This is a genomic window from Burkholderia paludis (genome assembly GCF_000732615.1).
In the GTDB taxonomy this organism is placed as follows: domain Bacteria; phylum Pseudomonadota; class Gammaproteobacteria; order Burkholderiales; family Burkholderiaceae; genus Burkholderia; species Burkholderia paludis.
On the sequence record NZ_JPGL01000001.1, the window covers coordinates 1 to 56,271 of the forward strand.

Sequence of the window (56,271 nt, forward strand, 5' to 3'; positions counted from 1 at the left end):
CCCCGCACCCCCCCCCCCCGGGGCGCGGGGCTGCGCGCGCGGCCGCGCGGCGGAATCTTGAGACGAGGGCCCGCCCCCCCCCACCCCCCCGCGAAAAAAAAAAAAAATGGGGCGGCCCCCCCGCCCCCCGGCGGGGGCGGACCCGCCATTCTATCCATCCGCGCCGGGTCGGCGTCGCCCGCGATGCGCGAGCCGCCCGGCGCCGCGCCCCGCTCAGGCCACCTTGTCGGCGGTCCGGTAGCGCTCGAGCCAGTGCGCGTAAGGCGCGGGCAGCGTCCACGACGGACGCTCGACGCCGAGCTGCTTGGCCGCGTAATACGGCCAGTGCGGATCGGCGAGATGCGCGCGGCCGACCATCACGAGATCGAGTTGCTCTTCCGCGACCACCCGGTTCGCCAGTTGCGGCGTATCGATCCCCCACGCGGACGACACCGGCAGCCCGGCCTCGCGGCGCACGCGCCCGGCGATCGGCGCGAGAAACGCCGGCCCCCACGGAATCTGCGCATCGGGCGTCGAGAAGCCGACCGACACGCTCAACATGTCGAGCCCTTCCTGCTTCATCCGCTGCGTGAGCGCGATCGATTCGGCGAGCGTCTCTTCATCGCGGCCGTCGTATTCGATCACGCCGAACCGTGCGGTGAGCGGCAGATGCTCGGGCCACACCTTGCGTACGGCCGCGAGCGTCTCGACGAGGAAACGGCCGCGGTTTTCCGCCGAACCGCCGTATTCGTCGTCGCGCCGGTTCGCTTGCACCGAGAAGAAGCTCTGGGCCAGGTAGCCGTGCGCGAAGTGCAGCTCAAGCCATTCGAAGCCCAGGTCGCGCGCGCGCTTCGCCGCCGCGACGAAATCGGCCTGCACGCGCGCGATGTCGTCGCGCGTCATTGCACGCGGCGTCTTCGGCAGGTGCGCACCGAACGGCACGGCGGACGGCGCGATGGTCTGCCAGCCGCGCGGATCGCCGTCGGCGATGTGATCGTCGCCTTCCCACGGACGGTTCGCGCTCGCCTTGCGGCCCGCGTGCGCGATCTGGATGCCCGGCACCGCGCCGGCCGCCTTGATCGCCGCGACCGACGGCGCGAATGCTTCGGCCTGCGCATCGTTCCACAACCCGGCGCAGCCCGGCGTGATGCGCCCTTCGGGCGACACGGCCGTCGCCTCGGCGATCACGAGGCCCGCACCGCCGCGCGCGATGCCGGCCAGATGCACGTGATGCCAGTCGTTGACGACGCCGTCCTCGGCGACGTACTGGCACATCGGCGGCACCGCGATGCGGTTGCGCAGCGTGACATCCTTGAGTTTGAACGGTTCGAACAGGGCAGACATCCACGACTCCTTTGTTTGGTTCTACAAAACGACAGGAAACGCGCCGTGCGACATGCACGGCGGAACGATTCGGGCCGTCGGCGGGCAGGCTGCCCGCGGCGGCAAAAACGGAACGGCGTCGGGCCGGCCGGCGCCGTGGCGTGCTTGAACTTGCTTACAGGTGGCCGAGCTTCGCGAGCAGCGCCTCGGCCGCGGGCTCGGACGACGCGGGGTTCTGCCCGGTGATCAGCAGCCCATCGGTGACGACGTGCGGCGCCCAGTCGGCGCTGCGCTCGAATGCCGCGCCGTTGGTCTTCAGCATGTCCTCGACGAGGAACGGCACGACTTCCGTCAGTTCGACGGCCGCTTCCTCGCTGTTGGTGAAGCCCGTCGCGCGCTTGCCACGCACGACCGATTCGCCGGTCTGCGGGTTCTTCACGTGCCGCAGCACGCCCGGTGCATGGCACACGGCCCCGACGGGCTTGCCGGCGGCCAGCGCGCGCTCGATCAGGCCGATCGAATGCAGATCCTCGGAGAGATCCCACAGCGGGCCATGGCCGCCCGGGTAAAACACGGCGTCGTAGTCGTCCACCGACACCTCGGCCAGCTTGTGCGTCGAGGCGAGCGCGGCTTTCGCCGCCGGATCGGCCTCGAAGCGGCGCGTCGCGTCGGTCTGCGCGGCCGGATCGCTGCTTTTCGGGTCGAGCGGCGGCTGGCCGCCCTTCGGCGACGCGAGCGTCAGCTCGACGCCCGCATCCTTGAACGTGTAGTACGGCGCGGCCAGTTCCTCGAGCCAGAAGCCGGTCTTCTTGCCGGTATCGCCGAGCGTGTCGTGCGAGGTCAGGACAACCAGAATCTTCATGATCGGACACTCCTTCGAAAATGGATGGGGGGAACGGGGCCGCACGACCGGCCAACCCGGCCGGCGCAGCACGCCTGTCGGTTAGTCCGCGACGGCGCGCCATCGTGCGATTCGCGTATCCAGATGCGTCCCATTTCTATTAGACCAGTCGTCTAGAGAAATGGAAAATAAAACGACGGCATCCCGCTGCACGGACAGCATCGCAGCGTGAAGTGGCATTTTTGCGTCTTTGCAGCACGCGCCACGGACGTCGTCGCATTCACAAGGTCGGATGATATCCCCGGATTAGACCGGTCGTCTAGTAAATGACCATTCGGCCCTGCCATCGTCATGGCCTTTCGACGATACGCCGGCCCGCCGATGCCGGCCATCGTTCGAAGCCCGCGGCGCGGCGGCCGGTTCGCGGGAATCGCCCGCCCCGCGCGGCGGCGGCCCGCCGCCGGGGCGGACGGATCAGAGCAGCCCCATCCCGCCCGACGCGACGATCTCCGCGCCGACGATGAACGCGGATTCCGGCGCGCTCAGGTGCAGCACCGTCGACGCGATTTCGTCCGGTGTGCCGAACCGGCCGACCGGCACGAGCCCCCTGATCTTCCCGGCCGTCTCGTCGAGCGTCGCCGCGTCGAGCCCGAGCTTGCCGTACAGCGGCGTCTGCACGGGCCCCGGGCTCACGACGTTCACGCGCACGCCGTGCGGCAGCAGCTCCGTCGACAGCGTCTTCGCGAACGAATTGACGGCCGCCTTGCTCGCCGCGTAGATCGACGAGCCGGGCATCCCGATATGGGCATTGATCGAACCGTTGATCACGATCGACGCACCGCGATTCAGCAGCGGCACCAGCGACTGGATCTGGAAATACGCGCCCTTCACGTTGGTGTCGAACACGAGATCCCACATGGCCTCGTCGCTGTCGGCGAACGGCGCGAGTTTCGCGACGCCCGCGTTGACGAACACGGCGTCGAGCCGCGCCCCCGCCGACGCGATCGCATCGGCCAGCGCCCGAGCCGACGCGACGCTGCCGGCCTCGTTGCGAATCGCGAGCGCCCGTTCGCCGAGCGCCTGCCGGGCGGTTTCGAGCGTCTGCGCGTCGCGCCCCGTGATGATGACTCGTGCGCCTTCGGCGGCAAATGCACGGGCGGCCGCCAGGCCGATGCCGCTGTTGCCGCCCGTGACCAGAACCGTTTTTCCTTCGAAGCGTTGCATGATGTTCTCCTGTGAACCGGTGAATTGACCGTGAACACAGGTTGCGCGCGGCGCCCCGCCCTGCCGTACGACGTGCGCGGCGAACATGTTCGAAATCGTCGAACGTGTTCTCGGGGGCACGCCGCCGGAGCGCCGGTGCCGCGCACGTCAGCCGGCCACCTCGATGCCGTCGAGCAGGCGCTGCGCGAGCCTCGGTTCGCGCAGTTGCTCCAGCCACCATTGCAGCGCGCGGCCGTCGCGGTCGCCGTGCCAGGCAACGTACAGCAGGTTCGGCTCGCGCGGATCGGCCGTCCGCTTCTCGACCAGCTCGCCGCGCGCGAGCAGCGCCGCCGCGCGGCGGCGCGGCACCCAGCCGACGCCGAGCCCGTCGCGCTGCGCGAGGATCTTCGCGCGCATCGACGGCACCGCGAGCACCGGCTGACCGCCGAGCAGGCCATATGCGCGGCTGGTCGCGCGCCGCGACGAATCGGCGACGACGACCGCGCGATGCGCGCCGATCGCCTCCCGCGTCAGCTCGCCGCTCGCGGCTGCCAGCGGATGGCGCGGCGCCACCGCGAACACCCATTCCATCGTGCCCAGTTCGAACCACTTGAAGCCGGGCATCGCCGGCGGCGCGTTGGTCGCGCCGACGACCAGGTCCGCGCGGCCGTCGCGCAGCGCCTCCCAGGTGCCGCCGAGCACCTCGTGCGTGAAACGCAGCGACACGCCCGAATCGAGCGCATCGAACGCGCGGACGACCGGCAGCAGCGTATCGAATTCGAGCACCTCGTCGCTGACGATCCATAGCCGATCCTCCCAGCCGCTCGCGACCTGCCGCACGCGCTGCGTCAGCCGCGCGACGTCCAGCGCCAGCCGGGCCGCCTCGTCGGTCAGCAACTGCCCGGCCGGCGTCAGCCGCAGCCGGTAGCCGCGCCGGTCGAACAGCAGCGCGTCGAACCGCGTTTCGAGCTGGCGCGCCGCATACGACACCGTCGACGGCGCCTTGCCGAGCCGCGCCGCCGCGCGCGACAGGCTGCCGGTGGCACGGATCGCATCGAGCAACGCCAGTTCGTCTTCGGACAGCATGAAATCCTCCGGGGTGGGGTTGTCGTGGATCGTAAGACAGCGGCGGGCCGAGGTCCAATCGCGCAACCGGGGCGGCGGCGGGCGATGTCTGTCATCGGGGAGTGGCCCGGTCGGTGTCTCCCGTTGTGCGGAGGCCACGCGCCTGCGCCCACGCCGACGGCATCCGCGTCCCGCCGGGCTGCTGGGCCGTCGAGCCGTCGGACTATCAGGCCCCACGCCACCGCTCGCCGCCGCGACTTCCGGTATGCTGATTCACACAGAATTCCCCTTGATCGAGGTAACCACCGCGATGGACATCGCCATCCGCATCGAAGGCCGTCACGACCTGACGGGGCAGATCTTCCGGCAACTGCGCACCGCGATCGTCGACGGGCGTCTTGAGGGCGGCGCGCGGCTGCCGTCGACCCGCGACCTGGCGAAACAGCTCGGCGTCTCGCGCAAGACGACGCTCGACGCATTCGAGCGCCTCGTCGCCGAGGGCTACCTGAATACGCGCGCCGGCGACGGCACCTTCGTCGCCGACGGCCTCGCGCGCGTACCGCACGCGGCGGCGATGTCCACGCCGTCGATCGTCGAGGACACGCCGCGCATCGACGCGGTCGATGCGCGCGCGCTGTGGCGCGACCTGCCCGACACGCTCTCGATGCCCGCGCCGCAGGACACACCCGGCTCCGACTTTCGCGGCGGCGTGACCGACAAGGCGCTGTTCCCGTTCGACGCGTGGCGGCGCTGCCTGCATCACGCGCTGCGCCAGCAGGCGCGCGGCCCCGGCCAGTACCACGACCCGGCCGGCGATCCGCAGTTGCGCGGCGCGATCGCGCGCTACGTCGCGTTCAGCCGCGCGGTGGCGTGCACCTGGAACGACGTGCTCGTCACGCAGGGCGCCCAGCAGGCGCTCGACCTGATCGCCCGCGTCGTCGTGCGGCCCGGCGACGTCGTCGCGGTCGAGGATCCCGGCTATCCGCCCGCCCGCGCCGCGTTCGCGTCGCTCGGCGCGACGGTGATCGGCGTGCCGGTCGATGCGCACGGGCTCGTCACGGAACGGCTGCCCGACGACGCGCGCCTCGTCTACGTGACGCCGTCGCACCAGTTCCCGCTCGGGATGCCGATGACGCTCGACCGGCGCGTCGCGCTGCTCGAGTGGGCGCAGCGCCGTCGCGCGGTCATCATCGAGGACGACTACGACGGCGAATTCCGCTTCGAAGGCCGGCCGGTGGAGTCGCTGAAAAGCCTGGACCGCACCGGCCTCGTCGCCTACGTCGGCACGTTCTCGAAAACGATCTTTCCGGAGCTGCGGATCGGCTACGCGATTCCGCCGCACGCGCTGCGCGGCGCGCTGGCCAAGGCGAAGCAGATCGTCGACTGGCACACGTGCACGCTCACGCAGGCGGCGCTCGCGCGCTTCATGCTCGAAGGCGATTTCGCGCGGCACCTGAAGCGCATGCAGAAGCACTACGACGCGCGCCGCAAGATGCTGATCGCGCATCTGCGCGGCGAACTCGCGCCGTGGTTCGACGCGATCGTGCCGACTGCCGGCATCCACCTCGCCGCCCATCTGAAGCCGGGGCTCGACGAAGCGGCGGTGGTGCGCGCGGCCCGCGCGCAGGATATCGGCCTGTACGGCATCTCGGCGTTCCATGTCGGCGTGCCGGTGCGGCCGGGGCTGCTGTTCGGCTATGGCGGCATCGACGCGCTGCGCATCGACGCGGCGCTCGCGACGCTGGCCGGGCTGCTGGGTGCGAACGGCTTCGATGGCCGGATACTGGTTACCTGAATTTTCATGAAATTGGTCATTCAAGCAGGCCAGTGCGCGTCTTAAAGTAGGTCCTGTCGCGCCACCGTGCGCACCAACCGAAAAAGGACCCGCCATGCAACCGCGCCTGAACTTCTATGCCGTCAGCCCGAATGCGATCAAGGTGATGCGCAACGCCGAGGAATTCCTCGCCAAGTGCTCGATCGAGAAGCCGCTCGCCGAACTCGTCCGCCTGCGCGCGTCGCAGATCAACGGCTGCGCATTCTGCGTCGACATGCACACGTCCGACGCGCGCAAGGGCGGCGAAACCGACCGCCGTCTCGCCACCGTCGTCACGTGGCGCGAAACGCCGTTCTTCACCGAGCGCGAACGCGCCGCGCTGGAATGGACCGAGGCGCTGACGCTGGTCGCCGGCAACCACGTCCCCGACGCCGTCTGGGAAGCCGTGAAGCCGCATTTCAGCGACGAGGAGCTGTTCGACCTGTCGATGCTGATCGCCACCATCAACTCGTGGAACCGCCTGGCGATCGCGTTCCGCAAGATGCCCGAGTAAGGAGACGACGATGACCCGCTCCACGCTCACGCGCGCCGCCCTGTACGCCTGGCTCGCGGCCGGCGCCGCGCTGCTGTCGGCCGCCGCCCGGGCGCACGACGCCGGCGACAACGTGCACACGATCATGCAGCAGGCCGTGCCCGAAGCGCCCGGCAAGCTCGCGGTCGTCGCGACCGTCGACTATGCGCCCGGCCAGGCCTCCGAAGCGCACCGGCACCTCGGCTCGGTGTTCGCAGTCGTGTCGAAGGGCGAAGTGCTGTCGCAGGTGAACGGCGGCCCGCTGCGCCGCTACCGCGCCGGCGAAGGCTGGTACGAAGCGCCGGGCTCGCGCCACCAAGTGTCGCGCAACGCGAGCGCGACCGAGCCCGCGCAGCTCGTCGTATTCGGCCTGACCGGCGAACATGCGCCGCTGACGTCGCCGATCGATCAATGACCGCATGACGGGGGGCGCGCCATCGGCTCGCCCCTCGGCTTCGCAACCGGCTGCCCAGCCGGTTCACCATCGCCTCTCCACCACCTCTCCACCACCTCTCTGCCGCCTCTCTGCCACCTCTCCGCCGGTTTTCGTTAGCCACTCCCTACACGCACTCCACGGCGCCCCGCCCGCCGCCGCCGCCCCTCTCTCCCGCGTCCCTGTTCGACGCCCGACTGATCTCGATCAACAACGGCGACGGTTCTTCCTTGAAATTAACTAACCCGTCAATTAGCTTCGACTGCATGAACGCGAAATCCATCGCCGCCAGGCCGCGCGGGCGCCGCCCGTCGGTCGACGACTTCGACCTGCGCAACCACATGCTGGACGTGGCGACGCAACTGTTCGCCGAGCGCGGCATCGCCGCGACGACGGTCGCGCAGATCGCCGCCGCCGCCGGCGTCACGTCGGCGATGGTCCACTACTACTTCACGAATCGCGAGCAACTGCTCGACGCGATCGTCGAGGAGCGGCTCGCGCAGGCCATCGCGTTCGTGTGGCGGCCGACCGAGCCGCAGATCGAAAACGATCCGTTCGCGCTCGTCGCCGAGCTCGTCGACCGCTTCTTCGACGTCACGCGCCGCATGCCGTGGCTGCCGTCGATCTGGCTGCGCGAGATCGTCCATGAAGGCGGGCTGCTGCGCGAGCGGATGGTCCGGCGCATTCCGCTCGACCATGTCGGGCGCTTCGCCGAGCGCATCCGCGGCGCCCAGCAGGCCGGCACGCTGAACCCCGCGCTCGAGCCCGCGTTCCTGTTCCATTCGATCCTGGCGCTCGTGATGCTGCCGCTCGCGACCGCGAAACTGTGGCAAAGCGTACGCGGCCTGCCGCCGATCGACCGCGACGTGCTGCACCGCCACGTCCGCGCGCTGCTCGGGTCCGGCATGCAGCCGCCGGCCGCCGCGCGTCACACGCGGGCGCGCCCGCCGCGGAGCGCGTCGTGAACGCCGTCCGCGCATGGTCGCTCGCGCTGGCCGCGACCGTTGCGCTGCTCGCCGGCTGCGGACGGTCGACGGACGACGGCGCGACCTACCAGGGCTATGTCGAGGGCGAATTCGTGTACCTGTCGTCGTCGCAGTCGGGCACGCTGACGCAGCTGGCGGTCGAACGCGGCCAGGCCGTCGCCGCGGGCACGCCCGCGTTCTCGCTCGAAGCCGTCAGCGAAGCGGCCTTGCTGCGGCAGGCGCAACACCAGCTCGCCGCCGCCCGCGCGCAACTTGCCGACCTGCAGACCGGCAAGCGCCCGCCGGAAGTCGCGGTCACGCAGGCGCAACTCGCCCAGGCCGCCGCGCAGGCCGCGCGCGCCGCCGCGCAACTCGCGCGCGACGAACGCCAGTACGCGGCCGGCGGCCTGTCGCAACAGCAGCTCGACGATTCGCGCACGTCCGCGCGGACCACCGCCGCGCAGGAGCGCGAACTGCGTCACCAGGTCGACGTCGCGCACCTGCCGGGCCGCGCGCAGCAGGTCGCCGCGCAGGCCGCACAGGTCGAAGCCGCGCAGGCGGCGGTCGCCGATGCGCAATGGAAGCTCGACCAGAAGCGCGTCGCCGCGCCGGCCGCCGGGCGCGTGTACGACACGCTGTACCGCGTCGGCGAATGGGTCCCGGCCGGCAATCCGGTAGTACAGATGCTGCCGCCGCAAAACCTGAAGGTGCGCTTCTTCGTGCCGGAAGCCGCGATCGCATCGCTCGCGCCCGGCCGGACGGTCGCGATTCACTGCGACGGCTGCGCCGCCGACGTGCCCGCGCGCATCACGTACGTGTCGAGCGAGGCCGAATACACGCCGCCCGTGATCTACAGCAACGAGAGCCGCACCAAGCTCGTGTTCATGATCGAGGCGCGCCCCGCCATGGCCGACGCGCCGAAGCTGCACCCCGGCCAGCCCGTCGCCGTGAGGGTGCGATGAACGCGCCGGGCGCGCCGTACGCGATCGACGTCGATCGCCTGAACAAGCGCTTCGGCGACAAGCACGTCGTCAAGGACGTGTCGCTGCGCGTCGCGCGCGGCGAGATCTTCGGCTTTCTCGGGCCGAACGGCAGCGGCAAGACCACCTCGATCCGGATGATGTGCGGCCTGCTCACGCCCGACTCGGGCAGCGGCACCTGCCTCGGCTACGACATCGTGCGCGACAGCGCGCAGATCAAGCGGCGCGTCGGCTACATGACGCAGCGCTTCTCGTACTGGGAAGACCTGTCGATCCGCGAGAACCTGGACTTCGTCGCCCGCGTGTACGGCATGCCCGACCGCAAGGCGGCCGTCGCGCGCGCCCTCGACGGGCTCGGCCTCGCAAGCCGCGCGGACCAGCTCACGAGCGCGCTGTCGGGCGGCTGGAAGCAGCGTCTCGCGCTGGCCGCGTGCATGCTGCACGAACCGGAGCTGCTGCTGCTCGACGAGCCGACCGCGGGCGTCGACCCGGCCGCGCGCCGCGACTTCTGGGAAGAACTGCACCGGCTCGCCGCGCAGGGCATTTCGGTGCTCGTCAGCACGCACTACATGGATGAAGCCGAGCGCTGCCACAAGCTCGCGTACATCGCGTACGGCGAGCTGCTGGCGCAAGGCACCGCCGCTGAGATCGTCGCGTCGCAGGGGCTCGCGACCCGCGCGATCACCGGCGCGCGCCTGGCCGAACTGTCCGCGCGGCTGCGCACGATGCCGGGCGTCGACCAGACGGTCGTGTTCGGCTCGGCGCTGCACGTGAGCGGCCGCGATCGCGTGCGCCTCGACGCGACGCTCGCGCAGGTCGCCGCGCAGGCGGACGGCGCTGCGGCGCTGCAGGTCGCGCCGATCGACACCGGGCTCGAGGACGTCTTCATCTACATGATGGGGCACGCGTCCCGGCCGCCCGACGGAGCATCGTCATGAACGCGTGGGTACGCCTGCGCGAATCGTTCTCGGTCGCGCGCTGGTGGAGCATCGTGCTGAAGGAATTCCTGCAGCTGCGCCGCGACCGCGTGACGTTCGCGATGATCGTCGGCGTGCCGATCATCCAGCTCGCGCTGTTCGGCTTCGCGATCAACACCGATCCGAAGCACCTGCCGACCGCGGTGATCGTCGCCGACGCGAGCCCGTTCGCGCGCAGCTTCGTCGCCGCGATGCGCAATTCCGCGTACTTCGACCTCGTCGCGACGCTGCCCGACGAGGCGGCCGGCCGGCGCGCGCTCGCACGCGGCGAAGTGCTGTTCGTGCTGAGCGTTCCGGCCGATTTCTCGCGCCGGCTGCTGCGCGGCGAGCGCCCGTCGCTGCTCGTCGAGGCGGACGCGACCGATCCCGTCGCGACCGCGTCGGCGATCGGCGCGCTGACGGGCCTCGTGCAGCCCGTCGCGGACAAGGACCTGACGGGCCCGCTCGCGCACCTGAACGGCCGCCCGGCCGCGTTCGACGTGGTGCTGCACCGGCTGTACAACCCCGAGGGCATCACGCAATACAACGTCGTACCGGGCCTGATGGGCGTGATCCTGACGATGACGATGGTGATGATGACGGGCCTCGCGATCACGCGCGAACGCGAGCGCGGCACGATGGAGAACCTGCTCGCGACGCCCGTGCGGCCGCTCGAGGTGATGACGGGCAAGATCATCCCGTACGTGCTGATCGGGCTGATCCAGGTGTCGATCATTCTGGCGGCCGCCCGCTTCGTGTTCGAGGTGCCGTTCGTCGGCGGCGTGTTCGCGATCTACCTGTCCGCGCTGCTGTTCATCGCCGCGAACCTGACGGTCGGCATCACGCTGTCGTCGCTCGCGCAGAACCAGTTGCAGGCGATGCAGCTCGCGGTGTTCTACTTCCTGCCGAACATCCTGCTGTCGGGCTTCATGTTCCCGTTCGCCGGGATGCCGAAGTGGGCGCAGTTCATCGGCAACCTGCTGCCGCTCACCTACTTCAACCGGCTCGTGCGCGGCATCCTGCTGAAAGGCAACGGCTGGACCGACCTGTGGCCGTCGGTGTGGCCCGTCGCGCTGTTCACCGTCGTCGTGATGGGCGTCGCGCTGCGCTTTTACCGGCGCACGCTCGACTAGGACCCGACGATGAAACCGGCCTCGCATCGCACCGCTTTCGCCGCCCGCCGCTGCACGCTGGCCGCCGTCGCGCTGCTCGTCGCCGGCTGCGCGGTCGGGCCGGATTTCCGCCAGCCGGATGCGCCGGCCACGCCGCACTACACGCACGACGCGATGCCGGCGACGACGGCCGCCGCCGGCGGGCCGGCCGGCGACGCGCAGACCTTCGCGTCCGCCGCGCACACGCCACGGCGCTGGTGGACGCAGTTCGGCTCCGACGCGCTCAACCGGCTCGTCGACACCGCCTGGCAAGACAGCCCGACGCTCGCCGAAGCCCGCGCGCGGCTCGACGAAGCGCGGCAGAACCATGCGGCCGAGGCCGGTGCGACGATGCTGCCGAGTGTCGACGCGAACCTGTCCGCCACGCGCGAGAAGGTCAATACGACCGCGTTCGGCTTGCCGGCCAACGTGCCGAACCCGGGGCCGTTCACGCTGTACGACGCGTCGGTGAGCGTGTCGTACGTGCTCGACGTATTCGGCGGCAACCGGCGCGCGCTCGAAGCGCTGCGCGCGCAGGTCGACTACCAGGCGTACACGCTCGACGCCGCGCGCCTGACGCTCGCGGGCAACGTCGTCGCCACCGCGATCCTGCGCGCGTCGCTGGCGCGGCAGGTCGCGCTCACGCGGCAGCTCGTCGACGCGCAGGCGCGACAGTTGCGCATCGTCGACGCGCGCTTCGCGGCGGGCGGCGTGTCGCAGGCCGACGTGCACGCGCAACGCGTGCTGCTCGCGCAAACGCAGGCGTCGCTGCCGCCGCTCGCGGCGCGCCTCGCGCAGGCCGGCCACCGGCTCGCGATCCTGCTCGGCACGCCGCCGTCCGACGCGGCGCTGCCCGACCTCCCGCTCGATGCGCTCGCGTTGCCGCGTACGTTGCCCGTCGCGCTGCCGTCGACGCTCGCGCGCGAACGGCCCGACATCCGCGCGGCCGAAGCCGTGCTGCACCAGGCGAGCGCAAACGTCGGCGTGGCCACCGCGAACCTGTATCCGCGTTTTTCGATTTCCGCGGGGATCGGCTCGGAGCGCACGCGCATCGCGGATATCGTGAGCGGGCTCAACGTGTGGAACGTCGGGCTCGGCCTGACGCAGCCGCTCTTTCACGGCGGCGAGCTGCACGCGAAGAAGCGTGCGGCCGAGGCCGCGTACGACGCCGCGTTCGCGAGCTATCGCGAAACCGTGCTGGAGGCGCTGCAGCAGGTGGCCGACGCGCTGCGCGCGGTCGAACACGACGCGGCCGCGTTGCAGGCGCGAGACACGGCCGCACGGGAAGCGACGGCAAGCAACACCATCGCGGCCGATCGTTACGCGGCGGGAGGGATCAGTACGTTCGACCTGCTCGACGCACAGCGGCAGGCGTTGCAGGCCGCGCTCGACCGTACGCGGGCGCAAGCCGACCGGCTGACGGATACGGCGGCGTTGTTTCAGGCACTGGCGGGGAGCTGGACGGAAGACGCGGCGCAGTGATCGCGCCGGACGGCGCTGAAACGGGCAGGATACCGACGAGCTATGCGCAACCGTGCGTCAGACCCGGCTTTCATCGCCGACCGCTTCCGTTCGACGGCGGCCGGTCACGCAATCCCGCATGCACACATGCACGCAAACCAGCGCACCCAATAAAAAAACCGGCCCGAAGGCCGGTTTTTCATACCGCCTGCCGCAAGCGGCGCTCGCGCGCCGCGCGACATCAGAAGCGGTGGATCAGACCGACGCCGAGGCCGATCTGGTTCTGCTTCGAACCTGCGCCCACGCCGTCGCCGATCGACGTCGTAGCGGCGATGATGCCGCCCGTCGGGGTCAGCGTGTTGCCGCTTGCGTGCTGGTAAGCCTCAACTGCGTACAGGCCCGTGCGCTTCGACAGGCTGTAGTACTGCGACACCGTGACCTGGTGGTACTTGGCCGAGCTGGTGATGCCGTTCGACTGCGTTGCCGCCGTGTACGAGTAGCCTGCCGCGAAGTCCCACTGAGCCGATGCCTTCCAGTGCAGCACGGCGCCTGCCGTGTTGAAGATCGCCGTGTTCTTGAAGCCCGAACCGATGCCCGGGATGTACTGCACGTTCGAGAACGACGCCGAAATGTCCCACGACGGCGTGAACTGGTAGCCGGCCGTGACCGCCACGCGCTGTTGCGACTGCGCGTACTGGTAGCCGTTGTTGATCGACGACACCGCCGGCTCGACGCCGTTGGTACCTGCCGCGTTCAGGCCGTTCTGCGTGGTCGAGTTCGCGCCCCATGCGCCGCCGCCGAGCGTCGCGTTGTTGACCTTCTGATAGCCGACCGCGATGCCTGCCGGGCCGTTCAGGTACTGGACCGCCGCGCTCCACGTCGAGCCGCGGTTCGTCGCGCCCGCGACGCCGCCGAACGAGTACGAACCGCCGACCGTGAAGCCGTAGAACTTCGGCGACATGTACACGAGCGAGTTGTTCGCGCGGTAGCTGGTATCCAGCGAGTCGATATCGCCCGGGTGCGCGCCGTAGTAGCCCGTCAGCCAGGTCGTCGGGCTGTACGGCGACAGCAGCGTGTAGTACGCCGTGTACTGACGGCCGGCCGTCAGCGTACCGTACGTGGCGTTGGTCATACCGACCCATGCCTGACGCGTGAAGATGCCGTTGGTCCACTGCGACGAGCCGTTAGCCGTGTTGACGCCCGCTTCCAACTGGAAAATCGCCTTCGTGCCGCCGCCGAGATCTTCGCTGCCCTTCAGGCCGAAGCGGCTGCCTGCCCACACGCCGGTGGACATCTGCACCTTCGAGTGACCACCCGTGGTCGCGCCGGTCGCCGACGAGTTGTTCTGGTAGGCGATACCGTTATCGACGATACCGTACAGGGTTACGCTGCTCTGGGCGTGGGCGGCGGTAGCGGCTGCAAGGCCAGCTGCCGTCATGGCGACAGCGACGCGCTTTTTCATTGATTCTCCGTCCTCAAAGAATGATTTCTTTTGTGGTGTGGTTTTGTGACTGACACATGTGCGAGTACATGCCGACGCGATTCTGACGGATTACCAATTGTTTCCCAACCTGTGCAGTCGGTCATCGTATGATCGACGCAACGCGCGGGTTCACCAAACGGTTACGTAACACCTTGAAACGCTTGCCTGGCGGGCCTTTCCGGCATTTCCCGGTGAAAACCCTAGCTTTACATTTTTACGGGTGCAACGCGCTCCGTCGGATGTCGTCAGATGCCTTCGGCGAAATATCTTCTTACAAAAACGTGATCGCGGCTGACGCTGCGATTCACGTCGCCGCGCAGGATCGCCGACGTTCATGACACCCACGTTTCGCGAAACGAAATAATGAAAACGTTTCAGCGGGTGTTGGGGAAATCGGACAGGAACGGCCCGGCGAGCGCGGGCCGAGGGGGCGACGCCGGCACCTGGCGTGCCGGCATCGTTCAGCGCGCCGCGGGCTGCACGAGCCGCGCGTTCACCGCAGCGGCGAGCGCGCCCGTGCGCGCCCGGATCGCCGCGTTCGAGCCGACGAGCGCGAGCGACGAGGCCATGATCCGGTAGATGCGCTTTCTCGGCACCTTGGCCGGCCTGGCCGGATCGAGCCACGCGTCGTGGGCGGCCAGCAGTTCGAGCGTTTCGAGGCCGATCATGATCGGCCACAGGCACGCGAGCCGCAGCCGCACGAAGCGGCGCGGGATCGCGAGCGTATACAGGCACGCGTCGCGATACTGGTCGAGCGTCACGCGCAGCAGGTCGACCAGCACGCCGCGCGCGCGCGCCGACGCGTCGGACGACATCAGGTCGGCAACGCCCAGCCCGTGCCCGCCCAGCACGTCGTCGGGCAGGTAGCAGCGGCCGATGCGCAGATCCTTCGCGCAATCGCGCAGGATGTTGGTCATCTGCAACGCCTTGCCGAACCGGATGCCCTTCTCGCGCATGTCCGGCAAGTCCCAGCGCCGCGCGGCACGCGTATGCATGCCCGTCATGTCGGTCCAGAACTCGCCCACGCAGCCGGCGACGAGATACGTGTAGCGATCGAGCGCGTCGCGCGTCGGCAACGACGCGACCTGCCCCGACTGCTCGTCCGGGAAGGTGCGCAGGTCGAACTCCATCCCCGCCGTCAGCGTCGCGACCACCTTGCGGATCGACGCGCTGTCCGCTTCCGGCTGGGTGCGCAGCAGCGCGAGCATCGGCTCCATCGAGCCGAGCAGCACCAGTTCGTGCGAATCGGTCTGCATCCGCGTCACGTCGTCGAGCGAGCGCGCCAGCGCCGCGCCGTCGCCGAGCCGCTCGATCTCGTTGCGCAAGTCGGTCAGCAACGCCGCCCGGCGATCGGGCGCGACGAGCGCCGTGTCGGCGATCGTGTCGGCCGCGCGCGCGAGCAGGTACGCGAGGCCGACCGGGTCGCGCATGCCGTCGGGCAGCACGCGCAGCGTCAGGTAGAAGGAGCGGGAAACATTCTTCAGCAGGTCGCCGAGCAGGAAGGCGGAATCGGTTCGGGTCGTCATGGATCGGGAAGAATCGGCCGGCGCGGGCCCCGGCCCCAGACGGGCGCCGGACGCCCGCGCCGGGCCGCGAGTCGCCGCATCGTCGCGCCGGACGGGCGTCGGCCCCGGCGCGGCGATGCAAAATTCCCGCAAGTTTAGTGCATCCGGCACGCCGCCTGCCCGAGACACTCCGAAAGCCGCACGCGCGGAGCCGCCCCGACCGGCCCCGATACGGATATCGCGCCCCGATAAAACAAAACGGAAAGCATGAAGTAATACATATGTAATTATTAGGTGCGACGATCGCGTCCCGATCGAATCCGCGTCGCACGGCAGACCGCCGCACGGCCGGAGCGACCGCCCTTTTCCGACTCCCGTTTCGAAGGTTCACCGACATGCTCTTCAAGCGCCCGACCGCCCTGCGCTGCATCCCGTTCGCCTGTGCCGCCGCCCTCCTGCTCGCCGCATGCGGCGGCGACGACCTGAGCGCCGATCCCACCCGGCCGATTTCCGCGAAGGTCCAGGTGGTCGGCCATCGCGGCGCGAGCGCGCTGCGCCCCGAACACACGCTCGCGTCGTACCGCAAGGCGATCGAGGACGGCGCGGACGTGATCGAGCCCGATCTCGTGTCGACCCGCGACGGCGTGCTCGTCGCCCGCCACGAGAACGAGATCTCGGGCACGACCAACGTGTCGACGCTGCCGCAGTTCGCGAACCGCAAGGCGACCAGGACCATCGACGGCACGCAGCTGACGGGCTGGTTCACCGAGGATTTCACGCTCGCCGAACTGAAGACGCTGCGCGCCCGCGAGCGCATTCCGCAGGTGCGCCCCGCGAACACCGCGTACAACGACCAGTTCGAAATCCCGACCTTCGACGAGATCGTCGCGCTCGCGAAGCAGATGTCCGCGCAGACCGGCCGCACGATTCACCTGTATCCGGAGACCAAGCATCCGACCTACTTCCAGTCGATCGGCCTGCCGCTTGAAGACCGTCTCGTCGACGCGCTGCTGAAGGATTCGTACACGGCCCGCACCGCGACCGTCTACATCCAGTCGTTCGAAGTCGCGAACCTGAAGGCGATCCGCAACCGGATCAAGTCGAGCCAGCCGAACTGGAAGCTCGTGCAGTTGATGGACGAAGCCGGCCAGCGCCCGTACGACTTCGTGAAGGCAAACGACAAGCGCACCTACGGCGACCTGTCGACGCGCGACGGCATGCGCGAGATCGCGACCTATGCGAACGGCGTCGGCCCGTACAAGACGTCGATCATCACGGTCGCGGCGGACGGCACGCTGCAGCAGCCGACGCCGTACGTGCGCTACGCGCACGAGGCCGGCCTCGTCGTGCATCCGTACACGTTCCGCCCGGAGAACAACTTCCTGCCCGCATCGCTGAAGGACAGCGGCACGCCGGCCGCGCGCAACACCGCCGGCTCGGTGCGCGAGATCCAGGCGTACCTGCGCGCGGGCATCGACGGCTTCTTCACCGACGATCCGGCGGTCGGCCGCACGGCCGTCGATACGTTCAAGCGCTGAGCGCGCCGGACGCCAACCGTTCGCGGCCAAGGGCGCGGCGCATCGCAGGTCGCGCCGCGCCCGGTGGCGCGGCAGCGGTCAGATCACGTTGAAGTGATGCGTGCCATCGCGCTTCAGCTGGTCGACCAGCCCGTATTCCCAGTCGAGATACGCCTGCATCGCGGCGGCCGCGTTGTCGGTGCCTTCGTACGGGCGCCGGTAGCGGTCGATGCGCGGTGACGCGAGGCGCGTCTCGCCGCTTTCGAGCGGCAGCCCGGCCTCGATCCAGGCGGCCGTGCCGCCGGTCAGCACCGCAATGCCGGCGGACGCCGGCAGCAGCGCGCGGGCGTCGTCCGCCGCGAAGCGTGCGAGCAGGCTCGATCCGCACGTGAACACGTAGCGCCGCGCGGGCGGAATCGCCGCGAGCGCGTCGCGCAGCAGCGCGCGCACGGCAAACCACGCGCCCGGAACGTGGCGCTTCACGTAGTTCGCGCTGGCGGTCACGTCGACGATCGCAAGCTCGCCGGGCGCGGCCTCCTTCAGCCAGCCCGCGAGCGTCGCGGGCGACACGTCGGTCACGGGCGGCGTCGCCGGCACGTCGCGCGGCGGCTGGCCGCGCTCGCCGAACGCCTGCGCGCCGGCCGGCTCGACGACCCGCACGTCCCAGCCCATCTGCGCGAGCCACGATGCGGTCATGTCCGCCCGCACGCCGTCGTCGTCGGCGAGCACGATCCGCGCGCCGCGCACGGCGGCGTGATGGTCGGTCTCCTGCACGAGCTGGCCGCCCGGCGTGCTCAGGAAACCCGGCAGATGGCCGGCCTCGTATTCCTCCGGCGTGCGCACGTCGAAGCGGTACAGCGTGCGGCCCGGCTCGTCGAGCGCGGCGACGTCCGCCAGCGCGATGCGCGGCACGCCCGCGCGTTCGGCCACCGCGCGTGCCGCCGCGCGCGCCTCGGCGCGCTGCGTCGCGTCGATGTCGTCCGGAAAGCGTCGCGCGGCGCCGCGCTCGAGCGTCTGCCCCGCCAGCGTCCAGCCGATCGTGCCGTTGCGCAGCGCGGCGACCGGATTCGGCAGCCCCGCGTTCACCAGCGACTGCGTGCCGATGATGCTGCGCGTGCGGCCCGCGCAGTTGACGACCACCTGCGTCGCCGGGTCCGGCGCGAGCGCGCGCACGCGCAGCACGAGTTCCGCGCCCGGCACGCTCGTCGAGGTCGGGATGTTCATCGTCTGGTATTCGTCGAAACGGCGCGCATCGACGATCACGACGTCGGCCTTCGCGTCGATCAGCGCCTGCACCTCCTGCGCGGACAGCGACGGCGTATGCCGTTCGGCCTCGACCCATTCGCCGAACGACTTGCTCGGCACGTTCACGTCGATGAACAGCTCGCCGCCCGCGGCGAGCCAGCCCGCGAGGCCGCCGTCGAGCAGCCGCACGTCGGTGTAGCCGAGTCGCGCGAGCTGCGCGGCCGCGCGCGGTGCGAGATCCTCGCCGCCCGCCTCGCCGAACACGACGATCGGCGTATCGCGGCGCGGAATCCGCGTCCACGCGTCGAGTTCGAGCTTCGACAGCGGAAAATTGGCGGCCCACAGCGGGTGGCCCTGCGCGTACGGATCTTCCTCGCGTACGTCGATCAGCGCGATCTCGTCGCGGGCCAGCAGGCGCGCACGCACCTCCTGGTACGACGCGACGGGAAAGCGGGAAGTGGAATCGGCGGATTGCGTCACGGTGTCTGTGTCTCGAATACGTTGATGTCGTTGAAAAAATGCGGAACGGTCGAATCATGGCCCCGCCTGCGCGGGCCCAGCGTCAGGCGTTCGAATACCCCGATACGAAAGGCTTCACGGTGCCGTCGTCCAGGTACACCGCGCGCTCGACCTTGCCGATGTTCGCGCCGTACACGTGGATGCTGATCGACACCCGGTCGGCGAACGCATTGGTCACGCGATGGACGTCGCCGATGCGCGGCGACACGGCCTCGACCTCGCCGGGCTGCAGCCGCACCGCGTCGCCCGCCGGCACGGGCCGGCCGGCCGCGTCGAACCGGTACGGCTGCGAGTACTCGCCGCCGCGCAGCATCCCGATCAGCCCCCACACGGTGTGGTCGTGGATCGGCGTCGTCTGGCCGGGCCCCCACACGAAGCTGACGACCGAAAACCGCTCGTCGGGATCGAGATGCAGCAGGTATTGCCGGTAGCGCGCCGGATCGGGCTCGGCGAACGCGTCGGGCAGCCAGTCGTCGCGTTCGACCAGCGAGGCGAGCAACGCGCCGGCCTCGTCCAGGATGCGCGCCTCGTTCGCGCCGGACGCGAGCAGCGTGCCCAGACCGTCGACGAACGGACGCAGCGGCGTGCGATGCAGCGAAAGCGTACTCATCGGCTGGCTCCTCGAATATGATGCCGAATATGATGGATCGTCATGATGCACCCGAAAGACCATGCAGAACAAACATGAAAATTAGCGATATCGATGCTTTTGCAGCGGTCGTCCGCTGCCAGACCCTGAGCCAGGCCGCGGCCGAACTCGGCATGACGCAGCCCGCGATCACGCGGCGCGTCCAGAATCTCGAGGAAGCGCTCGGCGTGATCCTGCTCGATCGCAACACGAAACCGCCGCGCCCGACCGACATCGGCCGGCAGGTCTTCGAGCAGTGTCGTGCGATCCTGCGCGAAGTCGACGCGCTGCGCGAGTTGACGGCCGGCGAGCAGCCGCCCGCCGGCGCATTCCGGATCGGGCTCACGCAGGGGCTCGGCGAGCTGATGCTGCCCGCGCTGATCGCGGAGCTCGCCGCGCAATGGCCCGCGCTCGCGACGCAGGTCACGACCGCGTGGGGCGGCATGCTCGTCGAGCGCGTCGCCCGCCGGGAACTCGATGCGGCGCTCATGTTCCTCGCGCGCGAGATGGCGCTGCCGGCCCAGGTCGAAGGCGAACGGCTGCTGGCCACGCGGCTCGTCGCGGTCGGCCGCAAGGGCGACTGGCCGCGGCGCAGCTACCGGCTCGCCGATTGCCACGCGCGCGGCTGGGTGCTCAATCCCGACGGCTGCGGCTTTCGCGCGGGCCTGCGGCGCGCGCTCGACGCGCAGGGCCTGCCGATGCCGGTCACGCTCGACACCTACGGCCGCGACCTGCAACTGCAGAGCGTCGCGAACGGCTTCGGCATCGGGCTGATGCCGCTGCCGCTCGTCGAAGGCAGCCCGCTGCGCGACGCGCTCGACATCGTGCCGCTCGCCGACTTCAAGCCGCAGGTCGATCTGTGGCTGCTGCGCCGGCCCGATGCGGCCCGTTTCGGTGCGCCGCTCGCGGCCGTCGCCGCGCATGCGCGCACGGCGTTCGCGCTGCCCGAGCAGGCTCAAGGCAAGGCGGCGTGACCGGGCGGGGCGGCAGCGCCCCGCCCGGCCGGCCCATGCGGCCGCCCGGCGCGGCTCATGCATCGCTTCGACCGCGTCCGGCCTCGCGGCCCGGCACCCCGCCCGCTGCCGTCGTCTCGTCCCGGCTCACCGCTTCCAGCACCGCCCGCCCGGCCGCCACCGCGATCGCGTCGTCCTGCGGCGTATGCACGCGGCTGCACAGCACGTCGCGATAGTGGCGTTCGAGCGGGTTGGTCCGGCTCAGCCCGTGATTGCCCGACAGCTTCAGCGCCTGCTCGACCGCCCGAATCGCATGCTCGGTGACGGTCCGCTTCACGAGGCCGCTCGTCGTGACCGGCGGCGCGTGGCCCGCATCGGTGCGCGCGATGTGGTCGTCCAGCAGCACGCGGTTCGCATGCAGCCAGCCCTCGATTTCGCCGACCGCCTCCTGCACGCGCGGCAGCGTCGCGAGCGGCGCGCCCAGCCCGCTCGGCGCGCGGGTCGTCACGAACCCGGTCAGCCAGTCGCGCGACGCGCGCGCCACCGCGTCGTACAGGCTGCCGAGCAGCGCGACCATCCACGCCTGCTGGTCGGCCTGCGCGTCGGCATCCGCATGGGTTGCCGCCGAAACGGCCCAGGCGTCCGGCGCGCGGACGTCCACCGCGTGATCGGCCGGCAGCCGCACGTCGTCGAACACGACCTCGTGGCTGCCTGACGCTCGCAGGCCGAGGTGATTCCAGCTTTCGATCACGCGGATGCGATCGCCGTCCGCGTCGCGGTCGCGCGGCACGAGAAACACGCCGACCCGCGGCTGCGGCTCGTCGGTGCGCGCCCACACGGCCAGCCAGCGCAGCGCCGGGATTCCGGTGCTGTACAGCTTGTGGCCGGACAGGCGCCAGCCGTCGCCGTCGCGGCGCGCGACGGTTTCCGGCAGGCCGCCGCGCGACGGCGAACCGAGCGCGGGCTCGACCCGCAGCGCGTTGATCAGCGCCCCGTGCGACACCGCGCTGTCGAACACCGCGCGCCGCACCTGCGCGGGCCAGCGGTTGTCGGCACGGCCGAGCGCGCGATGCTGCAGATAGGTCATCGTCAAGACCAGCGCGGTCGCCGGGTCCGCGTGCGCGACGGCGGCCACGATCCGGCTCGCCCGCGCGAGCGTCGCGCCGGCGCCGCCGTGCTCGCGCGGCACGACCTGCGCGATCAGCCCCGCGCGCTGCAGCCGCGCGAAGTTCTCGTGCGGGAAACGGCCGTCGACGTCGTTGCGGGTCGCATCGGCGGCCAGCTCCGGCGCGAGGCGGTCGAGCAGCGCGGCGATGCGTGCGTCGTCGGCATCGTCGGTGGGCAGAAGGCGCAGCGACGGCGGCTGCGGCAAGGGCGTGGAAGCGGCAAGGCTGGCGGACATCGAGACGAATTCCCTGGGTCGGACGGATAGGCGGCAAGCACGGCAAGGGCCGCAACCGCGGCGATCGAGCGCCGCGCGGCGCGGCCGCCCGCGGAACCGGCAAAACGGACGGAACGCGCGGGCGCCCGCGCGCCCGATCGTTCGCGAGCCCACAGCGTATGCGCTGCCCGGACGCGCCCAAACCATGCAAATCTGATATTCAAATCGGGATTGATTATTTCCGTTCCGCATGATCCCGGCGTTAACCTGCGCTCCATTCCTGCCCGGCCGCGTGCCGGGACGTCCCTGCACCGGAGACCCAGATGAGCGTCGAATTCATCGGCATGATCCAGAGCCAGAAGCAGTCGGAAATCCACCCGCCGTCAGGCCCGACGGTCGACCCCGACTACGTGCGCGACTTTGCGCGCGCCCACGAGACGGCCGGCTTCGACCGGATCCTCGTGCCGCATCACTCGACCGGGCCGTCGGCGACGCTGACGATCGCATTCGCGGCGGCCGCGACCGAGCGCATCCATTTCATGCTCGCGCATCGTCCTGGCTTCACCGCGCCGACGCTCGCCGCCCGGCAGATCGCGACGCTCGACCAGTTCAGCCGCGGCCGGCTCGCCGTGCACTTCATCTCCGGCGGCTCGGACGCCGAGCAGCAGCGCGACGGCGACTTCCTCGACCACGACGCGCGCTATGCGCGCACCGACGAATACCTCGGCATCCTGCGGCGGATCTGGACCGAGACGCAGCCGTTCGATCACGACGGCGCGCACTACCGGTTCACGCAGGGCTTTTCGGAAGTGAAGCCGCTGCAGCAGCCGCACGTGCCGATCTACTTCGGCGGCGCGTCGGAAGCCGCGCTCGCGGTGGCCGGCAAGCACGCGGACGTCTACGCCCTGTGGGGCGAATCGCTCGACCAGGTGCGCGACCTGACGACGCGCGTGCGCGCCGAAGCCGCCCGGCACGGCCGACAGGTGCGTTTCTCCGTGTCGTTCCGCCCGATCCTCGCCGCGACCGAGGACGAAGCCTGGGCGCGCGCGCATCGCATCCTCGACGAAACGCGCCGGCTGCGCGAAGCGGCCGGCCTCGGCGCCGGCGGCCCGCAACAGAGCGAAGGCGCGCGCCGCCTGCTGGCGGCCGCCGAACGCGGTTCGCGCGTCGACAAGCGGCTGTGGACCGAGATCGCGAAGCTCACCGGCGCGCGCTCGAATTCGACGGCGCTCGTCGGCACGCCCGAACAGGTCGCCGACGCGCTGCTCGACTACTACGACCTCGGCGTCACGACCTTCCTGATCCGCGGTTTCGATCCGCTCGAGGATGCGATCGACTATGGCCGCGAACTGATTCCGCGCGTGCGCGATGCGGTCGCCGCGCGCGACGCGGCCCGCCACGCCGCCTGATCCGGAGACCCACACGATGTCCGCCGTTCTGTCCACGCCCGAGCGCACCGCGTCGGGCCTCGTCCTTGCCGACACGCCACGCCAGCACTTCTGGTTCGACCCGCCCGCGCCGCGCGCCGACGTCACCGCCGAACGCCGCCATCGGCAGGAACGGCTCGCGGGCGCGTTCCGCCTGTTCGCGCGCGCCGGTTTCGCGCAAGGCCTCGCCGGCCACATCACCGCGCGCGATCCCGAACTGCCCGACCACTTCTGGGTGAATCCGCTCGGCGTGCATTTCTCGCAGATCAAGGTGTCCGACCTGCTGCTCGTCAACGCCCGCGGTGAAACGGCGATCGGCACGCGGCCGCTGAACAAGGCCGCGTTCGCGATCCATGCGGCGATCCATGAAGCGCATCCGCAGGTCGTCGCCGCCGCGCATACGCATTCGACCTACGGCAAGGCATGGTCGACGCTCGGCCGTCCGCTCGATCCGCTCACGCAGGACGCCTGCGTGTTCTACGAAGACCACGCGCTGTTCGACGACTTCACGGGGATGGTCGTCGACACGAGCGAAGGCGCACGGATCGCCCACGCGCTCGCGAAGCCGGACGGCGGCACGCACAAGGGCGCGATCCTGAAGAACCACGGAATCCTGACCGCCGGCCCGACGGTCGAGGCCGCCGCCTGGTGGTACCTCGCGCTCGACAACGCCGCGCATACGCAGTTGCTGGCCGAGGCGGCCGGCACGCCGCAGCCGATCGACCACGCGACCGCGCGCCATACGCACGGCCAGATCGGCGGCCCCGACGGCGCGCTGCATGCATTCGACAGCCTGTTCGCGCGCGTCGTCGCGGACGAACCCGACCTGCTCGACTGAACGCCATCCCGCACGACCGGAGACCGACGATATGACCCGCACCACCGCACCCGCGCCCGACGACACCCGCCGCAGGCTGCTGCGCGCGGCAGGCGCCGCCGCGCTCGCCGCGCCGGCGATCACGCTCGGCCGCAAGGCCTGGTCCGCGCCGCCGCTGAAGAAGCTCACGTTCGCGTGGAACCAGAACGCGTTCTGCCTGACGCCGATCGTCGTCGCGCAGGAACGCGGCTTCTTCGAGAAGAACGGCCTGAAGGTCGACCTGATCAACTACAGCGGCTCGACCGACCAGTTGCTCGAATCGATCGCGACCGGCAAGGCCGATGCCGCGGTCGGGATGATCCACCGCTGGCTGAAGCCGCTCGAAGCCGGCTTCGACGTGAAGATCATCGGCAGCTCGCACGGCGGCTGCGTGCGGCTCGTCGGCGCGAAGGCGGCCGGCGTCACGACGCTGCAGGCGCTGAAGGGCAAGACGGTCGGCGTCAGCGACCTGGCCGCGCCCGGCAAGCATTTCTTCTCGATCCTGCTCGCGAAGAACGGCATCGATCCCGAGCGCGACATCACGTGGCGGCAGTATCCGGCCGACCTGCTCGGCGTCGCGGTCGACAAGGGCGAGATCCACGCGATCGCCGACGGCGACCCGAACCTCTATCTGCTCGAGAAGCGCAGCAACGGCGCGTACACGGAACTCGCGACCAACCTCAGCGGCGAATACGCGCGCAAGGTGTGCTGCGTGATCGGCGCGCGCGGCGACCTCGTGCGCAACGACCGGCCGTCGGCCGCCGCGCTCGCGCGCTCGATCGTGCAGGCCACCGAGTTCACGCACGACAACCCGAACGAAGCCGCGAAGGTGTTCGCGAAGTATTCGCCGAAGATCAGCCCCGACGACCTGCGCAAGCTCTACGCGACGCTCACCTACACGCACCACCCGACCAACGTCGACCTGCAGCAGGAAATCGCGTTCTATGCGGACGATTTCCGCCGCATCAACGTGCTGAAGAAAAGCACGGACCCGCAGCGCTTCGCGCAGCAGGTTTATGCAAACGTGCTGGGGTGACGCGATGTCGACGATCGAACACGCTCCCCCCTCGCGCGCCGGAGCCGCCGCGCCGGCCGGCGGCAGTGCCGCCCCTTCCGCGGCCCGCGACGCCTGCACGGCCTGCGAGGCCACGCTGGCGGCCGACGCCCGCCGCGCGCGCTTCTGGCCGACCGGCCTCGCCGCCGCGCTTGCCTGGGCCGCGCTCGGCGCGCTCACGCACCTGTGGCCGAACCGCATCGTCGGTTTCAGCGACTGGGCGTACACCGATACGTTCGGCACGGCCGCGTGGACCGTCGCGGCGCTGCTGCTCGCCGCCGCGACGCTCGGCCATCTCGTGCCCGCGACGCGCACGCGGCTCGCGCGCGTGCGCCCGGCCGGCCCGTGGCTCGTCGCGCTGCCGCTCGTGCTCGCCGCCTGGGAAATCCTCACCGCGAAGACCGGCTGGCTGCCGACGCCGTTCTTCGCGCCGCCGCAAGCGCTGATCGAGGTGTACGTCGACGACTGGCCGCGCCTGCTCGGCAGCGCCGGCAACACGCTGAAGCTGCTCGCGCTCGGCTTCGCGTACGGCGTCGCGGTCGGTTTCGCGGTCGGCGTCTCGATCGGCTGGTCGCGCCGGATCGGCTACTGGGTGCATCCGGTGCTGCGTGTGCTCGGCCCCGTGCCGTCCACCGCGCTGCTGCCGCTCACGTTCTACTTCTTCCCGTCGAGCTACTCGGCCGCCGCGTTCCTGATCGCGCTGGCGACCGGCTTCCCGGTCGCGGTGCTCACCTGGTCGGGGGTCGCGAGCGTGAACAAGCAGTACTACGACGTCGCGCGCACGCTCGGCGCGAACGCGCGCTTCCTCGTGCTGCGCGTCGCGATTCCGGCCGCGCTGCCGCACGTGTTCGTCGGCATCTTCATGGGGCTGAGCGCGTCGTTCACCGTACTGGTCGTCGCCGAGATGATGGGCGTCAAGTCGGGGCTCGGCTGGTATCTCAGCTGGGCACAGGGCTGGGCATCGTACGTGAACATGTATGCGGCGCTGATCGTGATGGCGCTGCTGTTTTCCGGGCTGATCGCGCTGCTGTTCGCGGTGCGCGACCGTGTGCTCGCGTGGCAGAAGGGAACCGTCAAATGGTAAGCGCCGCCGTACTCGAAGAACCGTCCGTTGCCGCCGCCACGCCGCGCGGCGCACGCATCGACATCCGCCGCGTGAGCCATGCGTTCGACGGCCCCGGGGGCCCGCTGCCGGTGCTCGACGACGTCACGCTGTCGGTCGCGGCCGGCGAATTCGTCGCGCTGCTGGGCCCGAGCGGCTGCGGAAAGTCGACGCTGCTGCGCCTCGTCGCGGGCCTCGACGCCGCGCGGCAAGGCACGATCGCGCAGGACGGCGCGCCGATCGCGCAGCCCGATCCGTCGCGCATCGTCGTGTTCCAGGATCCGACGCTGTACCCGTGGCGGCGCGTGCGTGCGAACGTCGCGCTCGGACTCGAGGCGCGCGGCGTGGCGCGCACCGCGCAGCACCGCGTCGACGATGCGCTCGCGCGCGTCGGGCTGCAGGATTTCGCGAACGTGTTCCCGCATCAGTTGTCCGGCGGGATGGCGCAGCGCGTCGCGCTCGCCCGAGCGCTCGTCAACGATCCACGCCTGCTGATTCTCGACGAGCCGCTCGGCAAGCTCGATTCGCTGACGCGGCTCACGATGCAGGCCGAACTCACTGCGCTGTGGCAGCGCGACGGGTTTTCCGCGCTGCTCGTCACGCACGACGTCGAGGAAGCGTTGTTCCTCGCGCAGCGCGTGATCGTGTTCGGGCCGCGCCCGGCGCGGATCGTCGCCGAATTGCGCGTCGACCTGCCCTACCCGCGCCATCGCGGCGACCCGCGCCTCGCGGCGCTGCGCCACGAGGCGCTGCGCCATCTCGGACTCGATGCGAGCTGGTAGATGCGCGGTGCGGTTCGACGATCGGCCGCTGCCCGGCGGAGACGCACGCGATGAATGCACCGCCGTTCTCCGACTGGGCGCTCGCGTTCCTGCAACTGCTGTATCGCGCGCAAACGGCATTGGCGCGCGTGCTGCATGCGGTCGGCCTGACCGGCGACGCCGACGGCCAGGCCGCGTGGCCGTGGCTGCATCGCGTCGCGCTCGAAACGCTGCGCATCGATGCGGGACTCACGCGGCAACTCGCGTGTGCGTTCGCGGCGACGGCGCTCGCGGCGGTGCTCGGCTTCGTCGCGCTCGCTTCGCGCCGGCTGCGTGTCGCCTCCGCGCTCGCGGCGCTCGCCGCCGCATGGTTCGCCCCGTGGCCGCCGTCGTCACTGTGGCTCGCCCCCGCCGTGCCGACGAGCTTCCAGCGCGATCCCGCGCCGTTCTCGGTGGCGAACGTGATGCGCGGCGCACACCTGTATGCGCAACACTGCGCGGCCTGCCACGGCGCGGACGGCCGCGGCGAAGGGCCGCTCGCCGCCACGCTCGCGCACTGGCCGCCGACCTTCGCCGGTACGCTGCTCGCCCGTCGTCTCGACGGCGAGCTGTTCTGGCGCGTACGCCACGGCACGCACGACGAACGCGGCGCATCGACGATGCCCGGCTTCGCGGCGACGCTCGACGCGCAGGACACGTGGGCCGTGCTCGACTACCTGAAAGCGCTGGCCGCGGGCAGCGGCGCGCAAGCCGAGGGCGCGTGGCCCGTGCCGGTGCCGTTGCCCGCGCTCGACGTGCGTTGCGGCGCCGCCGCGCCGCAACCGCTCGAGCGCTGGCGCGAAGGCCAGCGCGTGCGCATCGTCGCGCTTGCGCCGGATGCCGCGCCGCCGCCCGAGGATGCGCGCTGGCAGACCTTGCTCGTCACCGCGCGCGGCGCGCCCGTGCCGCCGGCCACCGGCACGCGGGCGAACTGCGTCGCGGCGACGCCCGACGCGTGGCTCGCGTTCGCGACGATCGCGGGCGTGGCGCCCGAGGCGCTCGGCGGCACGCAACTGCTTGCCGACCGCCGCGGCTGGCTGCGGGCGCGCGCATTGCCCGGCAGCGCCGGCTGGTCGGATGCCGACCTGCTGTGCCGCGCCGATGCGGCCGCACGGCCGGCCGGGCCGACCGCGCCCGCAGCGCCGGCCGCGAACTCCGACGCACTGACCGCGCTGCTGCTGCGCGTCGACGCCGAGCCCGTGCGCGACGTGCAGGCCGGGCTCGCGCACTGACTTTCCGAACTGCTTTCTCGAACGACCGAACGACACGATGAATCCGACCCGACGCCATTTCCTCGCGCAGGCAAGCGCCCTCGCCACGATCGCCGCGGCCCCGGCCGCATTGCGCGCGCAATCGGGCGCGCGGCCGCTGCTGCGCGCCGGCGATCAGAAAGGCGGACTGCGCGCGCTGCTCGAAGCCGCCGGCGAGTTGAACGGCCTCGCGTACGACATCGCGTGGACCGAGTTCCCGGCCGCCGCGCCGCTCGCCGAAGCGTTGAACGCGGCCGCCGTGGACTGCGGGCCGATCGGCGACGCACCGGTGATCTTCGCGCTCGCATCCGGCGCCGCCATCAGGGTGATCGGCGCGAACCGCTCCGATCCGTACGGCACGGCCGTGCTCGTGCGGCCCGACGCGACGCTGAACGGCGCGGCCGACCTGAAGGGCAAGCGCATCGGCACCACGCGCGGCTCGATCGGCCATTTCGTCACGCTGAAGGCGCTCGACGCGGCCGGCCTGCCGCCCGATGCGGTGTCGTTCCGCTTCCTGCCGCCGGCCGACACGATGCTTGCGCTCGCCACCGGTTCGATCGACGCGTGGGCAACCTGGGAGCCCTACACCGCGCTCGCCGAAACGAGCGGGCGGGCGCGCGTGCTCGTCAACGGCCGCGGGCTGTGGTCGGGCCTCAGCTATCTCGCGGCCACCCACGCGGCGATCGCCTCGAAGCGCGACGTGCTGCGCGATTTCCAGCAGCGCGTCGTGCGCGCGCAAACCTGGTCGTACCGGCACGCGGACGCCTATTCCGCGACGCTCGCCCGCATCATCGGCATTCCGCCGGCCGCCGCGAAGCTGCAGTTCGAGCGCCGCAACACGCGCTGGCTGCCGCTCGACGCAAGCGTCATCGCCGAACAGCAGCGTACCGCCGACTTCTACCTGAAGGCCGGACTGCTGCGCCAGCCGCTCGACGTGCGCCCGACCTTCGACACCGGCTTCCCGCTCGCCTGACGGGCCGGTGCGGCGGCGGCCGACCGCCGCACCGGCGCCGGCCCGATCTGGCACAATCGCGATTCGACCATCCCGCCATCGGCCAGCGTCATGCCCGCCATCACCGAACTCTTCGTCTACCCGATCAAGTCATGCGCCGGCATCGCGCTGTCGCGCGCGCAGTTACTCGAAACCGGCCTTGCATACGACCGTCACTGGCTGATCACGCATCCCGACGGCCAGATGATCACGCAGCGCACGCACCCGCGCCTCGCGCTGATCCGTACCTCGCTCGACAGCGATGCGCTCGTGCTGAATGCGCCGGGCATGCGCGAGATCCGCACGCCGCTCGACGGCGACGTGTCGCCCGCCACGCCGAAAATGGCCGCAACCGTGTGGCGCGACACCGTCGATGCGATCGACACGGGCGCCGAAACGGCCGCGTGGCTCACCGAATTCCTCGGCATGCCCGCGAAGCTCGCGCGCTTCGGGCCCGACGCGCGGCGCGGCTGCAATCGCAAGTGGACCGGCGAGATCGACACGCACACGCAGTTCGCGGACGGCTACCCGCTGCTCGTGATCGGCCAGTCGTCGCTCGACGACCTGAACGCGCGGCTCGCCGCCAAGGGCGCCCCGGCGATTCCGATGAACCGCTTCCGCCCGAACATCGTCGTGTCGGATCTCGACGCGTACGAAGAGGATTTCATCGAGCACCTCGACACCGGAGGTGCGGCGGCCGTGCGACTGCGACTCGTGAAGCTGTGCACACGCTGCCCGATGCCGACGATCGACCAGGTCACCGGCGCGCCCGATCCCGCGTGGCCGCACGAGCCGACCGACACGATGCAGACCTATCGCGCGAACCCCAACTTCGATGGCGCGCTGACGTTCGGCATCAACGCGATCGTCGTGCGCGGCGCGGGGCGCTTTCTGGAGGTCGGGCAGGCGCTCGAGGCGGAAATCGGGTTCGGCGATTAGACAATCGCAAACCCGCATGCGCGGCGCAACGCGCTGAATCGGAAAGTGGCGCATGCGCTCATTAACCGCGATGCGCCCAGATAATCGTACCGGAGCCCTGCAGCGAACCCGAGCCTTGCGGATGATCGAATTCCGGGTGAAAAGCGGCGACAAAGTGGATGGCGGGCACCTGTCCCTTTCCTGACGTGACGTGCCCACCGCTGATCCTGAATCGTTTGACGAAAATCTCCGGCAAAACTTCTGCATCGAGTGTCGTGGCCATGACCTTGTCCTCATTTAATTGTGGAAAATCAAGGCTCACTCACGAATCATCGAAACGAAGCCGCATATCAAACGGCCCATTCAGCATAGGCCGGTTAATATGATTTTTGTCTGCCATAAATAACAGCATGCCCGGATATTATAAAAACATTAATTCTTATAATTAATAGTTCCGATTTTATCGAACCTCGCCGGCGGGCATCTCCGCCGTCGCCCCGGGCAACCCGTTGCGGAAGGTGTTCCTAAAGGCTGGCCGGCAGCGCCACCGTGACGACCAGCCCGCCGCCCGCCGCATCCGCGAGCGTCACGCCGCCCTGATGCACGCGCGCGATCTCGCGCACGATCGACAGCCCGAGCCCCGTTCCTTCGACCGTCTGCGTCTTGCTGCCGCGGTGGAAACGCTCGAACACCGCGTCACGTTCGTCCGCCGGAATGCCCGGCCCGTTATCGAGCACGTCGAGCCGCGCGTGTTCGCCGTCGCGCGACACGCGCACGGTTATCACCGCCCGGTCGCCCGCGTAACGGATCGCGTTGTCGATCAGGTTGCCGATCAGCTCGCCGAGCAGATCGGACTGCCCGTGCACGTCGACGTCGGCCTCGTGCTCGAAGCCCAGATCGATGCCGCGCGCACGCGCGACCGGCGACCAGTCGAGCGTCACGCTGCGCGCGAGCCGGTGCAGCGCGACCGGCTTGTGCGTGACCGCATGGCCGCTGTCCGAGTCGAGCCGCGACAGCGACAGCAACTGCTGCACGATTTTCGCGGCCTGCCGCACCGCACCGTTCGCGCGCCGCAGGTGGCCGTTCGCGCGCGGCTGCTCGTCGGGCCGCAGCGCAAGCTCGACGCCCGCCTGCACGGCCGCGAGCGGCGTCTTCAACTGATGGGCCGCATCGGCGAAGAAGCGCCGCCGCGCGACCTGCATCCGCTGCGTGCGGCCGATGTACTGGTTGATCGATTCGACGAGCGGCGCGAGTTCGCTCGGCATCGCGCCGGTGTCGAGCGGTGTGGGGTCGTCCTCGCTGCGCGCGGCGACCGTCGCCGACAGCCGGTTCAGCGGCCGCAGCCCGCGCCCGACGCCGAGCCACACGATCCCGAGCGCGAGCACGACGAGCAGCCCTTCCTGCAGCAGCGACCCGATCAGGATCTCGCGCGCGAGCGCCTGGCGCGCCTCGATCGTCTCGCCGACCATCACCCACACGATGCGCGACTGCGCGGTCGGCACGTCGTGTACCGGAATGCGCAACGCGGCCATCCGCAACTGCTCGCCGCGATAGACGACGTCGTAGTAGCGCGTGACGAACAGTGCGCCGTCGCCCGCGGCGCGCCCCTGCGGCAGCGGCAGGTCGGGATAGCCGGTGATCGTGTGGCCGTTGTCCTCGCGGATCAGGTAGTAGATCTTGCCGCCGTCGCTCGATTCGAGCATTTCGAGCGCGAGATACGGCAGGTCGACCTCGATCTCGCCGTCATTGAGCCGCACGCCTTCGCGGATCGATTTCAGCGACGACGACAGCGTGCGGTCGAACGCGACGTGCGCGGCGCTCATCGCGCGCTGGTAGGTGAGCCACGAGTCGAGCGCGAGCAGGCCGAGCAGCGGCAGCAGCAGCCACAGCGCGACCTGGGTTCGCAGGTTCGGGCGGAGCATCATGCGTCCCGCCGGGCCGCCCGAAGGGGCGCCGCGGCGAATTCTCGGAGCATCGCTTTGCGCCCGCGCAGCCGGCCGGCTTCACAAAGCCGGCCGTGGACGGCATGCGCCCCGCCGGCGAGCCGCGAACGTGTCGATCCGGAGTTAGCGCCTTTGGCGCTTACTCCGGTCCCATGCAAAGCCGTCGATCCGGAGTTAGCGCCTTCGGCGCTTACTCCGGTCCCATGCAAAGCTGTCGATCCGGAGTTAGCGCCTTTGGCGCCTACTCCGGTCCCATGCAAAGCTGTCGATCCGGAGTTAGCGCCTTCGGCGCTTGCTCCGGTCCCATGCAAAGCCGTCGATCCGGAGTGGCGCTTGGGCACGCACTCCGGTCCCATCCAACGCAAGCGGGCGTCGGGGCCGTTCACTCCGCCGTCCCCGCCTTCGCTTCCAGCAGATAACCGAGCCCGCGCAGCGTGACGATCGCGACGCCCGTGTTCTCGAGCTTCCTGCGCAGCCGGTACACGTAGATCTCGATCGCATCGGCGTTGACCGACTCGTCGAGCCCGAAAATCTTCTCCGACAGCGTTTCCTTGTTGATCGCGCGGCCGTTGCGCAGGATCAGCACCTCGAGCACCGAACGCTCGCGCGGCGTGAGCGACAGCGGCTCGCCCGCGAGATGGAAGCTGCGGTCGATACTGTCGTACGAAAGCGGCCCGCATTCGACCCGCGCATGCTCGTGGCCGAGGCTGCGGCGGATCAGCGCGCGGGCGCGCGCCTCCAGTTCGGTCAGCTCGAACGGCTTCGCGAGATAGTCGTCGGCGCCGAGATCGAGCCCCTTCACGCGATCCTCGACCGAGCCGTGCGCGGTCAGGATCAGCACCGGCACCGGATTGCGCCGCGCGCGCAGCCGCCGCAGCACTTCCAGCCCGTCGAGCTTCGGCAGCCCGAGATCGAGGATCACCAGCGCGTAATCCTGCGTGCGCAGCACGTGGTCGGCCGCCTCGCCGTCCGCCATGTGATCGACCGCGAAGCGCGCCGCGCTCAGCGCGTCATGCAGCGACTGGGCGAGGTTCGGATTGTCTTCGACGAGCAGCACACGCATGGGGAGTCCGGTAAGGTCAGCGACAGGCCGCTACATTACATGATCCTTTCCATGGCGACGCCTCGCGAAAACACCGGTTGCGCCGCCCGCGCGGGCGCGCCGCATTCGCGTCCGCCCGCCGGTTCACCGGTCCGCGGCGGGACGATTGCGCGCCCCGAAACGCGCCTCGCCGGCCGCGCGCGGCTCGCGCAGCCCGACGACCACCGCCACGAACGCGACGCTCGCGGCGGCCGTCACCGCGATCATCGGGCGCGCGGTGCCGTCCGACAGCCATGCAAGCACGCCGCCGCACGCGGCCGTGATCGACATCTGGATAAAGAAGAACAGCCCGGACGCCGTGCCGGCGATGGTCGTGTACGGCTGCATCACCGCAAACTGACAGGCCGGAATCGCGATCCCGACGGCGATCATCACGACGAACATCGGCACGACGAGCGCCGCCGCCGCCGTCGGGGCGAACGTGCCGGCCGCCCACAGCGCCGCGGCGCCCGCCAGATTGACGCCGGCGGCCGCCGCGATCGCCGAATCGGCCTGCCAGCGGCCGCCGGTTCGCGCGAACAGGTTCGAGCCGATCAGGTAGCCGAGCACGGTCAGCCCGAAGATCGCCGCATAGACCGGGCCGGACACGCCCATTTGCCGCTGGAACAGCGTCGACGATTCCGCGATGAACGGGTAATACGTGCAGTACGCGAAGCTGATGGCGAGCGAATAGCGCAGGAAGCGGCGCTCGCGCAGCAGGCCCGCATACGTCCGCAGCAGCCCCGGGCCCGGGCCCGCCGGCCGCCGCGCGTCGGGCTCGCGAGTCTCGGGCAGGTAGCGCAGCACCATCGCCGTCGCGACCGCCCCGCCCGCCGCGAGGCAGCCGAATACGCCGTGCCAGCCGAGCCCCTCGGCGATCGCGCTGCCGGCCAGCGGCGCAAGCACCGGCGACAGCGCCATGCCGGCCGAAATGCGGCCGAGCATCGTGGCCTGCATCGCCGCCGGATAGCGCTCGCGCACGATGACACGCCCGATCACCGTGCCGCAGCAGCCGCCGAGCGCCTGGCAGATGCGCGCGACGACGAGCGTCGCGATGCTGTCCGACAGCGCGCAGCCGACGCTCGCGATCGCGTAGACGCATAGTCCGCCGAGCAGGACGGGGCGGCGGCCGTATCGGTCGGACAACGGCCCCGACACGAGCATCGACAGCGCATAGCCGACCATGTAGAGGGTCAGCGTGAGCTGCAACTGGGCGTCGGTGCCGTGCAGCGTGTCCGCCATCGCCGGCAGCGACGGCAGGTAGGCATCGATCGTCACGCGCGGCAGGCACACGACGAGCATCAACAGGAACAGCCAGCCCCAGTGGGGCAAGGAACGCGTCTTCATGCGGGAGGTCCGTCTCCGGTCGAATGGGTTTGGGGTGAACAGGCTCGACAGCAATCTAAGGTCAAAGTGATATAAGCTGAAGGGCCATTAAATCGACCACCGACTAGACCACTATGCCGCGAGGCAAAGCCGCGATTCCCGTTGACCTGCCTTGCCCTCCGGGGCTGTCGACCGGCAGCCCGCAGTCGAAGCAGATGTACATCGCCGACACGATTCGCGACGCGATCCTGAAGCGCCTGCTCCCCGGCGACAGCCCGTTGCCGTCCAGCCGCACCCTCGCCGCACGCTGGGGCGTCGCGCGAGGAACCGTCGAAGCGGCGTACGACCTGCTGTGCTCCGAGGGCTACATCGCCCGCACGCAAGGGTCGGGGTCGCGGGTCTGCGCGGTGGTGCCGGACAGTTACCTGCGTGCGGGCGCGGCAATCGGCAACGACAACGGCGATGGCGACGCCCGCCAGCCCGACGCGCCCCGCATGCCGGCGGCCTCGACCGGCGCGGCCGCGCCCGAACAGGGCGTGCGCCCCGGCGTCCCGTTCGTCGCGCGCCTCGCCGATCCCGGCCTGATGCCGATGCAGCAGTGGAAGAAGGCGCTCGGCGCGAGCCTGCTCGCCGCGACGGCGGACGACCTCGGGGCGACGCCGTCGCAGGGCGTCGAAGGGCTGCGCGCCGAAATCGCCGCATACTTGCGGGAATTCCGCGGGATTCCGTGCGACGCCGGCGACATCTTCATCACGACCGGCATCCGGCATTCGATCGATCTCGTCGCGCGCACGCTGCTCGCGCCCGGTTCGACGGTGCTGATGGAGGATCCCGGCTACGCGTCGGCGTGGCACATTTTCAGGCTCGCGGGCGCGACCGTGATCGACGTGCCGGTCGACCGCGAAGGAATCGACACCGCGTCGCTGGAGCGGCATCCCGATGCGCGCGCCGCCTATGTGACGCCCGCCCATCAGGCGCCGCTCGGCATCACGATGTCGGTGTCGCGCCGGCTCGAACTGCTCGACTGGGCGCAACGCAACCGCGCGTGGCTCATCGAGGACGACTACGACGGCGAATTCAGCTACCAGACCGCCCCGCTGCCCGCGCTGAAATCGCTCGATCGCTGCGACCGCGTCATCTATTGCGGGTCGTTCAACAAGACGCTGTTCTCAGGGCTGCGCATCGGCTTCATGGTCGTGCCGGCGGAACTGCGGCCGGCGCTGTCGGCCGTGTGGCACGCGACCGCGCGCACGGTTGCGGCCGCGCCCCAGCTTGCGCTGGCCCGCTTCATCGCGCACGGCGATTTCGCGAAGCACCTGCGCGCCGCGCGTCACGCGTACCGCCAGCGGCGCGACCTCGTGCTCGACCAGCTCGCGAAGCACGCCGGCGGGCGCTACACGGTGTCCGGCGAGCACGCGGGCTTTCATTTCGTGCTCTGGCTGCCGCCCGGGACGGACGAGGCAACGTATGTCGCGCAAGCCCGCGCGGCCGGCGTCGAATTGCAGCCGATCGGCGGATTCTGCCGCAGCGCGCGGTGCGATGCCGGCGTCGTCGTCGGGTACGCCGCACTCACGGCCGCGCACGCGCGGCACGGCGGCCGGCTGCTCGGCGAGCTGCTGGCCCGGCCTTAGCCGTCGCGAGCGCCGCCCCCGACGGCGGCTCGCGTCTTCCCCACATCGAACCGTGCCACGCGCCGCGAAGGTGCGCGGCCGCCGCTTCGACCTCGGGAAATCCATGACTCAAACGGCGCGATTGTGAACGGAAATGAAAGCAGGCTGAAAGTGCCTCGCAATTAACATCCGCGTCACTCGTACAAAACCATGCATCACTGGAGGAAGACATGCCGTTTGCACCGAAGCACCTCGCCGCCGCGCTGGCGGTCGTTCTGGGCACTGCCGCCGGCAGCGCCGCCGCGCAGGTTCCGGCCGGGTATCCGGGGAATTACCAGGGCGTGATCGACGCCGCGAAGAAGGAAGGCAAGCTGATCGTCTACTCGACGACCGACACGGGTCTCGTGCGCCCGCTGATCAAGGACTTCGAAAGCCTCTACGGCGTGAAGGTCGAGTACAACGACATGAACAGCACCGAGCTGTACAACCGCTACATCAGCGAGAACGCGGCGAGCAGCACCAGCGCCGACGTGCTGTGGAGCTCGGCGATGGACCTGCAGGTCAAGCTCGTCAACGACGGGCTGATGGCATCGTACGATTCGCCCGAGACGCCGAACCTGCCGCAGTGGTCGCAGTACCAGAAGCAGGCGTACGGCACGACCTTCGAGCCGCTCGCGATCGTCTACAACAAGCGCCTGATCCCCGAGAACGAAGTGCCGACGACGCGCGCCGACCTGATCAGGCTGCTCACCACGCAGGCCGACAAGTTCAAGGGCAAGGTCACGACCTACGACATCGAGAAGTCGGGCGTCGGCTTCAACTACCTGACGCAGGACGCGCACGTGAACGAGAAGGTCACGTGGGAGCTCGTGAAGGCGATCGGCGCGACCGGCCCGAAGCTGCAGTCGAGCACCGGCGCGATGATGGAGCGGATCTCGTCGGGCGAGAACCTGATCGGCTACAACATCATCGGTTCGTATGCGTATGCGAAGGCGAAGAAGGACAAGTCGATCGGCTACGTGTTTCCGAAGGACTACACACAGGTCGTGAGCCGCCTCGCGACGATCTCGAAGAAGGCGAAGAGCCCGAACGCCGCGAAGCTGTGGGTCGACTACCTGCTGTCCAGGCGCGGCCAGGCGCTGATCGCCAACCAGGCGAACCTGTACGCGATCCGCGCGGACGTGACCGGCGAAACGTCGGCCGCGAGCCTCACGAAGGAACTCGGCGATTCGCTGAAGCCGATCCAGATCGGCACCGGCCTGCTGGTCTATCTCGACCAGTCGAAGCGCCTCGCGTTCCTGAAGCAGTGGCAGCAGGCGATCAAGCGCTGATCCGCTGACTGCCGGCCGCCCGCCGCGCACCGCGCGGGCGGCCCTTCCCCTTACCGACTTCCTAGAGGCGGCCATCCGGATGGCCGCAGGGGCGAACTCATGCTTTCAACCAGCACACGCGGAGCGGCGCCGGCCGTTCCGCCCAGCACCGGCCAGCGCGACGCGATTCCCGCGCTGCCGGTCAACAGCCTGCAGCCGCTCGCCGGCATGCTGCGCTGGATCGTCGTCGCGGTGCTGACCATCGCGGTCGCGCTGCCGCTCGGCTTCATCCTGTTCCAGAGCCTGCTGTCCGCGCCGTTCTTCGACGCGAACAAAACGCTCGGCATCGAGGGCTTCCGCTTCATCTTCAGCGATCCCGACTTCTGGTCGGCCGTGAAGAACTCCTTCATCATCGCCGGCGGGATGCTGTTCATCTCGATCCCGCTCGGCGGCATCCTCGCGTTCCTGATGGTGCGCACCGACCTGCCCGGCCGCCGCTGGCTCGAACCGCTGCTGCTCACGCCGGTGTTCGTCTCGCCGATGGTGCTCGCGTTCGGCTACGTGGTCGCGGCCGGCCCGGTCGGCTTCTACTCCGTGTGGTTCAAGGAACTGTTCGGGGTGCAGAACGTTCCCTGGAACGTGTACTCGATCTTCGCGATCACGGTGATCGTCGGCCTCACGCACGTACCGCACGTGTACCTGTATTCGTCGGCCGCGCTGCGCAACCTCGGTTCGGACGTCGAGGAAGCCGCACGCGTGACGGGCGCCCGCCCGTTCCGCGTCGCGCTCGACGTGAGCCTGCCGATGACGATGCCCGCGCTGCTGTTCGCCGGCGTGCTGGTGTTCTTTCTCGGCTTCGAGGTATTCGGGCTGCCGCTCGTGCTCGGCGATCCGGAAGGCCACCTCGTGCTCGCGACCTACCTGTACAAGCTCACCAACAAGCTCGGCGTGCCGTCGTATCACCTGATGGCCGCGGTCGCGGTGTGCATCGTGGCGATCACGTTCCCGCTCGTGCTGCTGCAGCGCCGGCTGCTGAAGACGGCCAACCGCTTCGTCACCGTAAAGGGCAAGGCCGGCCGCGCGACGGTGCTGCCGCTCGGCGCATGGCGCTGGGTCGCGCTCGCGATCGTCGCGCTGTGGCTGATGCTGACCGTGATCGTGCCGATCTCGGGCATCGTGCTGCGCGCGTTCGTGACCAACTGGGGCGAAGGCGTGGCGCTCGCCGAGGTGCTGACGCTGTCGAACTTCGTCGAGCTGTTCGAGCAGGACAACCTGGTGCGCGCGATCGTCAACACGCTCGGCATCGGCGTGATCGGCGGTGCGCTCGCGGTCGGCTTCTACTCGCTCGTCGCGTTCGCCGGCCACCGCCGCCACGATTGGGCGACGAAGCTGCTCGACTACATCGTGCTGCTGCCGCGCGCGGTGCCCGGCCTGCTCGCCGGCCTCGCGTTCCTGTGGATCTTCCTGTTCGTCCCGGGCCTGCGCGAGCTGAAGAACTCGATGTGGAGCATCTGGATCGCGTACACGGTCGTGTGGCTCGCGTACGGGATGCGGCTCATCCAGAGCGCGCTGCTGCAGGTCGGCCCCGAACTCGAGGAAGCCGGCCGCAGCGTCGGCGCGACGCGCAGCCGCGTGTCGCTCGACGTCACGCTCCCGCTCGTTCGTTTCGGCCTGCTCGCCGCGTGGCTCCTGATCTTCATGATCTTCGAGCGCGAGTACTCGACGGCCGTCTACCTGCTGTCGCCCGGCACCGAAGTGATCGGCGCGCTGCTCGTGTCGCTGTGGGCGACGGGCGCCGTCGACCAGGTCGCCGCGCTCTCTGTCATCAACATCGCGATGGTCGGCGTCGGACTCGGCGTGGCCCTGCGTTTCGGAGTGAAACTTCATGGATAAGCTCATCGTCGACGACCTGCATCTCAGCTATGGCGTCAATCCGATCCTCAAGGGCGTGTCGTTCGAACTGAAGGCCGGCGAAGTCGTCTGTCTGCTCGGCGCGTCGGGCAGCGGCAAAACGACGCTGCTGCGCGCGGTGGCCGGCCTCGAACAGCCGTCCGACGGCCGCATCCAGCTCGACGAGCGCGTGTTCTTCGACGGCGCCGGGCGCGTCGACCTGCCCGTCGAGCAGCGCTCGCTCGGCCTCGTGTTCCAGTCGTACGCGCTGTGGCCGCACCGCACCGTCGCCGACAACGTCGGCTACGGGCTGAAACTGCGCCGCGTCGCGCCTGCCGAACAGAAGCGCCGCGTGCAGACCGCGCTCGACCAGCTCGGCCTCGGCCATCTGGCGGAACGCTTTCCGCATCAGCTGTCGGGCGGCCAGCAGCAGCGCGTCGCGATCGCGCGCGCGCTCGTCTACAACCCGCCGGTGATCCTGCTCGACGAGCCGCTGTCGAACCTCGATGCCAAGCTGCGCGAGGAAGCGCGCGCGTGGCTGCGCGAGCTGATCGTGTCGCTCGGGCTGTCGGCCCTGTGCGTGACGCACGACCAGACCGAAGCGATGGCGATGTCCGACCGCATCCTGCTGCTGCGCAACGGCCGCATCGAGCAGGAAGGCACGCCGGCCGAGCTGTATGGCGCCCCGCGCTCGCTGTACACGGCCGAGTTCATGGGCAGCAACAACCGGATCGACGCACGGGTCGCGGCAATCGACGGCGAATGCGTGACGCTCGCCGGCGACGGCTGGGAGCTGCGCGCGATCGCCCGCGACACGTTCGCGCCGGGCCAGGACGCGCAGGCCGTGATCCGCCTCGAACGCGTGCAGGTCGCCGACGGCCCAGGCGCGAACCGGCTGCAGGCCGACCTCGTCACGTCGATGTATCTCGGCGACCGCTGGGAATACCTGTTCCATTGCGGCGACATGCGCCTGCGCGCGTTCGGCCACGTGCCGCGCGCGGCCGGCAGGCACTGGATCGAATTCCCGACCAACGACTGCTGGGCGTTCGCGAAAGCGGGCTGACCCGGACGCGGCGGCTCGCGCGCCGCCGCGCATGCATCCGGCATGCATCCCGCGCATCCCCCATGCGCCGGCCAGCCTGTCCGGCGGACGTCCCGCGGCGTCCGCCGCGAGCGGCCGCGCGCCGCACCTGTTTCACCCAACCCACAAAAAAACCTGGAGACACCGTCAATGAAATCACGCGCAGAACGTTCCCTCCGCGCCGCCGTCCTGACCGGCTCGGCTGCGGTCGCCGGCCTCGCGGCCGGCGCCGCGCACGCGCAGTCGTCGGTCACGCTGTACGGGATCATGGATGCCGGCATCGAATACACGAACCACGCGGCGCCGGAAGGCGGCAGTTCGGTCAAGCTCAAGTCGGGCAACAAGAACACGTCGCGCTGGGGCCTGCGCGGCGTCGAGGATCTCGGCGGCGGGCTGAAGGCCGTGTTCCGCCTCGAAAGCGGGATCGATCTCGCGAACGGCGCCTTCGACGACGGCCCCGATTCGATCTTCGCGCGCCGCGCGACGGTCGGCCTGAAAAGTCGATGGGGCGAACTGACGCTCGGCCGCAACTACACCGTCACGTACGATTACCTGCTGCCGTTCGACCCGATGGGTTACGCGCAGAACTACTCGTGGGCGACGTCGTCGATGGCCACCGGCGGCCGCAAGGACGGCATGTTCACGCGCGCGTCGAACGCGGTGCGCTACGACGGCGAGTTCAGCGGCTTCAAGTTCGGCGCGATGTACGGCTTCGGCAACGTGCCGGGCAGCGTGAAGACCAGCTCGAAATACGACTTCGCGCTCGGCTACGAAACCGGCCCGTTCGCGGCGGTGGTCACGTTCGACCGGCAGAACGGCGCGGCCGACAGCGTCACGCCGGCCGATACGGTCAACTACATCCAGGGCATCCATGCGGGCGTGAGCTACGACTTCGGCAACCTGAAGACGATGGCCGGCTATCGCAACTACAAGCGCACGTTCCGCACGACCGCGGCGAACCAGCTCAGCGACATGTACTGGCTCGGCGGCTCGTACCAGTTCACGCCGACGTTCTCGCTGATCGCGGCCGTCTATCACCAGAACATCAAGGGCGGCACGGACGCCGACCCGACGCTCGTGTCGGTGCGCGCGAACTACGCGCTGTCGAAACGCACGGTGCTGTACGCGGCAGGCGCGTTCGCGATCGCGAAGCACGACCAGAAGGTCGGCGTGTCGCGCGATTTCGCGGGCTACGGTACGACGCAGGTCGGTGTCACTGCGGGGATTCAGCAGCGGTTCTGAGCATGACGCGGCGGGCGATCTTCAGTTGACCGGACGTCACGTCGGGTCGCCCGCCTGCGCTATCCGTTCACGGCGCGTATTGCCCTGCTTCGCATTCGCCGTGCGCTTCGGCACGGCGACGGATCACCGGCCGCCGCGCGCAACGCGCACGCCACGCCACGCCACGCCACGCCACGCCACGCCACGCCCCGGCCCGGCCCGGCCCTGCGCCGCCTTGGGACGATTCACTTCATCGCGCTCGACTTCGAGGACGGTTACTCAGTCGCCCCGCATCGTGAACACCGGACGCACGAGACTGTTCGCGTCGCCCCAGTGTTCGCCGACGGCCGACAGCGGCACCGCGCGCGTCTCGATCGCGAGCCCCGCCGGCCCGGCGGCGTCGAACACGCCGCGCACCGACGCCAGCAGACCCGGCAGCGACACGCTGCCGAGGCCGCTGCCCATCAGCTCGATCGCGGTCGCACGCAATACGGCGCCCGGCAGCAGCACGTCCGCGCCGCCGATCGAGCCGATCTGCACGAAACGCAGCCGGCGGCCTTCGGGCGTCGTCTTCGCGGCCGAGATCAGCAGCGCGAGCGCGCTCGCGCCCCACAGATAGTCGAGCACGACGTCCACGCCCGCGCGGAAATGCGGCTCGAGCGCGCGCGCCAGATCCGCATCGCCCTGCTGCAGCGACACGACGGCGTCCGCGCCGGCGCCCAGCAAGGCCTCCAGGGCAGCCGCATTGCGGCCCGTCGCGATCACCTTCGCGGCGCCCAGATGCTTCGCGATCCGCACCGCGAGCCGCCCCGACGCGCCCGTCGCGCCGTTGACCAGCACCGTCTCGCCCGCGACCAGCCGCGCCCGTTCGGTCAGCGCCGCCCACGACGACATGCCGGGAATCGCGATCGCGGCGGCCGTCAGGTCGTCGAGCGAATCCGGCAGCGGCACGCACTGCGTGTCGGGCGCGAGCGTGCGCTCGGACATCGCGCCGAACGGCGCCGGTGCGCCGAAGAAATAGACGCGCTGTCCGTCGTCGAGACGGCCGACGCCATCGACGCCGACGACGAACGGATATCGCCCGCCGGACGAATAATGCGTGCCCGACGCGCGCGCCTGCGCCAGCCGGCTCAGCGCGGATGCCGTCACGTCCACCAGCCGGTGGCCCGGCGTCGCCTGCGGCGCCTCGATTTCCATATAAACGGGGCGCTCGCCCGCGCCCTTCACGACTGCGGCTTTCATGGGAACTCCTGGATTCGGTTGGATCGGTCGACGATTGCGGCGCGCGTCATCGCGCGGCGAGCCACGCGCGCAGCGCGGGATCGCGCACTTCGAGCACGTCGAACAGCCCGATCGCCCGCAGCGCGGGCAACGCGTCGAGCGCGTCCGCCTCCGCGCGGGCGCGCTCGGCCGGCGTCGCGTCCGGGTCGGTCAGCACCCGCGCGTTGACCAGGAACGCGCCGACGGTGCCCTTGCGGATCGTCGTTTCACCGACCGTGATCCGGTCGGCCTGGTCGGGAAGCATCTGCTCGGCTCGCATCGCGTCGTACTCCGGTTGTCGTCGATGGAAGCAGTGTAGGCGTGCGAAGCCGGCCGATCTCCGGTATAACAGCCATTCGATACCGATATCCGGCCATGTCCGATCCGCTCCTGCCCGCCCGATTCGTCACCTCCGACGACGGCCCGTTCGTGGTCGCCGCCGTCCTGTCGCAACGCGACCCGCGCATCACGCCGCCGCACGCGCATGCGCGCGGCCAGCTCGTCGGCGCGTTGAGCGGGCTGGTGTCGATCGGCCTCGACGATCGCGACTGGGTGGTGCCGGCGATCCACGCGATCTGGATTCCGCCGTATTGCCGGCATGCGCTGCGGTCGTACGGGCCGATTTCGGGCTGGTCGGTGTTCGTCGCCGAAGCGCGGTGCGCGGCGCTGCCCGACACGCCGCGCGCGATCCGCGCGTCGCCGCTGCTTCGCGAAGCGGTGCAGCGCGCGGCGAGCTGGGACGGCTCGGCGCTGAACGACGCGCAATCGCGGATCGCCGACGTGATTCTCGACGAAATCGCCGCGTCTGAAGTCGAATCGCTCAGTCTCGCGCGGCCGCGCGACGCGAGGCTCGTGCGCATCACCGACGCGCTGGCCACGAATCTGGCGGACAACCGGCGGCTGGAGGAATGGGCCGAATGGGCCGGGATCGGCGCGCGGACGCTGAGCCGCCGTTTCGTCGCGGAGACGGGGCTGACGTTCGCGCAGTGGCGCCAGCAGGCGAGACTGCTGCGGGCGCTGGAGAAAATCGCCGACGGCGTGCCGGTGACGACGATCGCGCTCGATCTCGGCTACGACAACGTCAGCGCGTTCATCGACATGTTCCGGCGGGCATTGGGGACGACGCCGGGGAAGTATCTGGACGGGAAGCAAGCAACCGGCGATGGGCCGTGACAACGCGCATCGAATCAAGGAACACGAACCCGCGCGTTCAAGGAATCGCGCAGTAGGCTTCCAGGGCCTTGCAGGTCTGAACCATGCCCAGACGCCGGAGAACCTCGAGATAGCGCTCCGCCGCCATGGGCGGATGCTTGAGCGTCTCGCGCTGCCGGCGTGCGGCGGCGACGACCGCGGCCGCGGCCGCGGCCGCGGCCGCTCGGCGCAAGGCACATCAGGAAATCGCGTAACGGAGCGGGATACAGCACGCATGCATCGTAGACCGCCGTGAACGGCGAACTCGTCGTTCGTAGCCCATCCCGAACTGCTGCGCCTGCCAGCTCAATTCTTCCATCGCGTCCGCGCTCGCCCGATCGCGTTCCGCCTTGTAACGCATCAGATCGCTAAATCGAACGCCGCGATGCTTGCCAGTCTTGTGGTGCGGCAACGCGTCCGCTTCCAGCAGCTTGATCAGGTGCGGACGGGAAACGTTGAGCAAGTCGGCCGCTTCCTGCGTCGTCAGCTCCGCATGGACCGGCACGACCTTGACCGCATTGCCGTCGGCCAGCTCGGCAAGGATGTCGACCAGCAGACGGAGCGCGGAGGTGGGAAGCATTGACCTGATGCGCGCGATTTTCGTCGTCGAAGATCTGGATGCGCCGTATTTCCGTTCGCGTGGCCAGGGACGCAGCAAGCGCACGCTGTCCTTCGACGGCCGCCCGCATCTCGCGCTCGACGGGCAAGACCGGATCGGACATCGTGGTGTGAGGCATCGTGCGCTCCGGACAGGCGTTCTGAATGGAGCGATCTTCTTCGAAACAAACGAAACGCCATACGGCCCTTTATGAAAGGGCACGCTTCCGTCAATACGTCCCGTCCCCCTTCGTCGCCGCCCCGCCGCCCGCCTCCTTGAACTGCGCGGCCAGCCGCTCCGCGCTTCTCGCCAGCAGCGTCGTGTCGACCCCGACCGCGACGAACAACGCGCCCGCGGCCAGGTAGCGGCGCGCGGCGGCCTCGTCCGCGCTCAGAATGCCGGGCGCCTTGCCGGCCGCCTTGATCGCGCGAATCGCGCCGTCGATCGCGGCCTGCACGTCCGGATGCCCCGGGTTGCCGAGATGCCCGAGATCGGCCGCCAGATCCGCCGGCCCGATGAACACGCCGTCGACCCCGTCGACCCGCGCGATCGCGTCGATCGCATCCAGCCCCGCGCGCGTCTCGACCTGCACGAGCACCGCCATCTCGTCATTCGCGCGATGCAGGTAGTCGCCGATGCGATTCCAGCGCGACGCACGCGCCAGCGCGCTGCCCACGCCGCGCACCCCGTGCGGCGGATAACGCGTCGCGGCCACCGCCGCACGCGCCTCGTCGGCGCTCTGCACCATCGGCACGAGCAGCGTCTGCGCGCCGAGATCGAGCACCTGCTTGACGATCACCGGATCGTTCCACGGCACGCGCACGACCGGATGCGACGGATACGGCGCAATCGCCTGCAATTGCGCGAGGATCGTCGGCACCGTGTTCGGCGCATGCTCGCCGTCGATCAGCAGCCAGTCGAAACCGGCGCCCGCGACCACTTCGGCGCTGTACGGATTCGCGAGCCCGAGCCACAGCCCGACCTGCGCGTCGCCGCGTGCGAGCGCGGCCTTGAAGACGTTCGAAGGAATCTGCATGGTTCGCTCACCTCACTCGAAGTAGCACTGGATCGTCCCGAGCGGGCCGTAGTCGACGCTGAACGTGTCGCCCGGCCGCGCCGCGCACGGCCGCGTAAACGAGCCGCCGAGCACGATCTGCCCCGGCTCCAGCGCCACGTCGAAGCGCGCCAGCCGGTTCGCGAGCCAGACGACGCCGTTCGCCGGATGGTTCAGCACGCCGGCCGCGACTCCGGTTTCCTCGACCACGCCGTTGCGCGACATGATCGCCGCGACCCAGCGCAGGTCGACGTCGTGCGGCTTCACGGGTCGGCCGCCGATCACGACGCCCGCGTTCGCCGCGTTGTCGGCGATCGTGTCGAACACCTTGCGCGGCCGCTTCGTATCGGGATCGATCGACTGGCTGCGCGCGTCGATGATCTCGAGCGCGGGCACCACGTAGTCGACCGCGTCGTACACGTCGAAGATCGTGCAGTCGGGGCCCGAGAGCCGCTTGCCGAGCACGAATGCAAGCTCGACCTCGACGCGCGGCACGATGAAGCGGCCGGTCGGGATCGTGCCGCCATCCGCGAAGAACATGTCGTCGAGCAACGCGCCGTAGTCGGGCTCGTCGATCTGCGACGTGTTCTGCATCGCCTTCGACGTCAGGCCGATCTTGTGCCCCTTCAGCGTGCGGCCTTCCGCGAGCTTGAGGGCCACCCACGCGCGCTGGATCGCATACGCGTCGTCGATCGTGATGTCGGGATGGTCGAGCGAGATCTGGCGGATCTGCGTGCGTGCGCGCTCGGCGTCGTGCAGACGCTGCGCGAGCTGGTCGATGAGGGCGGGTTCGAGCATGGTCGTGTCGGGAGTAAGGTTCAGCCGGCCCGCTTGTAGCGGGCGTGAATGTTGTTGTGCTTGTACGAGCCGCTTTCGCTGAACTCGTTCAGCTCCATCGACAGCGCGAGGTAGCGGGTCGCGTACAGGTCGGCGAAATGCGCCTTGATCGCGTCGAACAGCGCGTCGCACGCGGCTTTCTTCTGGGCTTCGGTGCGGCCCGAGCCGATCTTCAGCGTCACGTGGACGAACGCGTCGTCCCCGGTGCCGTCGGCCACGCAGTAGTCCTGCAGCTCGATCGCGCGCGAGCGGATGCCGCCCGTCGGAAACACGCCGCCCTGCGCGATCAGCGTGGTATTGAGCGTGCGCAGCAGCACGGGAATGCGCGCGTCGTCGCGAAGGTTCGCGGTGTATTCGACGACGATGTGGGGCATGGCAAGTCTCCGGTCGGATGTCGGGGGCGCGGCGCTCAGGCGAGCGGGAAGATCGCGTTGATCTGCCCGGTGCCCGAGCTCGCGAAATAGTCGGTGACGATCTCGACGGGCTTGTCGTAGCGATCCCAGCCGAGCAGGCCGAGCAGCATCGCCGTGTCGTGCATGCCGCCTTCGCCATGGCAATGCAGGTTGTACTCGGGCAGCATCGCGCAGAAGGTCCGGAAATCGCCCTGCTTCCACAGCTCGACCACGCGCAGGTCGACCTGCCGGAAGAATTCGCGGCTGATCTCGTGTATCGATTCCTCGGGGCTGCCGTTGTCGTTGAAGCGATGCGACAGCGAACCGCTCGCGAGAAACGCGACGTTCGAATCGCTTTTTTCGATCGCTTCGAGCAATGCCTCGCCGAAGCGCCGGCTTTCGTCCAGCTGGTGCCACATGCACCAGCCCGCGATCGACACGACCTTGAAGTGCTGGTCGCCGTTCATGTAGCGCATCGGCACGAGCGTGCCGTATTCGAGTTCGAGGCTGTCGATCTCGTGCGCGCGCGTCGCGACGCCTCGCGCGCTGGCCGTCTCGGCGATCAGGCGGCCGAGCGCCGGGTTGCCCGGGTACGCGTACTGCATGTCGCGGATGAAATGCGGCAGCTCGTTGCTCGTGTACGTGCCCGAGAAGCGCGCGTTGCAGTTCACGTGATAGCCCGCGTTGACGAGCCAGTGCACGTCCGACACGACGATCGTGTCGACGCCGAGCGCGCGGCAGCGCTCGCCGATCAGCTGGTGGCCGCGGATCGCCGCCTCACGGCAGCCGTGATGCCTGCCGGGCAATTCCGACAGGTACATCGACGGCACGTGCGTGATCTTCGCGGCGAGGGACAGTTTGCCCATCGTTAAGTCTCCTGTCGGCCCGGGCGGGCGCGTTGGCGCCGGCCCGGGCTCCATGCTTGGCCGGCGTGCCGGCTGTGGAATCGTGCTTGCAGCAAAACGCCCCGCGTCCGTCACACGCCCCAGCGCGGAATGTGATGCGAACCCATCGAGATGCACACGTTCTTGATCTCCGCGAACACCTCGAAACTGTATTCGCCGCCCTCGCGCCCGGTGCCCGACTCCTTCACGCCGCCGAACGGCTGGCGCAGGTCGCGCACGTTCTGGCTGTTCACGAACACCATCCCGGCCTCGATGCCGCGCGCGAGGCGATGCACCTTGCCGACGTCCTGCGTCCAGATGTACGACGCGAGGCCGTACGACGTGTCGTTCGCGAGCCGCAGCCCTTCTTCCTCGTCCTCGAACGGAATCAGGCATGCGACAGGGCCGAAGATCTCTTCCTGCGCGATGCGCATCCGGTTGTCGACGTCGGCGAACACGGTCGGCCGCACGAAGTTGCCGTTGCGCAGATGGTCGGGCAGGCCCGCCGGCTTGTCCGCACCGCCCGCCACCACGCGCGCGCCTTCCTGCTCGCCGATGCGGATGTAGCCGGTCACCTTCTCCCAGTGCTGGCGCGTGATCATCGCGCCGAGATTCGTGCCCGGATCGGACGGATCGCCCACCACCAGGTTGTTCGCGCGGCGCGCGAATTCCTGCACGAAGCGGTCGTAGATCGTGCGCTGCACGAAGATCCGCGAGCCCGCGGTGCAGCGCTCGCCGTTGATCGAGAAGATCGTGAACAGCGACGCATCGAGCGCGCGGTCGAAATCGGCGTCGTCGAAGATCAGCACCGGCGACTTGCCGCCGAGTTCCATCGAATACTTCTTCAGGCCCGCGCGCTCCATGATCCGCTTGCCCGTGACCGTGCCGCCGGTAAACGACACCGCGCGCACGTCCGGATGGCGCACGAGCGCGTCGCCGGCCGTCGCGCCGTAGCCCTGCACGACGTTCAGCACGCCGGGCGGAATGCCGGCTTCGAGCGCAAGCCGGCCGAGCTGGTCGGCCGTCAGCGGCGACAGCTCCGACATCTTCAGCACGGCCGTGTTGCCGAGCGCGAGGCACGGCGCCGTCTTCCACGTCGCGGTCATGAACGGCACGTTCCACGGCGACACCAGCGCGCACACGCCGACCGGCTGGTACAGCGTGTAGTTCAGCATCTGGTCGTCGACCGGATACGTGCGGCCGTTCATCTGCACGCACACTTCCGCGAAGAAATTGAAATTCTCGGACGCGCGCGGGATCAGCTGCTTGCTGGTCTGCGCGATCGGCAGGCCGGTATCCTGCGTCTCCAGCGCGGCGAGCATCGGCACGTTCTTCTCGATCAGCTCGCCGAGCTTGCGCATCAGCTTCGCGCGCTCCTTCGCGGGCGTGTTCGCCCATTTCGGGAAGGCTTCCTTCGCCGCGCGCACGGCCGCGTCGACTTCGGCCTCGCCGCCCGACGCGACGTCGGTGATGACGTCGCCCGTCGCGGGGTTCAGCGTCGTGAAGGTCTCGCGGCTCTCGACTTCGCGGCCGTCGATCCAGTGCTTGATGGTCATGTGCTCTCCTTGGGCGACGGGCTCAGCCGGCGCGATAGTAGTCTGCTTCGCCGACGATCGTGTTGACGAGCCGGCCGATCCCTTCGATTTCGGTCACGACTTCGTCGCCCGGCTGCGTGTCCGCCAGCCCCTCGGGCGTGCCGGTCAGGATCAGGTCGCCCGGCGCGAGCGTCATGAAGCCGCTGATGTGCTCGATCAGCGCCGGCACGTCGAAGATCATGTCGCGCGTGCTGCCGCGCTGCGTCTCCCGGCCGTTCACGGTCGTGCGCAGCATCAGGTCACCGGCGTCGCCGATCTCGTCGCGGCTGACGAACCACGGCCCGAGCGGCGTGCAGGTGTCGCGGTTCTTCACGCGCAGGTTCGGGCGGTAGTAGTTCTCGAGATAGTCGCGGATCGCGTAGTCGTTCGCGACCGTATACCCGGCCACGTAGTCGAGCGCCTGCGCGCGGCTCACGTTGCGCGCGGGCCGGCCGATCACCACGGCCAGTTCGCACTCGTAGTGCATGTGCGTCGCGTCCGCCGGACGCACGGTGCGCGAGCGGTGACCGACGAACGTGTTGGGCCCCTTCAGGAAGATCAGCGGCTCGCTCGGCGCCTTGAACGCCAGCTCCTTCGCATGGTCCGCATAGTTGAGGCCGAGCGCGAACGTCGTGCGCGGCGCGACGGGCGGCAGCCACGCAACGGCATCCTCGGCGACGACGCGCCCCGTATCGAGCCGGATCGCGCCGTCGCCGGCCGGTTCGGCCGCATGCAGTGCGCCGTTGTAGATCACGCGCGCCGTCTTCATCGTGCTTCCTCCGCAATCAGCGTATGCCGCAACGTGCCGATCCCGGCGGCGGCGATCTCGATCGTGCTGCCCGCGCGGGCGCGCGGTGCGCCGCCCGCCACGCCGAGCAGCAGCACGTCGCCGGCGTCGAACGACATGAAGGCCGTCACGTCGGCGATCAGCTCGCGTACGGGCCGGACCAGCGTGGCGGTCGATGCCGATATCGCCGTGTCCCCGTCGATCCGCACGGTCAGGCCGATCGCGTCGACGTCGGCGAGCGCGGCAGCCGGCACGATCGCCGGGCCGAGCGGACAAAAGCCGTCGCGGCACTTGAAGCGCACCGCCGGACGGTAGTAATCGGGATGCGGCACCGACACGTCGCTCGCGAGCGTGAAACCGTGCACGTAGTCGAGCGCCTGCGCGGCCGGCACGCGCGTGGCGCGCCGGGCGAACACGACGGCCACGGACGCACCGATCTCGAGCGCGTCGACGCCGGCCGGCACGACCACGGCCGCACCGTCGGCCGCATGCGTGTTGGCGGGCTTGATGTAAAGGATCGGCGCCTGCGGCGGACGGCCGTAAGGCGGCGCATTCACGGCATCGCCGAGTGCGTCGAGCGCCGCGCGCTCGTTGAGCAGCGCACCGTAGACGGTGCCGATGGCGACCGGCAACGGCGGCGCCGCGGCGGTCATGCAAGACAGCTCCATGCGTCATTCCCCTGCCGCGCGTCGCGGCGCATCGTCAATAGTTAATATCTTAAGTAAACAATCGGACGCTGGCAACCTCGATTACCCTGATAAGTGAAATTCATCGACGCCGGCTGTTAAGATTGATGCGTCCCCGTCCACGACCCACCCCGATGAACCGTACGCTCGACCATCGCAACCTGGCCATGCTGCTGCTTGAGGCCCGTGAAACGCTGATGGGTTTGTTTCGCCCCATTCTCAAGGAATTCGCGCTGACCGAACAGCAATGGCGGATCATCCGCGTGCTCGACGGCGAACCGGCGCAGGCGCTCGAAGCGGGACAGATCGCGCGGCGCTGCTGCATCCTGAGCCCGAGCCTCACGGGCGTGCTGGAACGCATGGAGCGCGACGGCCTGATCACGCGCACGCGCGCGCAGGAAGATCAGCGCCGGCTGCTGGTCAGCCTGACGCCGCAAAGCAGGAAACTGGTGACGGAAATCGGCCCGCGCATCGACGAGCAGTACCGGCAGCTCGAATCGCGGTTCGGCCAGGACGGCCTCGAGGATATCTATCGCGCGCTCGACCGGCTCATCGAACTCGGCGGCACCCCGTGATGGCGGCGCCCGCGCCCGCCGGGCGCGGGAACGGGCGCCACGCGGGCGGTCAGTCCACCGCGCCGCGCATCAGCTCGGTCACGGCCACGCCGCGCGACGTGCGCATGCACTCCTCGACGTAGTCGATGAACGGCAGCGGTTCGAAATCGATTTCGTCGCGCACGCGGCTGTTGTCGAACACGCGATCGACCGTCGCGAATTCCCCGCAGCGCTGCAACGCGCGGCCGATCACGCGTTCGAGCGCCGGATCGGGCCGCCCGAGCACATCGCGCACCACGAGCGGCAATTCGGCCGGCGCGCACGCCGCATAGCGCGGCGCGCCCGTCATGCCCGCCGCCTCGTCCATCGCCCGCACGATCTGCGCGACCTGCGGCGCCTCCTCGCCCGCCGACACGTGATAGAGATCGTGCGCGAGCGTCGGCTTGACGGCCAGCAGCATCGTCGCGCGCGCCACGTCGTCCACCGACACGATGTCGATGCGCGTCATCGGCCGCGCGGTGAAGCGGCGCGCGGCATGGGCCAGCCGGAACATCCAGAACGAATTCGGCGCGGGCCGGGTGCCGAGCAGCGTATGGCCGACCACGTGCGACGGCCGCACCACGACGAGCGGCAGCCCCAGTGCGCGCAGGCGCTGTTCGGTCTCCGCCTTCGCGCGCAGGTAGCGCGCCGCGAGCACCGCGCCCGGCAGGCCCTCGTCGTCGCAGGCGGCGTCGTTCGCGGCGTCGCCCGCCTCTTCGTGCACGATCCCGCCGCGGCCCGCATGGGCATAGGCCGTCCCGACATACACGAAGCGCTGCAGGCGCGGCGCCCGGGCGAAGCGTTCGGCGAAGCGCACCGAATCGGCGATGTCGGCCCGCAGGTGCACGCCGTCGGCCGGCGACGCATGGCCCGCGCAGTGGATCACGTGGGTCGCGCCGGCAAGACGCGGGGCGTCGGCGCCCTGCCACACGTCGCCGAGCGCGCCGACGATCACGTTCGCCTCGGTCAGGCGCGACGCCCAGTACGGCGCAAGCCCCGCACGCAACGCCGCTTCGCGCAGCCGCGCGACGGCGTGGCCGCGGTCCTGCGCGCGCACGACGCAGACGATGCGCTCGAGCAGCCCGGCATTGACGAGCGCCGTCAGCACGGTACTGCCGATGAAGCCGGTTGCGCCGGTCAGCACCAGCCGCCCGACGTTCGCCGCCGCGACCGGTGCGCTGGCCGGCGACACGAGGCTCGTGCGCCAGTTGAGCGACAACGCGGTTTTCCAGATCAGCACGATAGTCTCCTTCGAAGAATCGGCCGGGCGGCGCGGCGTCCGCGGTTGCGGACGGCGCACGACTCCCGGCCGGGCCGGGGCGTGACGCGCGCTCCGGCGAATCCCGATCGGGCGTGCGGCCTGCGATCGCGTCGATCGCGTCTCTGGCACGAGGCGGCGGCAGCCGCCGAGGACGGGCGTCCGCGGCACGGGATCGGGAAGATCCCAGTGTGGGGCCCGACCGCATGCAAGTCTGTCCCGAAAGTTTCGTGAAAGTGTGCCAATTTGTACGAGATTGTCTGACTGTGTCGTTTCGCGCTTGCCGTCAAAACGCCGAAACATCCGGTCCGGCCGCATTCCGGCGTGGCAGCCGGCGCGGTTACGACCGCCGCCCGCACGCGACAGATCGACGCGCCCCATGGCCATGTCATCCCATGTCTGGAACATCGGATCCGTACGCGCCGATGCCGCGATCGCCGGGCCGCGCGCACTGGCGCGCCTCTGCCCGAACGGCCTTGAATCGTCTGACGTCGTTTCATCAGAAACCGCAATGAACTCAATACGGAATTATTGCTGTTTAACACTTGCGTTTCACACCAGTCTATCTAGACTGGTCAGGTCAAAACGGTCGAATGTGTCATTCTTTTTTAGGAGACGATCACAATGCGCCTCACCATTCGGATTAATGGCAGCGAATCGGCAACCCGGCATTCCTTCGCGGTACTGTGGGTGGATACCGACGAGGGGCTGTGGTCGCGCGAGGCACATCAGGGCATCGATCTTCCGACCTGGGGCAAGGTCCGCGATGTCGAGGGTGCGATGGCGCTCTGCGCCGCCGATGGCGGGAATGCGGTATGCCAGTTGAAGGGGTTGTCGTTCGGCGCGATGCAGCGCGAACAGGGCCCCGCGGTGCTCGCCGGCGATCATCCCGGCGCGTGGCGGCTGCAGGCCGTCGACCGGTGCACGAGCCAGCCGGAATACCGGGAATTCATTTCCGTCGCGCGATAGAAATATCGATCTAAATCGTCTGCGGTTTTCGGGTTTATTCCGGGTTCCGAGATATTCATTTCGATATTCAGTATTAACGGCGCCTCCTTTGAGGCGCTTTTCATTTTCCGGCGCCTGAAAATAACCGGGCGCCGCGCAATCGGTCGCACCACCGCGACGATCGGCATCGGCCTCGCCCGATGTCGCGCAGACGGCCCGCTCCGCGGCGGATCGCTCCCCCTGCCCCGGCATCAGTCTCGACGAGGCGCCGCGCCTGCCCGCCTCTCTTCCGCACCGTGCCGCACGCCGCCGCCCGCTTTTTCGCGAGGGCCGGAACACACTTTCCCCACACGGTGTTTACTCATTTATTACAATCGCATTATCCAGACTGACTCGCCGCCCTTCGGCGGCCCGACCCGGCCATTGCATGAGCGTGAAAAAGAAGACCCATCCCGCCGACCCGTACGCGGCCGCGACCAAGAACCCGATGCTCGCGTCGCGCCTGCCGATGTGGCGCTCGAAGTTCATCGTGATCATCATGTTCCTCGCCTTCGCCGCGCTGATCGCGCGCGCCTTCTGGGTGCAGGTCGCGAACCAGGATTTCTACGTCGGCCAGGGCCAGAAGCGCTACCAGCGCACGATCGAGCTCGACGCGATGCGCGGGCGCATCGTCGACCGCAACGGCGCGATGCTCGCGGTCAGCCTGTCGACCTATGAAATCTGGGCGAACCCGAAACAGGTCGCCGATACCGACTACCCGCAGATCGCGAAGCTGCTCGACATGCCGCTCGTCGAAGTGAAGCGGCGTCTCGGCAACGACAAAACGTTCGTGCTGCTCAAGCGGCAGGTCGACGCGGACACCGCGGGCAAGCTCGACAAGCTCGCGATCGACGGCATCACGCAGATCGCCGATTCGAAGCGCTTCTACCCGGAAGGCGAATCGGCCGCGCACGTGGTCGGTTTCACGAACGTCGAGGACAAGGGCCAGGAAGGCGTCGAACTCGCCGCGAATACGCGCCTGTCGGGCACGTCGGGGCAGCGCGAGGTGATTCGCGACCGGCTCGGCCGCATCGTGTCGGACACGCGCCCGCTCGTCCCCGCGCAGCACGGCGCGACGATCGAGCTGACGATCGACCGCCGCATCCAGCAGCTCGCGTTCAGCCAGCTCAAGGCCGCCGTGATCGAGAACAACGCGATGGCCGGCAGTGTCGTCGTGCTCGACGCGCAGAACGGCGAGATCCTCGCGCTCGCGAACTACCCGACCTTCGACCCGAACGACCGCGCGCGCCTCACCGGCCAGCAGTTGCGCAACCGCGCTGTGATCGACACGTTCGAACCGGGCTCGACGATCAAGCCGCTCGTGGTCGCGCTGTCGATCGACGAGCGCAAGGTCACGCCGAACACGATCATCAACACGTCGCCGGGCACCTACAAGATCGGCCCGGCCGTGATCCACGACACGTCGAACCACGGTTCGCTGACCGTCTCGCAGGCGCTGCAGAAATCGAGCAACGTCGCGCTCGCGAAGCTCGCGCTGAACCTGCCCGCCGAAACGATCTGGAACAAATACCAGGAATACGGGATCGGCCGCGCGCCGGAACTGACGTTCCCGGGCGTCGCGTCGGGGCGCCTGCGCGGCTACAAGCGCTGGCGGCCGATCGAGCAGGCGACGATGGCGTACGGCTACGGCCTGTCGATGTCGCTGCTGCAGATCGCGCAGACCTACACGGCCTACGCGGGCGACGGTACGCTGCACCCCGTGTCGCTGCTGAAGAACGGCACCGACCAGCAGACGATCGACGCGCATCGCGGCCACCGCGTGACGTCGCCGCAGACGGCCGCGTCGATCCGCTCGATGCTCGAGATGGCGGTCGGCGAAGGCGGCACGGGGCGCCGCGCGCGCGTCGACGGCTACCGGATCGGCGGCAAGACGGGCACCGCGCGCAAGCAGGTCGGCGCGAGCTACGCGAAGGGCAAGTACCGCGCGCTGTTCGCGGGCATGGCGCCGATGAGCAACCCGCGCCTGATCGTCGCGGTGATGATCGACGAGCCGCGCGGCAAGGGCTACTACGGCGGCACGGTGGCCGGCCCGGTGTTCGCGTCGGTCACCAGCGGCTCGTTGCAGTTGCTCGGCGTGCCGCCCGACGCGCCGGTCGAGCCCGAGAAAGCCGCGCCGGCAAAGGCCGCCGCACCGCAAAGGACGGTGGCGGCGCCGAAAGCCGCGACGCCGGCCAGGACGGCCGCCGCGCCGAAGGCCGCCGCGACGCTGAAGACGGCCGCGCCGTCGAAAGCGCCGGCGCAGGCGCACACGGCGGCGGGATGACCGGCGCGGCCCGCCACACGCCGCCGCCGGCGCGTGCATGACGCCGGGCGGCCCTTGTTCTCCGCGCCCGCCCCGCCATCCGTCGTCGTCCCA

General features: G+C 69.5%; 50 protein-coding genes and 1 pseudogene. 27 read left to right on the forward strand and 24 right to left on the reverse strand.

The genetic code is table 11. The features are described 5' to 3' along the window. Nucleotides 1–213: 213 nt before the first annotated feature. From GQ56_RS0100005 to GQ56_RS0100020, 4 genes are all read right to left on the reverse strand, one after another. Nucleotides 214–1,323 (reverse strand): NADH:flavin oxidoreductase/NADH oxidase, encoded by a 1,110-nt coding sequence (locus GQ56_RS0100005; protein ID WP_031396693.1) that lies wholly within the window; start codon nt 1,321–1,323, stop codon nt 214–216. A gap of 154 nt (nt 1,324–1,477) precedes the next feature. Next, nucleotides 1,478–2,164 carry a type 1 glutamine amidotransferase domain-containing protein gene (locus GQ56_RS0100010; RefSeq protein ID WP_031396694.1) on the reverse strand — a complete coding sequence of 229 codons (687 nt, stop codon included), beginning with the start codon at nt 2,162–2,164 and terminating at the stop codon, nt 1,478–1,480. A gap of 453 nt (nt 2,165–2,617) precedes the next feature. Next, nucleotides 2,618–3,367, reverse strand: a complete 750-nt coding sequence (locus GQ56_RS0100015; protein WP_031396695.1) for an SDR family oxidoreductase — start codon at nt 3,365–3,367, stop codon at nt 2,618–2,620. 147 nt (nt 3,368–3,514) lie between these two features. After that, nucleotides 3,515–4,432: a LysR family transcriptional regulator gene (locus tag GQ56_RS0100020; protein WP_031396696.1), complete on the reverse strand. Its 918-nt coding sequence runs from the start codon at nt 4,430–4,432 to the stop codon at nt 3,515–3,517. A gap of 289 nt (nt 4,433–4,721) precedes the next feature. Here GQ56_RS0100020 and pdxR (GQ56_RS0100025) point away from each other — a divergent pair, with 289 nt between their 5' ends. From pdxR (GQ56_RS0100025) to GQ56_RS0100065, 8 genes are all read left to right on the forward strand, one after another. Then, nucleotides 4,722–6,206 carry a MocR-like pyridoxine biosynthesis transcription factor PdxR gene (gene pdxR / locus GQ56_RS0100025; RefSeq protein ID WP_031396697.1) on the forward strand — a complete coding sequence of 495 codons (1,485 nt, stop codon included), beginning with the start codon at nt 4,722–4,724 and terminating at the stop codon, nt 6,204–6,206. A gap of 94 nt (nt 6,207–6,300) precedes the next feature. After that, complete coding sequence (locus GQ56_RS0100030) at nt 6,301–6,738, forward strand: carboxymuconolactone decarboxylase family protein (protein ID WP_031396698.1); 438 nt, start codon at nt 6,301–6,303, stop codon at nt 6,736–6,738. Between the two features lie 10 nt (nt 6,739–6,748). After that, nucleotides 6,749–7,171, forward strand: a complete 423-nt coding sequence (locus GQ56_RS0100035) for a cupin domain-containing protein (RefSeq protein ID WP_031396699.1) — start codon at nt 6,749–6,751, stop codon at nt 7,169–7,171. Between the two features lie 284 nt (nt 7,172–7,455). After that, on the forward strand, nt 7,456–8,154 hold the full coding sequence (locus GQ56_RS0100045; protein WP_031396700.1) for a TetR/AcrR family transcriptional regulator: 699 nt from the start codon (nt 7,456–7,458) through the stop codon (nt 8,152–8,154). Further along, nucleotides 8,151–9,116 carry an HlyD family secretion protein gene (locus GQ56_RS0100050; RefSeq protein ID WP_031396701.1) on the forward strand — a complete coding sequence of 322 codons (966 nt, stop codon included), beginning with the start codon at nt 8,151–8,153 and terminating at the stop codon, nt 9,114–9,116. Before GQ56_RS0100045 ends, GQ56_RS0100050 begins: the two co-directional genes overlap by 4 nt. After that, nucleotides 9,113–10,072 carry an ABC transporter ATP-binding protein gene (locus tag GQ56_RS0100055; RefSeq protein WP_031396702.1) on the forward strand — a complete coding sequence of 320 codons (960 nt, stop codon included), beginning with the start codon at nt 9,113–9,115 and terminating at the stop codon, nt 10,070–10,072. Before GQ56_RS0100050 ends, GQ56_RS0100055 begins: the two co-directional genes overlap by 4 nt. After that, a complete protein-coding gene (locus GQ56_RS0100060) occupies nt 10,069–11,223 on the forward strand; it encodes an ABC transporter permease (protein WP_031396703.1) in 1,155 nt (384 codons plus the stop codon). The genes GQ56_RS0100055 and GQ56_RS0100060 overlap by 4 nt, the downstream gene beginning before the upstream one ends. A 9-nt stretch (nt 11,224–11,232) precedes the next feature. Further along, entirely contained in the window at nt 11,233–12,723 is a 1,491-nt protein-coding gene (locus GQ56_RS0100065) for an efflux transporter outer membrane subunit (RefSeq protein WP_031396704.1), read from the forward strand. Nucleotides 12,724–12,943: 220 nt separating this feature from the next. Here the strand turns inward: GQ56_RS0100065 and GQ56_RS0100070 are convergent, their stop codons facing one another. Both GQ56_RS0100070 and GQ56_RS0100075 read right to left on the reverse strand, forming a co-directional pair. Beyond that, a complete protein-coding gene (locus tag GQ56_RS0100070) occupies nt 12,944–14,164 on the reverse strand; it encodes a porin (RefSeq protein WP_031396705.1) in 1,221 nt (406 codons plus the stop codon). A gap of 482 nt (nt 14,165–14,646) precedes the next feature. Then, a complete protein-coding gene (locus GQ56_RS0100075; protein ID WP_031396706.1) occupies nt 14,647–15,711 on the reverse strand; it encodes a phytoene/squalene synthase family protein in 1,065 nt (354 codons plus the stop codon). A 374-nt stretch (nt 15,712–16,085) separates the two neighbouring features. Here GQ56_RS0100075 and GQ56_RS0100085 point away from each other — a divergent pair, with 374 nt between their 5' ends. After that, a complete protein-coding gene (locus GQ56_RS0100085) occupies nt 16,086–17,228 on the forward strand; it encodes a glycerophosphodiester phosphodiesterase (RefSeq protein ID WP_031396707.1) in 1,143 nt (380 codons plus the stop codon). A gap of 78 nt (nt 17,229–17,306) precedes the next feature. Here GQ56_RS0100085 and GQ56_RS0100090 read toward each other — a convergent pair whose 3' ends face one another. Both GQ56_RS0100090 and GQ56_RS0100095 read right to left on the reverse strand, forming a co-directional pair. Beyond that, nucleotides 17,307–18,932 carry a rhodanese-related sulfurtransferase gene (locus GQ56_RS0100090; protein WP_031396708.1) on the reverse strand — a complete coding sequence of 542 codons (1,626 nt, stop codon included), beginning with the start codon at nt 18,930–18,932 and terminating at the stop codon, nt 17,307–17,309. A gap of 82 nt (nt 18,933–19,014) precedes the next feature. Continuing rightward, complete coding sequence (locus GQ56_RS0100095) at nt 19,015–19,581, reverse strand: cysteine dioxygenase family protein (RefSeq protein WP_031396709.1); 567 nt, start codon at nt 19,579–19,581, stop codon at nt 19,015–19,017. Between the two features lie 17 nt (nt 19,582–19,598). Here GQ56_RS0100095 and GQ56_RS0100100 point away from each other — a divergent pair, with 17 nt between their 5' ends. Then, the gene (locus GQ56_RS0100100; protein ID WP_200877961.1) at nt 19,599–20,573 is read left to right on the forward strand and encodes a LysR family transcriptional regulator; all 975 of its coding nucleotides are present in this window, start codon (nt 19,599–19,601) and stop codon (nt 20,571–20,573) included. 55 nt (nt 20,574–20,628) lie between these two features. On the opposite strand, the gene GQ56_RS0100105 is transcribed toward GQ56_RS0100100, so the two are convergent. Further along, nucleotides 20,629–21,954, reverse strand: coding sequence for an acyl-CoA dehydrogenase family protein (locus GQ56_RS0100105; RefSeq protein ID WP_031396711.1), 1,326 nt, complete (start codon nt 21,952–21,954; stop codon nt 20,629–20,631). 302 nt (nt 21,955–22,256) lie between these two features. Between GQ56_RS0100105 and GQ56_RS0100110 the strand changes: the two genes are divergently transcribed. From GQ56_RS0100110 to GQ56_RS0100145, 8 genes are all read left to right on the forward strand, one after another. Continuing rightward, nucleotides 22,257–23,342 (forward strand): LLM class flavin-dependent oxidoreductase, encoded by a 1,086-nt coding sequence (locus GQ56_RS0100110; RefSeq protein WP_031396712.1) that lies wholly within the window; start codon nt 22,257–22,259, stop codon nt 23,340–23,342. A gap of 16 nt (nt 23,343–23,358) precedes the next feature. Beyond that, nucleotides 23,359–24,198: a class II aldolase/adducin family protein gene (locus GQ56_RS0100115; RefSeq protein WP_031396713.1), complete on the forward strand. Its 840-nt coding sequence runs from the start codon at nt 23,359–23,361 to the stop codon at nt 24,196–24,198. Between the two features lie 31 nt (nt 24,199–24,229). Further along, nucleotides 24,230–25,252, forward strand: coding sequence for an ABC transporter substrate-binding protein (locus GQ56_RS0100120; protein ID WP_031396714.1), 1,023 nt, complete (start codon nt 24,230–24,232; stop codon nt 25,250–25,252). 4 nt (nt 25,253–25,256) lie between these two features. Beyond that, on the forward strand, nt 25,257–26,354 hold the full coding sequence (locus GQ56_RS0100125) for an ABC transporter permease (protein ID WP_031396715.1): 1,098 nt from the start codon (nt 25,257–25,259) through the stop codon (nt 26,352–26,354). After that, entirely contained in the window at nt 26,348–27,154 is an 807-nt protein-coding gene (locus tag GQ56_RS0100130; protein WP_031396716.1) for an ABC transporter ATP-binding protein, read from the forward strand. The genes GQ56_RS0100125 and GQ56_RS0100130 overlap by 7 nt, the downstream gene beginning before the upstream one ends. 50 nt (nt 27,155–27,204) lie before the next feature. Further along, on the forward strand, nt 27,205–28,404 hold the full coding sequence (locus tag GQ56_RS0100135) for a c-type cytochrome (RefSeq protein WP_031396717.1): 1,200 nt from the start codon (nt 27,205–27,207) through the stop codon (nt 28,402–28,404). Nucleotides 28,405–28,441: 37 nt separating this feature from the next. Next, complete coding sequence (locus GQ56_RS0100140) at nt 28,442–29,395, forward strand: ABC transporter substrate-binding protein (protein WP_031396718.1); 954 nt, start codon at nt 28,442–28,444, stop codon at nt 29,393–29,395. Nucleotides 29,396–29,485: 90 nt separating this feature from the next. After that, entirely contained in the window at nt 29,486–30,352 is an 867-nt protein-coding gene (locus GQ56_RS0100145) for an MOSC domain-containing protein (protein WP_031396719.1), read from the forward strand. 61 nt (nt 30,353–30,413) lie between these two features. Here the strand turns inward: GQ56_RS0100145 and GQ56_RS43705 are convergent, their stop codons facing one another. The 4 genes from GQ56_RS43705 to GQ56_RS0100160 form a co-directional block, all read right to left on the reverse strand. Next, nucleotides 30,414–30,614, reverse strand: a complete 201-nt coding sequence (locus GQ56_RS43705) for a hypothetical protein (protein WP_152601577.1) — start codon at nt 30,612–30,614, stop codon at nt 30,414–30,416. Nucleotides 30,615–30,855: 241 nt separating this feature from the next. After that, complete coding sequence (locus GQ56_RS0100150; RefSeq protein WP_031396720.1) at nt 30,856–32,253, reverse strand: sensor histidine kinase; 1,398 nt, start codon at nt 32,251–32,253, stop codon at nt 30,856–30,858. Between the two features lie 403 nt (nt 32,254–32,656). Continuing rightward, nucleotides 32,657–33,337 (reverse strand): response regulator, encoded by a 681-nt coding sequence (locus GQ56_RS0100155; protein WP_031396721.1) that lies wholly within the window; start codon nt 33,335–33,337, stop codon nt 32,657–32,659. 123 nt (nt 33,338–33,460) lie between these two features. Next, complete coding sequence (locus GQ56_RS0100160; RefSeq protein ID WP_031396722.1) at nt 33,461–34,702, reverse strand: multidrug effflux MFS transporter; 1,242 nt, start codon at nt 34,700–34,702, stop codon at nt 33,461–33,463. Between the two features lie 113 nt (nt 34,703–34,815). Here GQ56_RS0100160 and pdxR (GQ56_RS0100165) point away from each other — a divergent pair, with 113 nt between their 5' ends. The 5 genes from pdxR (GQ56_RS0100165) to GQ56_RS0100185 all read left to right on the forward strand — a co-directional run bounded on the left by pdxR (GQ56_RS0100165) (nt 34,816) and on the right by GQ56_RS0100185 (nt 41,814). Next, a complete protein-coding gene (pdxR, locus tag GQ56_RS0100165) occupies nt 34,816–36,312 on the forward strand; it encodes a MocR-like pyridoxine biosynthesis transcription factor PdxR (RefSeq protein WP_031396723.1) in 1,497 nt (498 codons plus the stop codon). Between the two features lie 209 nt (nt 36,313–36,521). Further along, entirely contained in the window at nt 36,522–37,622 is a 1,101-nt protein-coding gene (locus tag GQ56_RS0100170) for an ABC transporter substrate-binding protein (RefSeq protein WP_031396724.1), read from the forward strand. Between the two features lie 99 nt (nt 37,623–37,721). After that, complete coding sequence (locus tag GQ56_RS0100175; RefSeq protein ID WP_031396725.1) at nt 37,722–39,494, forward strand: ABC transporter permease; 1,773 nt, start codon at nt 37,722–37,724, stop codon at nt 39,492–39,494. Then, nucleotides 39,487–40,554: an ABC transporter ATP-binding protein gene (locus tag GQ56_RS0100180; protein ID WP_031396726.1), complete on the forward strand. Its 1,068-nt coding sequence runs from the start codon at nt 39,487–39,489 to the stop codon at nt 40,552–40,554. The genes GQ56_RS0100175 and GQ56_RS0100180 overlap by 8 nt, the downstream gene beginning before the upstream one ends. 168 nt (nt 40,555–40,722) lie before the next feature. Next, nucleotides 40,723–41,814: a porin gene (locus GQ56_RS0100185; RefSeq protein ID WP_031396727.1), complete on the forward strand. Its 1,092-nt coding sequence runs from the start codon at nt 40,723–40,725 to the stop codon at nt 41,812–41,814. A 258-nt stretch (nt 41,815–42,072) separates the two neighbouring features. Here the strand turns inward: GQ56_RS0100185 and GQ56_RS0100190 are convergent, their stop codons facing one another. Both GQ56_RS0100190 and GQ56_RS0100195 read right to left on the reverse strand, forming a co-directional pair. Continuing rightward, nucleotides 42,073–43,035: a quinone oxidoreductase family protein gene (locus GQ56_RS0100190; protein WP_031396728.1), complete on the reverse strand. Its 963-nt coding sequence runs from the start codon at nt 43,033–43,035 to the stop codon at nt 42,073–42,075. A 46-nt stretch (nt 43,036–43,081) separates the two neighbouring features. Beyond that, nucleotides 43,082–43,333, reverse strand: coding sequence for a hypothetical protein (locus GQ56_RS0100195; RefSeq protein WP_031396729.1), 252 nt, complete (start codon nt 43,331–43,333; stop codon nt 43,082–43,084). Nucleotides 43,334–43,428: 95 nt separating this feature from the next. Here GQ56_RS0100195 and GQ56_RS0100200 point away from each other — a divergent pair, with 95 nt between their 5' ends. Next, complete coding sequence (locus GQ56_RS0100200) at nt 43,429–44,226, forward strand: AraC family transcriptional regulator (protein ID WP_031396730.1); 798 nt, start codon at nt 43,429–43,431, stop codon at nt 44,224–44,226. Between the two features lie 289 nt (nt 44,227–44,515). On the opposite strand, the pseudogene GQ56_RS39045 reads toward GQ56_RS0100200, so the two are convergent. From GQ56_RS39045 to GQ56_RS0100245, 8 genes and pseudogenes are all read right to left on the reverse strand, one after another. After that, nucleotides 44,516–44,933 (reverse strand): annotated as a pseudogene (locus GQ56_RS39045) (excisionase family DNA-binding protein); the annotation flags it as partial. 138 nt (nt 44,934–45,071) lie between these two features. After that, nucleotides 45,072–45,878: a 4-hydroxy-2-oxoheptanedioate aldolase gene (hpaI, locus tag GQ56_RS0100215; protein WP_031396731.1), complete on the reverse strand. Its 807-nt coding sequence runs from the start codon at nt 45,876–45,878 to the stop codon at nt 45,072–45,074. A 12-nt stretch (nt 45,879–45,890) separates the two neighbouring features. Beyond that, on the reverse strand, nt 45,891–46,694 hold the full coding sequence (gene hpaH / locus GQ56_RS0100220) for a 2-oxo-hept-4-ene-1,7-dioate hydratase (RefSeq protein WP_031396732.1): 804 nt from the start codon (nt 46,692–46,694) through the stop codon (nt 45,891–45,893). A gap of 20 nt (nt 46,695–46,714) precedes the next feature. Next, a complete protein-coding gene (locus GQ56_RS0100225) occupies nt 46,715–47,107 on the reverse strand; it encodes a 5-carboxymethyl-2-hydroxymuconate Delta-isomerase (protein ID WP_031396733.1) in 393 nt (130 codons plus the stop codon). 35 nt (nt 47,108–47,142) lie between these two features. Next, complete coding sequence (gene hpaD / locus GQ56_RS0100230) at nt 47,143–47,991, reverse strand: 3,4-dihydroxyphenylacetate 2,3-dioxygenase (protein ID WP_031396734.1); 849 nt, start codon at nt 47,989–47,991, stop codon at nt 47,143–47,145. 110 nt (nt 47,992–48,101) lie between these two features. After that, entirely contained in the window at nt 48,102–49,565 is a 1,464-nt protein-coding gene (gene hpaE / locus GQ56_RS0100235; protein WP_031396735.1) for a 5-carboxymethyl-2-hydroxymuconate semialdehyde dehydrogenase, read from the reverse strand. Nucleotides 49,566–49,587: 22 nt separating this feature from the next. Further along, nucleotides 49,588–50,352 (reverse strand): fumarylacetoacetate hydrolase family protein, encoded by a 765-nt coding sequence (locus GQ56_RS0100240; protein ID WP_031396736.1) that lies wholly within the window; start codon nt 50,350–50,352, stop codon nt 49,588–49,590. Beyond that, entirely contained in the window at nt 50,349–51,038 is a 690-nt protein-coding gene (locus GQ56_RS0100245) for a fumarylacetoacetate hydrolase family protein (protein WP_031396737.1), read from the reverse strand. Before GQ56_RS0100245 ends, GQ56_RS0100240 begins: the two co-directional genes overlap by 4 nt. A gap of 152 nt (nt 51,039–51,190) precedes the next feature. Here GQ56_RS0100245 and hpaR point away from each other — a divergent pair, with 152 nt between their 5' ends. After that, a complete protein-coding gene (hpaR, locus tag GQ56_RS0100250) occupies nt 51,191–51,631 on the forward strand; it encodes a homoprotocatechuate degradation operon regulator HpaR (RefSeq protein WP_031396738.1) in 441 nt (146 codons plus the stop codon). Between the two features lie 49 nt (nt 51,632–51,680). On the opposite strand, the gene GQ56_RS0100255 is transcribed toward hpaR, so the two are convergent. Continuing rightward, complete coding sequence (locus GQ56_RS0100255; protein WP_031396739.1) at nt 51,681–52,889, reverse strand: SDR family oxidoreductase; 1,209 nt, start codon at nt 52,887–52,889, stop codon at nt 51,681–51,683. A gap of 642 nt (nt 52,890–53,531) precedes the next feature. On the opposite strand from GQ56_RS0100255, the gene GQ56_RS0100260 reads away from it, so the two are divergent. Both GQ56_RS0100260 and GQ56_RS0100265 read left to right on the forward strand, forming a co-directional pair. Further along, complete coding sequence (locus GQ56_RS0100260) at nt 53,532–53,876, forward strand: DUF3564 family protein (RefSeq protein ID WP_031396740.1); 345 nt, start codon at nt 53,532–53,534, stop codon at nt 53,874–53,876. A 406-nt stretch (nt 53,877–54,282) separates the two neighbouring features. Beyond that, nucleotides 54,283–56,178 carry a peptidoglycan D,D-transpeptidase FtsI family protein gene (locus tag GQ56_RS0100265; RefSeq protein WP_031396741.1) on the forward strand — a complete coding sequence of 632 codons (1,896 nt, stop codon included), beginning with the start codon at nt 54,283–54,285 and terminating at the stop codon, nt 56,176–56,178. The last annotated feature ends 93 nt before the right edge of the window (nt 56,179–56,271 follow it).

Bases quoted from the DNA above. Each gene is read 5' to 3' on its own strand.
- GQ56_RS0100005 (WP_031396693.1), bottom strand. From the start codon at position 1,323: ATGTCTGCCCTGTTCGAACCGTTCAAACTCAAGGATGTCACGCTGCGC.
- GQ56_RS0100010 (WP_031396694.1), bottom strand. From the start codon at position 2,164: ATGAAGATTCTGGTTGTCCTGACCTCGCACGACACGCTCGGCGATACC.
- GQ56_RS0100015 (WP_031396695.1), bottom strand. From the start codon at position 3,367: ATGCAACGCTTCGAAGGAAAAACGGTTCTGGTCACGGGCGGCAACAGC.
- GQ56_RS0100020 (WP_031396696.1), bottom strand. From the start codon at position 4,432: ATGCTGTCCGAAGACGAACTGGCGTTGCTCGATGCGATCCGTGCCACC.
- pdxR (WP_031396697.1), top strand. From the start codon at position 4,722: ATGGACATCGCCATCCGCATCGAAGGCCGTCACGACCTGACGGGGCAG.
- GQ56_RS0100030 (WP_031396698.1), top strand. From the start codon at position 6,301: ATGCAACCGCGCCTGAACTTCTATGCCGTCAGCCCGAATGCGATCAAG.
- GQ56_RS0100035 (WP_031396699.1), top strand. From the start codon at position 6,749: ATGACCCGCTCCACGCTCACGCGCGCCGCCCTGTACGCCTGGCTCGCG.
- GQ56_RS0100045 (WP_031396700.1), top strand. From the start codon at position 7,456: ATGAACGCGAAATCCATCGCCGCCAGGCCGCGCGGGCGCCGCCCGTCG.
- GQ56_RS0100055 (WP_031396702.1), top strand. From the start codon at position 9,113: ATGAACGCGCCGGGCGCGCCGTACGCGATCGACGTCGATCGCCTGAAC.
- GQ56_RS0100060 (WP_031396703.1), top strand. From the start codon at position 10,069: ATGAACGCGTGGGTACGCCTGCGCGAATCGTTCTCGGTCGCGCGCTGG.
- GQ56_RS0100065 (WP_031396704.1), top strand. From the start codon at position 11,233: ATGAAACCGGCCTCGCATCGCACCGCTTTCGCCGCCCGCCGCTGCACG.
- GQ56_RS0100070 (WP_031396705.1), bottom strand. From the start codon at position 14,164: ATGAAAAAGCGCGTCGCTGTCGCCATGACGGCAGCTGGCCTTGCAGCC.
- GQ56_RS0100075 (WP_031396706.1), bottom strand. From the start codon at position 15,711: ATGACGACCCGAACCGATTCCGCCTTCCTGCTCGGCGACCTGCTGAAG.
- GQ56_RS0100085 (WP_031396707.1), top strand. From the start codon at position 16,086: ATGCTCTTCAAGCGCCCGACCGCCCTGCGCTGCATCCCGTTCGCCTGT.
- GQ56_RS0100095 (WP_031396709.1), bottom strand. From the start codon at position 19,581: ATGAGTACGCTTTCGCTGCATCGCACGCCGCTGCGTCCGTTCGTCGAC.
- GQ56_RS0100100 (WP_200877961.1), top strand. From the start codon at position 19,599: ATGATGCCGAATATGATGGATCGTCATGATGCACCCGAAAGACCATGC.
- GQ56_RS0100105 (WP_031396711.1), bottom strand. From the start codon at position 21,954: ATGTCCGCCAGCCTTGCCGCTTCCACGCCCTTGCCGCAGCCGCCGTCG.
- GQ56_RS0100110 (WP_031396712.1), top strand. From the start codon at position 22,257: ATGAGCGTCGAATTCATCGGCATGATCCAGAGCCAGAAGCAGTCGGAA.
- GQ56_RS0100115 (WP_031396713.1), top strand. From the start codon at position 23,359: ATGTCCGCCGTTCTGTCCACGCCCGAGCGCACCGCGTCGGGCCTCGTC.
- GQ56_RS0100120 (WP_031396714.1), top strand. From the start codon at position 24,230: ATGACCCGCACCACCGCACCCGCGCCCGACGACACCCGCCGCAGGCTG.
- GQ56_RS0100125 (WP_031396715.1), top strand. From the start codon at position 25,257: ATGTCGACGATCGAACACGCTCCCCCCTCGCGCGCCGGAGCCGCCGCG.
- GQ56_RS0100130 (WP_031396716.1), top strand. From the start codon at position 26,348: ATGGTAAGCGCCGCCGTACTCGAAGAACCGTCCGTTGCCGCCGCCACG.
- GQ56_RS0100135 (WP_031396717.1), top strand. From the start codon at position 27,205: ATGAATGCACCGCCGTTCTCCGACTGGGCGCTCGCGTTCCTGCAACTG.
- GQ56_RS0100140 (WP_031396718.1), top strand. From the start codon at position 28,442: ATGAATCCGACCCGACGCCATTTCCTCGCGCAGGCAAGCGCCCTCGCC.
- GQ56_RS0100145 (WP_031396719.1), top strand. From the start codon at position 29,486: ATGCCCGCCATCACCGAACTCTTCGTCTACCCGATCAAGTCATGCGCC.
- GQ56_RS43705 (WP_152601577.1), bottom strand. From the start codon at position 30,614: ATGGCCACGACACTCGATGCAGAAGTTTTGCCGGAGATTTTCGTCAAA.
- GQ56_RS0100150 (WP_031396720.1), bottom strand. From the start codon at position 32,253: ATGCTCCGCCCGAACCTGCGAACCCAGGTCGCGCTGTGGCTGCTGCTG.
- GQ56_RS0100155 (WP_031396721.1), bottom strand. From the start codon at position 33,337: ATGCGTGTGCTGCTCGTCGAAGACAATCCGAACCTCGCCCAGTCGCTG.
- GQ56_RS0100160 (WP_031396722.1), bottom strand. From the start codon at position 34,702: ATGAAGACGCGTTCCTTGCCCCACTGGGGCTGGCTGTTCCTGTTGATG.
- pdxR (WP_031396723.1), top strand. From the start codon at position 34,816: ATGCCGCGAGGCAAAGCCGCGATTCCCGTTGACCTGCCTTGCCCTCCG.
- GQ56_RS0100170 (WP_031396724.1), top strand. From the start codon at position 36,522: ATGCCGTTTGCACCGAAGCACCTCGCCGCCGCGCTGGCGGTCGTTCTG.
- GQ56_RS0100175 (WP_031396725.1), top strand. From the start codon at position 37,722: ATGCTTTCAACCAGCACACGCGGAGCGGCGCCGGCCGTTCCGCCCAGC.
- GQ56_RS0100180 (WP_031396726.1), top strand. From the start codon at position 39,487: ATGGATAAGCTCATCGTCGACGACCTGCATCTCAGCTATGGCGTCAAT.
- GQ56_RS0100185 (WP_031396727.1), top strand. From the start codon at position 40,723: ATGAAATCACGCGCAGAACGTTCCCTCCGCGCCGCCGTCCTGACCGGC.
- GQ56_RS0100190 (WP_031396728.1), bottom strand. From the start codon at position 43,035: ATGAAAGCCGCAGTCGTGAAGGGCGCGGGCGAGCGCCCCGTTTATATG.
- GQ56_RS0100195 (WP_031396729.1), bottom strand. From the start codon at position 43,333: ATGCGAGCCGAGCAGATGCTTCCCGACCAGGCCGACCGGATCACGGTC.
- GQ56_RS0100200 (WP_031396730.1), top strand. From the start codon at position 43,429: ATGTCCGATCCGCTCCTGCCCGCCCGATTCGTCACCTCCGACGACGGC.
- hpaI (WP_031396731.1), bottom strand. From the start codon at position 45,878: ATGCAGATTCCTTCGAACGTCTTCAAGGCCGCGCTCGCACGCGGCGAC.
- hpaH (WP_031396732.1), bottom strand. From the start codon at position 46,694: ATGCTCGAACCCGCCCTCATCGACCAGCTCGCGCAGCGTCTGCACGAC.
- GQ56_RS0100225 (WP_031396733.1), bottom strand. From the start codon at position 47,107: ATGCCCCACATCGTCGTCGAATACACCGCGAACCTTCGCGACGACGCG.
- hpaD (WP_031396734.1), bottom strand. From the start codon at position 47,991: ATGGGCAAACTGTCCCTCGCCGCGAAGATCACGCACGTGCCGTCGATG.
- hpaE (WP_031396735.1), bottom strand. From the start codon at position 49,565: ATGACCATCAAGCACTGGATCGACGGCCGCGAAGTCGAGAGCCGCGAG.
- GQ56_RS0100240 (WP_031396736.1), bottom strand. From the start codon at position 50,352: ATGAAGACGGCGCGCGTGATCTACAACGGCGCACTGCATGCGGCCGAA.
- GQ56_RS0100245 (WP_031396737.1), bottom strand. From the start codon at position 51,038: ATGGAGCTGTCTTGCATGACCGCCGCGGCGCCGCCGTTGCCGGTCGCC.
- hpaR (WP_031396738.1), top strand. From the start codon at position 51,191: ATGAACCGTACGCTCGACCATCGCAACCTGGCCATGCTGCTGCTTGAG.
- GQ56_RS0100260 (WP_031396740.1), top strand. From the start codon at position 53,532: ATGCGCCTCACCATTCGGATTAATGGCAGCGAATCGGCAACCCGGCAT.
- GQ56_RS0100265 (WP_031396741.1), top strand. From the start codon at position 54,283: ATGAGCGTGAAAAAGAAGACCCATCCCGCCGACCCGTACGCGGCCGCG.